Annotated in this window: 55 protein-coding genes and 2 pseudogenes; 29 read left to right on the forward strand and 28 right to left on the reverse strand. The window is 63.9% G+C overall.

All coding sequences use genetic code 11. The features are described from left to right. Positions 1 to 37: 37 nt before the first annotated feature. The 3 genes from UW3_RS0121450 to UW3_RS0121460 form a co-directional block, all read right to left on the reverse strand. Positions 38 to 2,488 (reverse strand): TonB-dependent siderophore receptor, encoded by a 2,451-nt coding sequence (locus tag UW3_RS0121450; protein ID WP_010225515.1) that lies wholly within the window; start codon positions 2,486 to 2,488, stop codon positions 38 to 40. 86 nt (positions 2,489 to 2,574) lie between these two features. Continuing rightward, positions 2,575 to 3,558 (reverse strand): FecR domain-containing protein, encoded by a 984-nt coding sequence (locus UW3_RS0121455; RefSeq protein WP_010225517.1) that lies wholly within the window; start codon positions 3,556 to 3,558, stop codon positions 2,575 to 2,577. Continuing rightward, a complete protein-coding gene (locus UW3_RS0121460; RefSeq protein WP_010225519.1) occupies positions 3,555 to 4,061 on the reverse strand; it encodes a sigma-70 family RNA polymerase sigma factor in 507 nt (168 codons plus the stop codon). The genes UW3_RS0121455 and UW3_RS0121460 overlap by 4 nt, the downstream gene beginning before the upstream one ends. 161 nt (positions 4,062 to 4,222) lie before the next feature. Here UW3_RS0121460 and UW3_RS0121465 point away from each other — a divergent pair, with 161 nt between their 5' ends. After that, a complete protein-coding gene (locus tag UW3_RS0121465) occupies positions 4,223 to 4,639 on the forward strand; it encodes a hypothetical protein (protein WP_010225520.1) in 417 nt (138 codons plus the stop codon). 5 nt (positions 4,640 to 4,644) lie between these two features. On the opposite strand, the gene UW3_RS0121470 is transcribed toward UW3_RS0121465, so the two are convergent. Next, positions 4,645 to 5,292 (reverse strand): NAD(P)H-dependent oxidoreductase, encoded by a 648-nt coding sequence (locus UW3_RS0121470; RefSeq protein ID WP_010225523.1) that lies wholly within the window; start codon positions 5,290 to 5,292, stop codon positions 4,645 to 4,647. 89 nt (positions 5,293 to 5,381) lie between these two features. Here UW3_RS0121470 and UW3_RS0121475 point away from each other — a divergent pair, with 89 nt between their 5' ends. Further along, positions 5,382 to 5,972 (forward strand): TetR/AcrR family transcriptional regulator, encoded by a 591-nt coding sequence (locus UW3_RS0121475; RefSeq protein WP_010225524.1) that lies wholly within the window; start codon positions 5,382 to 5,384, stop codon positions 5,970 to 5,972. 97 nt (positions 5,973 to 6,069) lie between these two features. Further along, positions 6,070 to 6,765, forward strand: coding sequence for a DUF1963 domain-containing protein (locus UW3_RS0121480; protein WP_010225526.1), 696 nt, complete (start codon positions 6,070 to 6,072; stop codon positions 6,763 to 6,765). 1 nt (position 6,766) lies between these two features. On the opposite strand, the gene UW3_RS0121485 is transcribed toward UW3_RS0121480, so the two are convergent. Further along, positions 6,767 to 7,381 carry a cell wall hydrolase gene (locus UW3_RS0121485; protein ID WP_010225528.1) on the reverse strand — a complete coding sequence of 205 codons (615 nt, stop codon included), beginning with the start codon at positions 7,379 to 7,381 and terminating at the stop codon, positions 6,767 to 6,769. Between the two features lie 209 nt (positions 7,382 to 7,590). On the opposite strand from UW3_RS0121485, the gene UW3_RS0121490 reads away from it, so the two are divergent. Next, positions 7,591 to 8,442: a CAP domain-containing protein gene (locus UW3_RS0121490; RefSeq protein WP_010225530.1), complete on the forward strand. Its 852-nt coding sequence runs from the start codon at positions 7,591 to 7,593 to the stop codon at positions 8,440 to 8,442. A 6-nt stretch (positions 8,443 to 8,448) separates the two neighbouring features. Here UW3_RS0121490 and UW3_RS0121495 read toward each other — a convergent pair whose 3' ends face one another. After that, positions 8,449 to 9,891: a SulP family inorganic anion transporter gene (locus UW3_RS0121495; protein ID WP_010225531.1), complete on the reverse strand. Its 1,443-nt coding sequence runs from the start codon at positions 9,889 to 9,891 to the stop codon at positions 8,449 to 8,451. 210 nt (positions 9,892 to 10,101) lie between these two features. Between UW3_RS0121495 and UW3_RS0121500 the strand changes: the two genes are divergently transcribed. Further along, complete coding sequence (locus UW3_RS0121500; protein ID WP_010225532.1) at positions 10,102 to 10,446, forward strand: SH3 domain-containing protein; 345 nt, start codon at positions 10,102 to 10,104, stop codon at positions 10,444 to 10,446. Between the two features lie 116 nt (positions 10,447 to 10,562). On the opposite strand, the gene argC is transcribed toward UW3_RS0121500, so the two are convergent. After that, a complete protein-coding gene (gene argC, locus UW3_RS0121505) occupies positions 10,563 to 11,495 on the reverse strand; it encodes an N-acetyl-gamma-glutamyl-phosphate reductase (RefSeq protein WP_010225533.1) in 933 nt (310 codons plus the stop codon). A 111-nt stretch (positions 11,496 to 11,606) separates the two neighbouring features. On the opposite strand from argC, the gene UW3_RS0121510 reads away from it, so the two are divergent. Then, positions 11,607 to 12,497, forward strand: coding sequence for a LysR family transcriptional regulator (locus UW3_RS0121510; protein ID WP_010225534.1), 891 nt, complete (start codon positions 11,607 to 11,609; stop codon positions 12,495 to 12,497). On the opposite strand, the gene UW3_RS0121515 is transcribed toward UW3_RS0121510, so the two are convergent. The 3 genes from UW3_RS0121515 to UW3_RS0121525 form a co-directional block, all read right to left on the reverse strand. After that, entirely contained in the window at positions 12,494 to 13,216 is a 723-nt protein-coding gene (locus UW3_RS0121515) for a GNAT family N-acetyltransferase (protein WP_010225535.1), read from the reverse strand. The genes UW3_RS0121510 and UW3_RS0121515 overlap by 4 nt on opposite strands. A gap of 111 nt (positions 13,217 to 13,327) precedes the next feature. After that, complete coding sequence (locus UW3_RS0121520) at positions 13,328 to 13,534, reverse strand: tautomerase family protein (protein ID WP_010225536.1); 207 nt, start codon at positions 13,532 to 13,534, stop codon at positions 13,328 to 13,330. Between the two features lie 20 nt (positions 13,535 to 13,554). Further along, positions 13,555 to 14,295 carry an SDR family NAD(P)-dependent oxidoreductase gene (locus tag UW3_RS0121525; RefSeq protein WP_010225537.1) on the reverse strand — a complete coding sequence of 247 codons (741 nt, stop codon included), beginning with the start codon at positions 14,293 to 14,295 and terminating at the stop codon, positions 13,555 to 13,557. Positions 14,296 to 14,421: 126 nt separating this feature from the next. On the opposite strand from UW3_RS0121525, the gene UW3_RS0121530 reads away from it, so the two are divergent. After that, positions 14,422 to 15,333: a LysR family transcriptional regulator gene (locus tag UW3_RS0121530; RefSeq protein ID WP_010225539.1), complete on the forward strand. Its 912-nt coding sequence runs from the start codon at positions 14,422 to 14,424 to the stop codon at positions 15,331 to 15,333. 4 nt (positions 15,334 to 15,337) lie between these two features. Here the strand turns inward: UW3_RS0121530 and UW3_RS0121535 are convergent, their stop codons facing one another. Beyond that, positions 15,338 to 15,520: a DUF1289 domain-containing protein gene (locus UW3_RS0121535; RefSeq protein ID WP_010225542.1), complete on the reverse strand. Its 183-nt coding sequence runs from the start codon at positions 15,518 to 15,520 to the stop codon at positions 15,338 to 15,340. A 3-nt stretch (positions 15,521 to 15,523) separates the two neighbouring features. After that, on the reverse strand, positions 15,524 to 15,835 hold the full coding sequence (locus UW3_RS27470) for a hypothetical protein (protein ID WP_050990031.1): 312 nt from the start codon (positions 15,833 to 15,835) through the stop codon (positions 15,524 to 15,526). Between the two features lie 105 nt (positions 15,836 to 15,940). On the opposite strand from UW3_RS27470, the pseudogene UW3_RS28795 reads away from it, so the two are divergent. Continuing rightward, positions 15,941 to 16,024 (forward strand): annotated as a pseudogene (locus UW3_RS28795) (CocE/NonD family hydrolase); the annotation flags it as partial. Positions 16,025 to 16,224: 200 nt separating this feature from the next. On the opposite strand, the gene UW3_RS0121545 reads toward UW3_RS28795, so the two are convergent. Then, the gene (locus UW3_RS0121545; protein WP_010225545.1) at positions 16,225 to 16,560 is read right to left on the reverse strand and encodes a hypothetical protein; all 336 of its coding nucleotides are present in this window, start codon (positions 16,558 to 16,560) and stop codon (positions 16,225 to 16,227) included. A gap of 151 nt (positions 16,561 to 16,711) precedes the next feature. Here UW3_RS0121545 and UW3_RS0121550 point away from each other — a divergent pair, with 151 nt between their 5' ends. Next, positions 16,712 to 17,467, forward strand: coding sequence for an SDR family oxidoreductase (locus UW3_RS0121550; RefSeq protein ID WP_010225548.1), 756 nt, complete (start codon positions 16,712 to 16,714; stop codon positions 17,465 to 17,467). A 38-nt stretch (positions 17,468 to 17,505) separates the two neighbouring features. Here the strand turns inward: UW3_RS0121550 and UW3_RS0121555 are convergent, their stop codons facing one another. Then, positions 17,506 to 18,771: a DUF1835 domain-containing protein gene (locus UW3_RS0121555; RefSeq protein WP_010225550.1), complete on the reverse strand. Its 1,266-nt coding sequence runs from the start codon at positions 18,769 to 18,771 to the stop codon at positions 17,506 to 17,508. Positions 18,772 to 19,124: 353 nt separating this feature from the next. Between UW3_RS0121555 and UW3_RS0121560 the strand changes: the two genes are divergently transcribed. The 7 genes from UW3_RS0121560 to UW3_RS0121590 all read left to right on the forward strand — a co-directional run bounded on the left by UW3_RS0121560 (position 19,125) and on the right by UW3_RS0121590 (position 26,398). After that, on the forward strand, positions 19,125 to 19,844 hold the full coding sequence (locus UW3_RS0121560; protein WP_010225552.1) for a GntR family transcriptional regulator: 720 nt from the start codon (positions 19,125 to 19,127) through the stop codon (positions 19,842 to 19,844). Further along, positions 19,841 to 20,629 (forward strand): SDR family oxidoreductase, encoded by a 789-nt coding sequence (locus tag UW3_RS0121565; RefSeq protein ID WP_010225554.1) that lies wholly within the window; start codon positions 19,841 to 19,843, stop codon positions 20,627 to 20,629. Before UW3_RS0121560 ends, UW3_RS0121565 begins: the two co-directional genes overlap by 4 nt. Positions 20,630 to 20,688: 59 nt before the next feature. Further along, positions 20,689 to 21,621, forward strand: a complete 933-nt coding sequence (gene kce, locus UW3_RS0121570) for a 3,5-dioxohexanoate:acetyl-CoA acetone transferase (RefSeq protein WP_010225556.1) — start codon at positions 20,689 to 20,691, stop codon at positions 21,619 to 21,621. A 71-nt stretch (positions 21,622 to 21,692) separates the two neighbouring features. Continuing rightward, positions 21,693 to 23,039, forward strand: coding sequence for an MFS transporter (locus UW3_RS0121575; RefSeq protein WP_010225558.1), 1,347 nt, complete (start codon positions 21,693 to 21,695; stop codon positions 23,037 to 23,039). Between the two features lie 386 nt (positions 23,040 to 23,425). After that, on the forward strand, positions 23,426 to 24,295 hold the full coding sequence (locus UW3_RS0121580) for an RNA ligase family protein (RefSeq protein WP_010225561.1): 870 nt from the start codon (positions 23,426 to 23,428) through the stop codon (positions 24,293 to 24,295). A 2-nt stretch (positions 24,296 to 24,297) separates the two neighbouring features. Further along, positions 24,298 to 25,434, forward strand: a complete 1,137-nt coding sequence (locus UW3_RS0121585) for an AAA family ATPase (RefSeq protein ID WP_010225563.1) — start codon at positions 24,298 to 24,300, stop codon at positions 25,432 to 25,434. A gap of 88 nt (positions 25,435 to 25,522) precedes the next feature. Then, entirely contained in the window at positions 25,523 to 26,398 is an 876-nt protein-coding gene (locus UW3_RS0121590; RefSeq protein WP_010225566.1) for a hypothetical protein, read from the forward strand. Between the two features lie 19 nt (positions 26,399 to 26,417). On the opposite strand, the gene UW3_RS0121595 is transcribed toward UW3_RS0121590, so the two are convergent. Further along, positions 26,418 to 26,750 (reverse strand): YegP family protein, encoded by a 333-nt coding sequence (locus UW3_RS0121595; RefSeq protein WP_010225568.1) that lies wholly within the window; start codon positions 26,748 to 26,750, stop codon positions 26,418 to 26,420. Positions 26,751 to 26,894: 144 nt separating this feature from the next. Between UW3_RS0121595 and UW3_RS0121600 the strand changes: the two genes are divergently transcribed. Together UW3_RS0121600 and gstA are read left to right on the forward strand one after the other, a co-directional pair. Continuing rightward, positions 26,895 to 27,806 (forward strand): LysR family transcriptional regulator, encoded by a 912-nt coding sequence (locus UW3_RS0121600; protein ID WP_036996102.1) that lies wholly within the window; start codon positions 26,895 to 26,897, stop codon positions 27,804 to 27,806. Positions 27,807 to 27,903: 97 nt separating this feature from the next. Further along, the gene (gene gstA / locus UW3_RS0121605; protein WP_010225572.1) at positions 27,904 to 28,515 is read left to right on the forward strand and encodes a glutathione transferase GstA; all 612 of its coding nucleotides are present in this window, start codon (positions 27,904 to 27,906) and stop codon (positions 28,513 to 28,515) included. A gap of 4 nt (positions 28,516 to 28,519) precedes the next feature. On the opposite strand, the gene UW3_RS0121610 is transcribed toward gstA, so the two are convergent. Continuing rightward, entirely contained in the window at positions 28,520 to 28,960 is a 441-nt protein-coding gene (locus tag UW3_RS0121610; protein ID WP_081492842.1) for a lysozyme inhibitor LprI family protein, read from the reverse strand. Then, the gene (locus UW3_RS0121615; protein ID WP_010225575.1) at positions 28,942 to 29,367 is read right to left on the reverse strand and encodes a GFA family protein; all 426 of its coding nucleotides are present in this window, start codon (positions 29,365 to 29,367) and stop codon (positions 28,942 to 28,944) included. Before UW3_RS0121615 ends, UW3_RS0121610 begins: the two co-directional genes overlap by 19 nt. A gap of 57 nt (positions 29,368 to 29,424) precedes the next feature. Between UW3_RS0121615 and UW3_RS0121620 the strand changes: the two genes are divergently transcribed. Further along, complete coding sequence (locus UW3_RS0121620; protein WP_010225577.1) at positions 29,425 to 29,895, forward strand: NUDIX hydrolase; 471 nt, start codon at positions 29,425 to 29,427, stop codon at positions 29,893 to 29,895. Here the strand turns inward: UW3_RS0121620 and UW3_RS0121625 are convergent. Continuing rightward, a complete protein-coding gene (locus UW3_RS0121625) occupies positions 29,870 to 30,199 on the reverse strand; it encodes a hypothetical protein (protein ID WP_010225579.1) in 330 nt (109 codons plus the stop codon). The two genes, UW3_RS0121620 and UW3_RS0121625, sit on opposite strands and share 26 nt — an antisense overlap. Positions 30,200 to 30,289: 90 nt before the next feature. Continuing rightward, positions 30,290 to 30,721, reverse strand: a complete 432-nt coding sequence (locus UW3_RS0121630; protein ID WP_010225580.1) for an SUKH-3 domain-containing protein — start codon at positions 30,719 to 30,721, stop codon at positions 30,290 to 30,292. A gap of 267 nt (positions 30,722 to 30,988) precedes the next feature. Here UW3_RS0121630 and UW3_RS0121635 point away from each other — a divergent pair, with 267 nt between their 5' ends. The 3 genes from UW3_RS0121635 to gabP all read left to right on the forward strand — a co-directional run bounded on the left by UW3_RS0121635 (position 30,989) and on the right by gabP (position 33,560). After that, positions 30,989 to 31,402, forward strand: coding sequence for a RidA family protein (locus UW3_RS0121635; protein WP_010225581.1), 414 nt, complete (start codon positions 30,989 to 30,991; stop codon positions 31,400 to 31,402). Positions 31,403 to 31,522: 120 nt separating this feature from the next. Beyond that, complete coding sequence (locus tag UW3_RS0121640) at positions 31,523 to 32,026, forward strand: GNAT family N-acetyltransferase (protein WP_010225582.1); 504 nt, start codon at positions 31,523 to 31,525, stop codon at positions 32,024 to 32,026. A 133-nt stretch (positions 32,027 to 32,159) separates the two neighbouring features. Next, positions 32,160 to 33,560 (forward strand): GABA permease, encoded by a 1,401-nt coding sequence (gene gabP / locus UW3_RS0121645; RefSeq protein WP_010225583.1) that lies wholly within the window; start codon positions 32,160 to 32,162, stop codon positions 33,558 to 33,560. 5 nt (positions 33,561 to 33,565) lie between these two features. Here gabP and UW3_RS0121650 read toward each other — a convergent pair whose 3' ends face one another. Then, positions 33,566 to 34,207, reverse strand: coding sequence for a hypothetical protein (locus UW3_RS0121650; protein ID WP_036996108.1), 642 nt, complete (start codon positions 34,205 to 34,207; stop codon positions 33,566 to 33,568). A 204-nt stretch (positions 34,208 to 34,411) separates the two neighbouring features. On the opposite strand from UW3_RS0121650, the gene katG reads away from it, so the two are divergent. After that, on the forward strand, positions 34,412 to 36,682 hold the full coding sequence (gene katG, locus UW3_RS0121655) for a catalase/peroxidase HPI (RefSeq protein WP_010225585.1): 2,271 nt from the start codon (positions 34,412 to 34,414) through the stop codon (positions 36,680 to 36,682). A 131-nt stretch (positions 36,683 to 36,813) separates the two neighbouring features. Here katG and UW3_RS0121660 read toward each other — a convergent pair whose 3' ends face one another. The 4 genes from UW3_RS0121660 to UW3_RS0121675 form a co-directional block, all read right to left on the reverse strand. Next, on the reverse strand, positions 36,814 to 37,368 hold the full coding sequence (locus tag UW3_RS0121660) for a UPF0149 family protein (protein ID WP_010225586.1): 555 nt from the start codon (positions 37,366 to 37,368) through the stop codon (positions 36,814 to 36,816). An 84-nt stretch (positions 37,369 to 37,452) separates the two neighbouring features. Then, on the reverse strand, positions 37,453 to 38,655 hold the full coding sequence (locus UW3_RS0121665; RefSeq protein ID WP_010225587.1) for an NAD(P)/FAD-dependent oxidoreductase: 1,203 nt from the start codon (positions 38,653 to 38,655) through the stop codon (positions 37,453 to 37,455). A 126-nt stretch (positions 38,656 to 38,781) separates the two neighbouring features. Next, the gene (locus tag UW3_RS0121670; RefSeq protein ID WP_010225588.1) at positions 38,782 to 39,774 is read right to left on the reverse strand and encodes a GlxA family transcriptional regulator; all 993 of its coding nucleotides are present in this window, start codon (positions 39,772 to 39,774) and stop codon (positions 38,782 to 38,784) included. A 114-nt stretch (positions 39,775 to 39,888) separates the two neighbouring features. Then, complete coding sequence (locus UW3_RS0121675; protein WP_010225590.1) at positions 39,889 to 41,118, reverse strand: DUF1444 domain-containing protein; 1,230 nt, start codon at positions 41,116 to 41,118, stop codon at positions 39,889 to 39,891. A 336-nt stretch (positions 41,119 to 41,454) separates the two neighbouring features. Here UW3_RS0121675 and UW3_RS0121680 point away from each other — a divergent pair, with 336 nt between their 5' ends. From UW3_RS0121680 to UW3_RS0121690, 3 genes are all read left to right on the forward strand, one after another. Beyond that, positions 41,455 to 43,167 (forward strand): amidase, encoded by a 1,713-nt coding sequence (locus UW3_RS0121680; RefSeq protein WP_010225592.1) that lies wholly within the window; start codon positions 41,455 to 41,457, stop codon positions 43,165 to 43,167. A gap of 52 nt (positions 43,168 to 43,219) precedes the next feature. Beyond that, entirely contained in the window at positions 43,220 to 43,600 is a 381-nt protein-coding gene (locus tag UW3_RS0121685; RefSeq protein ID WP_010225593.1) for a RidA family protein, read from the forward strand. Between the two features lie 237 nt (positions 43,601 to 43,837). Continuing rightward, entirely contained in the window at positions 43,838 to 45,835 is a 1,998-nt protein-coding gene (locus tag UW3_RS0121690; protein WP_010225595.1) for a peptidase U32 family protein, read from the forward strand. 45 nt (positions 45,836 to 45,880) lie between these two features. Here the strand turns inward: UW3_RS0121690 and UW3_RS0121695 are convergent, their stop codons facing one another. Further along, the gene (locus UW3_RS0121695) at positions 45,881 to 46,186 is read right to left on the reverse strand and encodes a chorismate mutase (RefSeq protein WP_010225597.1); all 306 of its coding nucleotides are present in this window, start codon (positions 46,184 to 46,186) and stop codon (positions 45,881 to 45,883) included. A gap of 107 nt (positions 46,187 to 46,293) precedes the next feature. Here UW3_RS0121695 and UW3_RS0121700 point away from each other — a divergent pair, with 107 nt between their 5' ends. Then, positions 46,294 to 46,923 (forward strand): DUF3885 domain-containing protein, encoded by a 630-nt coding sequence (locus UW3_RS0121700; RefSeq protein WP_010225599.1) that lies wholly within the window; start codon positions 46,294 to 46,296, stop codon positions 46,921 to 46,923. A gap of 1 nt (position 46,924) precedes the next feature. Here UW3_RS0121700 and UW3_RS0121705 read toward each other — a convergent pair whose 3' ends face one another. Beyond that, positions 46,925 to 48,082 (reverse strand): hypothetical protein, encoded by a 1,158-nt coding sequence (locus tag UW3_RS0121705; protein WP_010225601.1) that lies wholly within the window; start codon positions 48,080 to 48,082, stop codon positions 46,925 to 46,927. Between the two features lie 66 nt (positions 48,083 to 48,148). After that, positions 48,149 to 49,180, reverse strand: coding sequence for a DUF1176 domain-containing protein (locus UW3_RS0121710; RefSeq protein ID WP_081492843.1), 1,032 nt, complete (start codon positions 49,178 to 49,180; stop codon positions 48,149 to 48,151). 141 nt (positions 49,181 to 49,321) lie between these two features. Between UW3_RS0121710 and UW3_RS29020 the strand changes: the two genes are divergently transcribed. Beyond that, positions 49,322 to 49,495: a hypothetical protein gene (locus UW3_RS29020; protein WP_162835463.1), complete on the forward strand. Its 174-nt coding sequence runs from the start codon at positions 49,322 to 49,324 to the stop codon at positions 49,493 to 49,495. Positions 49,496 to 49,610: 115 nt separating this feature from the next. On the opposite strand, the gene UW3_RS0121720 is transcribed toward UW3_RS29020, so the two are convergent. Beyond that, complete coding sequence (locus UW3_RS0121720; RefSeq protein WP_010225604.1) at positions 49,611 to 49,829, reverse strand: hypothetical protein; 219 nt, start codon at positions 49,827 to 49,829, stop codon at positions 49,611 to 49,613. Positions 49,830 to 50,134: 305 nt separating this feature from the next. Here UW3_RS0121720 and UW3_RS29115 point away from each other — a divergent pair. Then, a pseudogene (locus UW3_RS29115) lies at positions 50,135 to 50,369 on the forward strand (HlyD family secretion protein); the annotation flags it as partial.

Genomic DNA, 50,369 nt, shown 5'->3' on the forward strand with positions numbered 1-50,369 from the left:
GAGCTGGCTTGCCAGCGATGAGGCCGGCACTAGCAACCTAGAACTGCGGCGTGTACTTCACGGTAAAGGTGAAGTTGCGTGGGTCACCAAAGTTGTTGTTGCCGTTGAGCTGGTTGTAGGCAGCGATGTAGTAGTGCTTGTCGAACAGGTTGTTGGCATTGAGCGCCAGGCCCACTTCCGGGGTCAGCTGGTACGCCAGGCGCGCGTTCCACACGGCGTAGCCGGGTACGTCGTAGGTATGCTCGTAACCCAGGGTATGGGACTGCGCGGTGAAGCCCAGGCCGGTGCTGACCTTGCTCCAGTCACCCGGCAGTTGGTAGTTACCCCACATGCGCAGCATGTGCTTGGGCGTCCAGGTGCTGAACACCTTGCCCTTGTTGTCCGGGTCTTCGAGGAAGGTCGTGGTGTTGTAGGTGTAGCCGGCGAACAGCTGCAGGCCGCTGAGCACTTCGCCGCTGACTTCGGCTTCGATACCCTGGCTGCGTACCTTGCCGGCGGCGGTGGAGCAGTACCAGTCATCGCAGGCAAAGCCTGAGGCCTTGTCGGTGATCGCGCGGTTTTCCTGGTCGTAGCGGAACACCGCCAGGGAGGTATTGACGCGGCCATCGAGCAGTTCGCCCTTGATGCCCATTTCGTAGTTGCTGCCAATGATCGGCTTGAGCGCCGCGCCGCCGACGGCGCGTTCGGTCTGCGGCACGAAGACGTCGGCGTAACTGGCGTACAGCGACCATTCATGGCTCAGGTCGTAGATGATGCCGACGTACGGGGTAACTTCGCCGCTTTCGGTCATGGTGCTGGTCGGGCTGGCCGAAGGGGCGCGGGTGATGGCGGCATACGTGGTGGAGTCATAGCGGTAGTCGAACCAGCTGACCCGCGAACCCAGCACCAGGGTCAACGGCTCGGCCAGCTTGACCCGCCAGACGCCGTACAGGCCTTTCTGGCGCACGTCATAGCCACTGCTGAAACCACGGCCGTTGGGCTTGGCGAGCAAGCTGTCGTAGCTGATGTCCGGGCGGTGATGGTCGATAGCGAAGATGTTGTCAGTGCTGTCGTTGAAGGTGCGCGCGAACAGGTCATCGGTGGTCAGCTTCGAGTAGTTGCCACCCAGGGTGATTTCCTGCTCGAGGTTGAAGGCGTTGAATTTGCCCTCCACGTACATGTCGGCACCGATCTTGGTAGAGTCGAAATCGGTTACCCAGTCGGCATAGCTGACACCGCTGCCATCGAAGTTGATGGCATCGTCAACGGTCTGTACCCGCTGGTGGGTCGACTTGTTGGTTTCACTCATGCGAATCGCACCAACGTGGAACTTCCAGTCGTCGTTGAAGCGGTGCTCAAGGTCGGCGTACAGGGTGGTGACGTCGATTTCCGAATGGTTCCAGCGCGAGCCGGTAAAGGTCGAACGCGGCACATCCAGGCCGCTGCCGTCGGCATAGCGCGGCAACCCGCGCAGCATCGGCCGCGACTCGGCGTTGGACTGGCTGACCGCGAAGCCCAGGGTGGTGGCCTCGTTCAGGTCGAAGTCCAGCGCGCCGTACAGCGAATGGGTCTTGCTCCATTCGTAGTCGACGAACGAATCGCTCTGGTCCTCGTCCGCCACAAAGCGGCCGCGCACGGTGCCGGCGTCGTTCAGCGGGCCACCGGCGTCCAGTTGCAGGCCGTAATGATCCCAGCTGCCGGCCTTGCCGGTGACGGTCACGGTGGGGGTGTTCTGGCCGCGCTTGCGCACCAGGTTGACGGTGCCGCCCGGGCTGCCGGTGCCTTGCAACAGGCCCGAGGCACCGCGCAGCACTTCCATGCGGTCGAAGAAGATCAGGTCCTGGGTCGCCCAGTTGCCCAGCGAGTAGGTGTTGCGCGGGATCGCCACGCCGTCGTACTGCCAGTCGTCGATCTGAAAGCCGCGCGATGAAATGATCAGGCCCGGGCCTACGCCTTGCAAGCCGACCAGGCCGGTGGTCTGGTTGACCGCGTCCTTGAGGTCGACAATGTTCTGATCGTCCATCTGCTGGCGGGTCATCACCGTGACCGACTGGGGGATTTCCTTGAGCGTATGGCTGCCCTTGCCAATGGTGGTCGCCCGCGCCGCATAGGAGCCCGTGCCCTCGGTAGTGGCCGCATCGACACCGCCGCCGATGCCGCTGATGCTGGTGGCGCCCAGCTCCAGGGCGTTGCCGGTGTCGATGCTCGGCAGCACGCTGAAGTTGCCCTGTTCGGTGACCAGCAACTGCAGGCCGCTGCCGGCCAGGGCTTTTTGCATGGCCTGCACGGCGCTCATCCTGCCGACGATTGCCGGTGCCTGCTTGCCCTGGACCAACGCCGGATCGAGGGAAACGATACGGCCGCTCTGGCTGGCGATGGCATTGAGGGTGCTGGCCAGTGAGGTGGCGGGCAGGTTGAAGCTCAGGGCCTGTTCCTGGGCCTGGGCGGTGCTGGCCAGCGTAGCCAGGGCCACGGCGACAGGAAGGGCGTGGGACCAAGGGTTGAGCACGGAATTCTCCTGATTATGTTGGCGTGTCAGGAGATAGGTGTGATGAGAAATGAAAACCGGACACAAATACGAGTGATTTTCATAAATTATTCTTGACGCTGATTCTTGGCCCGAATCAGCGTCAGCCAGGGGCTGTATTGATCGACCTTGACCGGCAGGGTTTCGGCCAGTGCGGCGAAGGCCCGCTGCGGTTCGTCCAACGGGAATACACCTTGCACGCGCAGCCCGCGAACCTCGGGTTCGACCCGGACAAACCCTCGGTAGTAGGGGCGTAGCGCCTCGACCACGGAGGCGAGGGAATCATCCAGCACATTCAGGCGCCCGCTGAGCCAGTCGGCACGCTGGCGCTCGCCATTGCCCAGGGCCTCGATGCGTTCGCCGCGCAGCAACGCGGCCTGGCCTTCCTGCACCTCCAGCTCGCTGCCGTTGAACAGCCGCGCCCGTACCGAATGCTCAAGCACTACCAGGCGCGTGGCCTCGGCCTCCTGGCTGACCAGAAAGCGCGTGCCGAGGGCGCGCATTTCACCTTGGGCGCTACGCACCCGCAACGGCCGCTGCGGGTCGGCGGCGACCTGGATGATCAGTTCGCCACGGCGCAGGATAACCAGCCGTTGACGGGCATCGAACTGCAGGTCGGCAGCGCTGCCGGCATTCAGGCTGAGCCGGCTGCCGTCGGCCAGGGTGAAGTCCCGGCGCTCGCCCCTGGCTGTGCGCAAATCGGCCAGCAGCGCTTCGCCCATCTCACTGCGCGCACCCAGCCACAGGCCACCGCCGAGCACGCCGATACCGACGAAGGCACGCAGCAGTTCGCGCCGAGAGCCATTGGCTTGCAGCAACAGCTGGCGAGCCTCACCGGCCTGGCCGGGGGCGCGGCGCTCGAAGTTGCGCACGGTCTGGCAGGCACCGCCAAGGCGCTCTTGCAAGTGTGCCCAGGCCTGGGCGTGAGCCGGGTCGCTGCCCAGCCACTGGCTGAAGTCGCTGTGCAACTGGGCGTCGGTGTTGCCCGAACTCAAGCGCACCATCCAGTCGATGGCGGCTTCTGCGCTTGGGTCGAGGCGGCGCGGGTTCATGGCGCCAGCTCACTGAGGTAGCACTGGCTCAGGGCTTGCTTCATGTAGCGGCTGACGGTGCGCTCGGAGAGGTCGAGCTTGCGCGCGATATCGACGTAGCTCATGCCATCGAGCTGGCTGTAGAGGAAGGTGGCCTTGACGATCATCGGCAGGCCGTCGAGCACCCGGTCGATGCTCACCAGTGCCTCGATCAGCAGCAGTTGCTCCTCGGGGGAGGGCGCCAGCGGCTCGGGCAGGGCCGACAAACGTTCCAGGTAGGCCAGCTCCAGCTGGCGACGGCGATGGCGGTCGAAAATCAACCGGCGGGCGATGGTCGACAGGTAGGCGCGCGGCTGCTGGATACTCGCAGGGTCGACCTGGGCCGCGAGCATCTGGCAGAAGGTCTCGGCGGCGGTGTCTTCGGCATCGGCGCGGTTGCGCAGGCGCTTGTGGATATGCTGCAGGAGCCAACGGTGGTGGTCGCTGAAAAAAAAGCCCAGCTTGCGGGTGGAGGAGGTTGGCACCGGTTGGCGTTTCCGAAGGTGTTAGTGTGAATCGTTCTCAATATTACCTGTGCAGTAAGGCAAGGTGCAATCACCTGCAGGGGCGCCGCTTTACAATTTACCTACAGACTGTCCGTGGGGGCAGTTATAGGGTGGCGCCCAGACGAAGCAAGGGAAAGAGAATGGACCTGTCACTCGCGGGCCAGCAGTTCAGTCTGCTGGAACACTTCAAGGACGATACGCGGCTGCGCGCCAGCTTCAACGCCTTGACCCACCAGACGTTCGAGTTCGATTTCGAGCAGTGGTACCAGGATGGCTATTGGGGCGAGGGCTACCAGCCCTGTGCATTGGCCCATGATGGGCGCATCGTTATGACGCTCTATGACGTATTCGCCAGGCAAGCGCTCGACCTGCAGACGCTGATTGCACAGCTCTGCACGCCCCAGACCACGCGGGTGGTGCTGGGGTTTGCGCCGCTGGATGTCAGCGGCTTCGAGGCGCAGCCGCTGGAGTCCGATGACAGCCTGTTCGTGCTGGGCCAGGCCGGCCGGTTCATCGAGGATGCCAGGCTGATGTTTGCGTTGCTGTCACATGCCTGAGCCGCTCAGCTCACCAGCGGCATCAATGGATCGCTTGGTCTCGAGCAGGCCGCCGCTTCAGGGGGCTCGGGCACTTCGGCGAACAAGGTGCGGCCGCGCTCGAACATGCTTTGAAGGTGGGCGCCGGGGTCTGCGCTTTCCGAGTCCAGCAGCAAGGTCGAGCTCAGCACCCGGGCGCCGCAGTAATCGAAGATGCCGTGATCGATCTGGGTCTTCATGGCCTGCTCATAGCCATGCCTGGCATAGGTTGCGGCATCGGCGCCGCCGACGCCGACCAGGTGCACATTGAGGTGCCACAGCCTTTTCACCAGGGGGGCCTGGGGGCTGAAGTCGAAGGCCCAGCCATTGACGAAGACCCGATCGATCCAGCCCTTGAGCAGCGCCGGCATCGACCACCAGTACACCGGATAGATCAGCACCAGGGCATCGCTGCGGTCGATGCGCGCCTGCTCGGCGAGCACATCGGCGGGCGCTGTTGCGCGATGGTGGACCGCGTGGTCGGCAGGGCCGAACAGCGGGTTGAAGCCTTCGCCGTACAGGTCGACGACTTCGGCGCGATCGCCGTTGTGCGCCAGGCCTTCAGCGAACGTGGCCGCCAGGCTGTGGGTCAGCGAGCGCGGATCATGATGAGCGACAACCACAAGTGCGTGCATGGCAAGGACTCCTGCGAATTGCGGGGAAGGGGCATAACTTGTATGCTGGGTATAAGTTACCTTTGGTAAGTTACTTTTGGTAGGTAAGCATGTCAAGCGATCCGCAACCGCGTCGGCGCCTGTCCCGGGAAGACCGTCAGCAGCAGCTCCTGGACGTGGCCTGGCACCTGATCCGTGAGGAGGGTACCGAAGCCCTGACCCTGGGGCGCCTGGCTGAGTTGGCCGGGGTTACCAAACCGGTGGTCTATGACCATTTTGGTACCCGTTCGGGGCTGCTTGCGGCGCTGTATCAGTCCTTTGATGTGCGCCAGACGGCGGTGATGGATGCCGCCCTGGCCGCCAGTGAGCCGACGCTTGAAAGTACCGCTGCGGTGATTGCCAGCTCCTACGTCGACTGCGTCTTGACCCAGGGCCGGGAGATTCCCGGGGTGATCGCCGCGCTGGCCAGCTCGCCGGAGCTTGAGCAGCTCAAGCGCGAGTACGAGGCGGTGTTCATGGGCAAATGCCGGGCGCTGCTGGAGCCGTTCAGTGGCCGTGGCGAGATTGGCGTCGCGGGATTGCGGGCGATGATCGGCGCGGCCGAGGCGTTGTCTCATTCTGCGGCGAACGGTGAGATTACGGCGGAGCAGGCGCAGCAGGAGTTGTTCGAGACCATCAAGGCGATGGTTGTGCGCAGTTAAATTGCATCGCGGGGCAAGCGCCGCTCCCACAGGCTGCAGAGCACACCTGTAGGAGCGGGCTTGCCCCGCGATAGGGCCTGTCAAATAGATGAGTAATATGGACATTCAAGCAATCAAACAACGCCTGGCCAAACCCGCCACGCGCTTTTTCGCCGGTGGTTTTCGCCCCAGTAACAGCGATGAAGAAAGCTGGCTCGGCCGGGTATTCTTCTACCGCCCGGATGAGGGCGTACCGACCAACGCCGACGGCGAGCCGCTGTTGCCCGTGGCCCAGTTCCACCTGCCGAGCCTGCCGTTCAGCAGCCCGGCGCTCAAGGGCATCCGCACCCTCACCCTGTTCGTCGGCTATCCCTTCCCGGATCAGTTCGAAGCCATGGGCAACAATTGGTTGATCCGGGAATACCGCGCTGACGATGAGCTGGTGCGCAAGGACCTGCCGGTCGCCAATTCCTTCCTCAAGGCCTTCCCCTTGCGGGCTGAAAAACTCGACGAGGACTATCCGCTGTGGGATGGCGCGGGCGTGCCGGACGACCTGGTCGAGGAAATCCTCAAGTTGGAACGGGCAGGGGACATCGAGAGCTACTACGAAGTGACCACGCACGCCTACGAGCACAAGATCGGCGGCTATCCGTCGTTCTGCCAATCGGGCGTCGACCCTGGCGAAGGTTTCGAGTTCGTCTTCCAGATTTCATCCGATGCCAAGATCAACCTCAACGTGGTCGACAGCGGTAGCCTGATGTTCTGGAAGCATCGCGACAGCGGCGAGTGGGCGCTCTATTACGACTTCTATTGAGCTAGTGTGACTTGCCCTTACGCGGCTTGTAGAACAGAAACTCACGGGTCTCGGCCGTTCGGGCATAGCTTTTCGACCAGTCCGGCCGCACGTGCCGGTCGTGGAAGTACAGGGCGCCGCCGGTGCGATCAGGCAATTGCCTGTTCAGGGCCTTGCGGGCGATCTCCTTGGCCAGGGTGTAGCGCACCTCTTCCTGGACATCGTCCGAGCGGCCATCGCACCACCAGGAAAACTGGCAGGCGCCTTGCTCCGAGCCTTGCTTGACCACACCACAGACCGAATCGGGAAAGCCCGCGTGGCCGACCCGGTTCATCACCACATTGGCCACCGCTTCCATATCCTCGGCTTTACCGCCCTTGGATTCCCAGTAGATGCTGCGCGCAAGGCAGGTGATGGCGTCATCCAGCGCTGCTGCACCGGCCGGGTCGACGGCCTGGACTTCGGTCCTGGTGATGGCTTGGGACCTGGGCGCGGGTGGCGCATCGGGGTTGCTGGCGGCTTTTTGCTCCAGCACCTGGGCTTTTTCTTCGGCCTCCCGGGCCTGGTTTTGCGCAGCGGCACTATCCGCCAGGAGCAGGGCGAGAGCAAGGCAAGTGATGAGAATGGCAAGGCGCATGGTCAGCCCCTTTCACTGCTAACCCGTCGAATTGAATGCCGGCCTGTAGCTATCGCCAGCGGCGCCCTGCAGTTGAGCGCCCTCTATTGAATCGACAACACGGCCGACCAATCATTCCAACCGACCACCAGCAGGTTTTGCTGCCCAGGCACTGCCCGCTGACGGACAAATCGCGCATCATGGGCACAGTCCGTTCAAGGGAGATTTACATGCGCGTCATCTCATCCGTTGTGCACCTGGCGGCTGTGTCGCTGGGGCTGGCGTTTACCGTGACGGCCCAGGCCAGTGACGAGTCGCAGCTGGTCGAGTCGATCAACGCCTACCGCAGCCAGGCCCAGCGCTGCGCCGGCCAGGCTTCGATGGAATTGCCGCCGCTGGCCAGCGATCCGCGCCTGGTGTTGCCGGCCAACAGCATGGGCGACCTGCGCGCGGTCCTGGCGCAAAAGAGCTACCCGATGGTCAACGTCCAGGCCATCAGCCTGTCTGGGCCGCGGGATGCGCAGTCGGCCATGAAGGCGGTGCAGGAGAGTTTCTGCCAGGTAGTGCTCGACCCGCAATTCGTCGATGTCGGGGTCAGCCGCGAGGGCCGCGATTGGCGCATCGTCCTGGCGCGGCCGTTGCTGGCCGGGCGTCTGGGCGACTGGCAGGCCGAAGGGCAGAAGGTCCTGGAGATGATCAACAGCGCACGCGGCCAGGCGCGCCAGTGCGGCGGCCAGCCATTCAACGCCACCACGCCGTTGGCCTGGAACGCCACCCTGGCCGGCGCTGCCGAGAGCCACACGCGGGGAATGGCCAACAACAATGTCTTTGACCACAAGGACCGCGACGGCCGTACCCCGGGCGATCGTGCCGAGCTTGCCGGGTATGCCGGCCAGCAGGTCGGCGAGAACATCGCCGCCGGGCAAGACACCCCGCGCAAGGTGGTCGATGGCTGGCTGGCCAGCCCCGGCCACTGCGCCAACCTGATGAACCCGCTGTTCAGCGAGCTGGGCGCGGCCTACGCGGTCGACCCCAAAAGCGATGCCGGGATCTACTGGACGGCGATGTTCGGCGCGCCGTAAGGCGCCTTAGTGCTCAAGCCCGGCACGCTTGAGCAGCTGCTTGCAGCGCTCGGACAGGTGCACCACGCGCAGGTGCTTGCCGTTGTTGCTGTAGCGCTCGCGCAGGGTCTTGAGCGCGGCAATCGCCGAGTAGTCAACGACGTTCAGGTGGCGGCAGTCGAGGGTCACCTGGGCCGGGTCATTGGCCGGGTCGAACTGGTTGAGGAACGGCGTGGTCGAAGCGAAGAACAGCGTGCCATGGACCTTGTAGAGCTTGCTGCCGTCGCTTTCGTCATGGCTGTCGGCATACAGTTCGCGGGCCTGTTGCCAGGCAAAATTGAGCGCAGCGATGACGATGCCGCACAGCACTGCCGCAGCAAGGTCGGTGAACACCGTCACCAGGGTCACGGCGATGATCGCCAGGACATCGTTGACCGGCACCTTGTGCAGCACCCGCAATGACGCCCACGAGAAGGTCTGCTGGGCGACCACGAACATCACTCCCACCAGCGCCGCCAGCGGAATACGCTCGATCAGCGGCGACAGAAACAGCACGAACATCAGGATCATCACCCCGGCGACCACGCCCGACAGCCGCCCGCGGCCGCCGGAGCTCAAGTTGATCGCGGTCTGGCCGATCATCGCGCAACCGCCCATGCCGCCGAACAGCCCGGAGGTCATGTTGGCTACGCCCAGCGCTACGCACTCACGGTTGGGGTGGCCGCGGGTTTCGCTGATCTCGTCGGTGAGGTTGAGGGTCAGCAGGGTTTCCAGCAGGCCGACCAGGGCCATGAGCAGCGCGTAGGGGGCGATGACCTGCAGGGTCTCGAGGTTCCACGGCACCTGCGGCCAGTTCAAGGCCGGCAGGCCCCCGGCGATGTGCGCCAGGTCGCCGAGGGTGCGGGTCGGCAGGTCGAGCAGGTAGACCCCGACGCCCATGCCAAGGATCGCGATCAACGCCGGCGGCACGCTGCGGGTCAGGCGTGGCAACAGGTAGACGATGGCCATGGTCAGTGCCACCAGCCCCAGCATCAGGTACAGCGGCGCACCGCTGAGCCAGGCGCCATCGGCCTTGAAGTGCTCAAGCTGGGCCAGGGCAATGATGATCGCCAGGCCGTTGACGAAGCCGAGCATCACCGAATACGGCACCATGCGCACCAGCTTGCCCAGGCGCAGCAGGCCGAAGGCGATCATGATCAGCCCGCCGAGCAGCACGGTGGCCAGCAAGTATTGCACGCCGTGGGTGACCACCAGGGCGACGATAACCACGGCCATGGAGCCGGCCGCGCCGGAAATCATCCCTGGGCGGCCACCGAGCAGGGCGGTCAGGGTGCAGATAATGAAGGCGCCATACAGGCCCATCAACGGGTTGAGGTGGGCCACCAGGGCGAAGGCGATGCACTCGGGCACCAGGGCGAAGGCTGTGGTGAGTCCTGCCAGGACATCGGTGCGTAGCGGGGTTGTTCTCATGACCTACCTGAAGAGCGGCCCGGCAGCGGGGTGCCGTCGGGAAAAAAGCGAGGGATGCTACGTAATTTCCCGATCGCAAGCCAGCGCCCTGGCCGATATCCTGCAGCTTGCACACATGACAATATTCTTCCCTGCTGAGCGATCCGCATAAGAGGCAGGCCGCTGAGGATGGCGGCAGTGCCGGCGATTTTCAAATGGAGGTGAAACCCAGTGAAGTTCCGGGTGATCGAAGCGCACCGAAGTGAATACCCCGAGCCCATTACCTTTGCCAAGGGGGCGCCACTGAGCATCGGCGAGCGCTATGACGGTGAGGAGGGGTGGGACAATTGGTACTGGTGCAGCACCGCCGGGCAATCGGCTGGCTGGGTGCCGGGGCAGGTGATTGAGCGGCTTGGCGATGATCAGGGCATTGCCTTGGAAGACTACTGCGCCCGGGAGCTGGAGGTGCAGGCCGGTGATTGCCTGGTGGGTGGCCGGCAGTTGAACGGGTGGGTATGGTGTAGCAAGGGGCGCGCGTCGGGGTGGGTGCCGTTGCAAGTGTTGCAGGTGATATGAGGGGCCGCTTCGCGCCCCATCGCCAGCAAGACCGGCTCCCACAGTGGACCTGCATGCACAATCCCTGTGGGAGCTGGCTTGCCGGCGATGGGCTGCGCAGCAGCCCCGATGCACACTCAGCCCATCGCCGCCAGCATCAGCTCCAGGTTCTGCACCGCCGCGCCCGAAGCGCCTTTGCCGAGGTTGTCGAACACCGCCGTCAGCAGCACCTGGCCATGCTGCTCATTGGCAAACACGGCCAGGCGCAGGTCGTTGCTGTCGTTGACCGCTTGCGGGTCCAGTTGCACCGCCGACGCACCTAGCTGCAGCGGCGCCACCTGCACATACCGGGCACCGTGGTACTGTTCAGCCAGGCACGCCTGCACATGCGCGGCAGTCACGCCCGCCGGCAGCAGCCGGGTCTGCAGGGCAATGGTCAGCACAATGCCCTGACGGTAGCTGCCATAGCTGGGTACGAACACCGGCCGTTGCGACAACCCGGCATGCTGCGCAATCTCCGGCACATGCTTGTGATCCAGGTGCAAGCCATACACCCGCACACCCTGGGCCGCCTGCGCATCCGGCCCTTCATGCTGCTCGACCGCCGCACGGCCACCACCGGAGTAACCCGACACCGCGTTCACGGTCAGCGGATAGTCCGCCGGCACCAGCCCTGCGCTGACCAACGGCCGCAACAAGGCGATGGCGCCAGTGGGGTAGCAACCGGGGTTGCTGACCCGCTTGGCCCGGGCGATGCGCTCGGCCTGTTGTTCATCCAGCTCCGGCAAACCATAGACCCAACCCGCGCTGGTGCGGTGCGCGGAGCTGGCGTCGATCACGCGCACGTGCGGGTTGACGATGGCCGCCACGGCTTCACGGGCGGCATCGTCCGGCAGGCAGAGGATCGCCACGTCGGCGCTGTTGATCGCTTCGGCGCGCCGCTGCGGGTTCTTGCGCTCGGCCGCCGGCAGGGTCAGCAGGCGCAGGTCGTTGCGGCCGTTCAGGCGAGCGTGGATTTGCAGGCCGGTGGTGCCTTGGTCGCCGTCGATAAAGACTAGGGGCTGGTGCATGGATGCTCTCGTGCAAAGGCTACAAATGAGCGGCCATCTTCACCTGCGGCTGGACGAAAGAAAATTTGAATATCATGATGCTCAGCTTCACTTTTTCTGAATGCCAAGCCCATGCGTGAAATCAGCCTCGACCGGCTGCGTACCCTGGTGGTGATCGCCGACCTTGGCTCCTTCGCCCAGGCGGCGCGGGCGCTCAACTTGGCGCCGCCCACGGTCAGCCTGCACATTGCCGACCTCGAGGCGCGCATCGGCGCGCCGTTGCTGTCGCGCAAACGCGGGCAGGTCCGCCCCACGGCCATCGGTGAAACCCTGCTCGAACGCGCCCGGCGCCTGCTGGCCGATGCCGAACAGGCGCTGGATGATGTCCAGCGTCAGGTCCAGGGCCTGGCCGGGCGGGTGCGCCTGGGCGCCTCGACCGGCGCCATCGCCCATTTGCTGCCGCAGGCACTGGACCTCCTCGGCGTGCAGCACCCGGGCATCGACGTCCAGGTACAGGTGCTGACTTCCAGCGAATCGCTGGCCCGCCTGCAGGACGGCAGCCTCGACATCGGCCTGGTGGCACTGCCGCAAGCGGCGATCAAGGGCCTGGCGATACGCCCGTGGCGGCGCGACCCGATCATGGCCTTCGTCCCCGCAAGCTGGTCGCCGCCGGCGCGCATCAGCCCGGCCTGGCTGGCCAGCCGCGCCTTGATCCTCAACGACAGCACTACCCAACTGTCGCGGGTCACCAACGACTGGTTCGCCAGCGCCGGCCTGCAACCGCAAGCGCGCATCCAGCTCAACTACAACGATGCGGTGAAAAGCCTGGTAGCGGCGGGTTACGGCGCGACCTTGCTGCCCCATGAGTCGGCAGCGCCGGAACCGGACGGGCGAATCAGCATGCGCCCGCTGCGCCCGGGTCTGTGGCGGCACCTGGGCATCGCCTGCCGCCAGGGCGAGGTGGAGCAGGGCACCCAGTACGTGCTGCAGGTGCTGATGAGCCAGGTGGCGAAGGCCGGCTAGACCAGCCGCAGCCCGCGACCACCGTCCAGCCATGGCCCTTCACCCAGGCGCTCGAGGGCCAGGGCCCGCGCCTTGCGGCTGAGCTGGTCGAGGTGGCGGTCGCGCTGTTTCTCGGCATCGACCATGGCCCGCTTGCCGTGTTGCTTGAGCAGGTAGCTGTGAATCTGCTGCACTTCCAGGGTGCGGTAGATCGGTGCGATGTCCAGCACCGCCGCCATGCCGGCGCTGGCCTGGGCGCGGGTGTTCATCAACACCTGCGGGCCACGTGCGCCAATCACCTGAAAGCCCAGGGCCTCGAAGACCGGCACCTTGCTTGCCACGCAGCCAAGCTCGGCATGCGGGTAGCGTGCGGTCATCTGCGCCAGCATGGCGCGGGCGATGCCCTGGTGCCGGTGGCTGGCCTGCACGGCAAGGTAGGCGACCGAGCACGCCAGGGGATCATCCGTGAGTGGCAGGTACAACAGGAAGCCCACCACCTGCTCGGGATCGTCGAGGTCCATGGCCACGATCAGCTCGACCGGAATGCCACGCGAGCCGTCCATGGCCTCCAGGTACAGATGCACTTCGAAACCGATGCCGTATTGGTACAGGCTGTACAGCGGGTTGCTCGGTGGCAGGGCGACGCTGCTGATGTCGGTCAGGTAGTCGACCACCATCTGCAGGATCTGGCTTTTGATCGGCTCCGCGGGCGGGGCGACGAAGTGGTGGAGGACGGGCATCGGTAGGGGGGACTCCAGGCAGAAACGGCAATGGCGCGATTCTACCGTGCGGGCCAGCCATCCGTCCCTTCGCCGTGCGATTGGGGGGTAGCTGGCTGGCCGGCGATGGGGTTAGCCTTTTTCTCGCTTGCGCAGCGTCGTCACCGTCTCGCCTCCCACGCCCCAGTTATCGGTATTGACTTCCTCGATCACCACGAAGGTCGACGCCGGTGGTTTGTTCAACACCCGCTCGAGCATCTCGGTGGTCTGTTCGATCAACTGCTGCTTCTGCTCGCGGGTGACGCCTTCATCGGTCACGCGAATATGGACATACGGCATGCTTGTTTCCTCTGTGTGATTTACCAGGTACCCGTCGCCGAACCACCGTCCACGGCAATCACCGTGCCGGTGACAAAAGTCGAGTCCGTCAGGTAGAGCACTGCGTCGACCACATCCTCTGGCGAGCCGACCTGCCCGGTGGGCGCCAGGGCTTTGAGGGCCTCGCGGGTCTGCGGGTCATCGCCATGCAGTGGGGTATCGATGATCCCCGGGGCCACGGCATTGACCTGCACCTGCGACGGCGCCAGTTCCAGGGCCAGAGCACGCACCGCCTGGTTGATGCCGCCCTTGATCAGCACCGGCAGCAGCGCCGGCACCTTGATGTTCGGCTGCAGGGCGATGGAGGCGGTGATGTTGACGATATGCCCGGCGCCGTTGTTGGCCATGTGCCGGGCTGCGGCCTGGGCCGGGTAGAAGAAACCCTTGAGGTTGGTGTCGACGATGGCTTCAACCTCGGCTTCGGTGTAGTCGGCGACCGGTTTGGCAATGAAGATCCCGGCGTTGTTGACCAGGATATCGACCTTGCCGAAGGCTTCGATGGCTTGCTCGAACAGCTTGCGCGCCGTTTGCGGCAGGGCAATATCACCTTCGACCAGCAACAGGTTGGCCGGGTTGCCGAGCTTGGCGGTAGCCTCTTGCAGGCGGGCGAGGGTGCGGGCGTTGCCGACCACATTGTCGCCGCGCTCAAGGTAAGCCTTGGCGATGGCAAAACCCAGGCCGCTCGAGGCGCCGGTTACGATGACAGTCTTGGCGGTGTGCATGGTCAGTCTCCAGTGGGCCAGGCAGGGTTGCCGGGCAGGTGAGGCAGACTTTAATTTGCAAGCAGGTATTGAAAAATGGTGTGCATGGAATTTGAATTGATACTCCATGTAATCAATTGAGCCGTCATGACCCGCCATTTCGACGACCTTCAACTGGGCAGTATCGAGCTGTTCTGCCTGGCTGCCGAAACCAGCAGCTTTACCGGCGCGGCGACCCTGGCCGGGGTGACGCCGGCGGCGGTCAGCCGTTCGGTGGCGCGCCTGGAAGAACGCCTCGGCGTGCGCCTGTTCGTGCGCACCACCCGGCAGATGCGCCTGACCGACGGCGGGCGCCGCTACTACGAGCAGTGCCGCCAGGCCCTGAGCCAGCTGGTGGATGCCGAGCGTGCGCTCAGCGGTGGCCAGGCCGTGCCGTCCGGGCTGCTGCGCATCAGCGTGCCGACGCCCTATGCCCACTTTCGCTTGCTGCCCAGGCTGGCCGGGTTCCGCCAGTTGTATCCGCAGGTGCAGATCGACATTCACGTCAGCAACCGCAACATCGACTTTGCCGATGAAGGCTACGACCTGGCCATTCGCGGCCGCGAGCCGGCCGACTCGCGTCTGATCGCCCGGCGCCTGGAAGACGCCGAGCTGGTGATCGTGGCGACGCCGCAGTACCTGCGTGAAGCGGGCACGCCGCAGACGCCGCATGACCTGGCCACTCACCAGTGCATTCAGTTCGAACTGCCCAGCAGTGGGCGCAAGGTGCCCTGGTCGTTCATGGTCGACGGCAAGCGCGTGGAGCTGGAGGTGGCCGGTGGCATCACCTGCCTGGAAGACTTTCTCGCCACCGCCACTCTGGTCAAAAGCGGCGCGGGGTTGATGCAGGCGTATCGCTTTACTGTGCAGCAGGAGCTCGACAGCGGCCAGCTGCTGGAAGTGCTGACGCCCTATGGCGGCACTTCACGGCCGTTCATCCTGCTGTACCCTCATGCCCGCCATGTGCCGCTACGGGTTCGGGCCTTCATCGATTTCTTGACTCAGGGTGCAGGTGCCTGAAGCGTTAGCCTTTGGCTTTTTTCAGGCTTTTCATCCGTTGGGTGGCGCGTTGCACAGCAGCCATTTTTTCCGGGCGCTTCATGCGCTTCCATTTGCGGATGTCGTCCTTGCTGCGGCCGCAACTCAGGCACAGGTCGCCGCTTAGTTGGCACACGGCGATGCAGGGGTTCTCGATGTCCTTGGCCATGTGTCAGCCTCGTTTTTCGACGTCGAACTGCACGTGGGGTGCAAGCGGGCGCAATTCGACGTCGGCGTCCTGCAACGCTAAAGCAGTCAGCTCGATCATCCGCTCACCTTGCCCGCTGGCCAGGGCGTGGTCTTTGGCGGCCCGGCTTTCGAATACCCAGATCACCTGCAAACTGGAAGGGAAGCGGGTGTAGTCGACCAGGTGAGTGAGCCAGGCAAAACCGACCATTTCGGCCTTGGCGGTCTCGCAGGCATTGGTCAGGGTAGCGACCAGACGGCGGTCAAGCTGCGCCTGTTCGCGTTTGCTCATTGGCATGGGATGAGGAGCCTCGTGGAAGGGCGGGCAGATCATACGCTATTTGCCCACGCCTACTATGCTTGTGGGCCATCGCCCTCAGCCAGTGAGCACCGCCTTGGCCCTTTCGCCGTGATCGAATGGCTGATGAAGCATCCGGCAACCACCGGCAAGGTTGGCATCACCGGCTTTTGCTATGGTGATGGTCTGATCGCGGGTCCAGCACCAACCCTGTGGGAGCGGGCTTGCCCGCGATCGAGCGCGAAGCGCTCGTAATTCAGGCAAACCTGGTGTGCTGGCTGTACCGGCCTCATCGCTGGCAAGCCAGCTCCCACAGGGGTGGTGTGTACAGTTCCATTGTGGGAGCGGGCTTGCCCGCGATCGAGCGCGAAGCGCTCGCAGTTCGGGCGTTACTGAACGTTGTTCAGCTTGACCACATCACCCGATACCTTGGTGGTGTAACCGGTCAGAACCCAGGCCCAGAACCAGTTTTCCTGGACCTGGGTGTTGATCATCGCATCGCCGCCCTTGGCCTTGATCGCGGCATTTTGCGCACGGACAAAGCGGCTGTTCTGGCGCACCGGGATGATGCCCAACACCAGCAAGCCGGTGGCGCTCGCTTCGCTGTGGCCGATCACGGTGTACTGGTCGGCGTTGTACTGCTGGGTTTTCATCGGGGTGCCGGTGCAACCTGCCAGGGCCAGGACGAACAGGCCGCAGGCGACAACTTTGCTCAGGTTTTTCACTGCATAACTCCATGACAATTGGCCCGGGATCCATCTCTCGAGCGGCGCGTACTGTACCGGATCAGCCAGGATGACGCTCGTCTGCTGACGCGCGGGCCAGCGCTGCGCGGCGTAAAATAACGGGTTGCGACACTCCTCGGGAGAAGCAGCCATGAAAATCGTCGTGATCGGTGGTACCGGCCTGATCGGCACCCAGTTGTGCAACAACCTGCGCGCCAACGGCCACAAGGTGCTCGCCGCCTCGCCCCGGACCGGCGTCGACACCCTCACCGGCGAAGGCCTGGAACAGGCGCTGCAGGGCACCGACGTGGTGGTCGATGTCGCCAATTCACCGTCTTTCGAAGACGCCGCCGTGCTGGCATTTTTCCAGACCTCGGGGCGCAACCTGCTGGCCGCGGAACAGAAGGCCGCGGTTGGTCACCACATCGCCCTGTCGGTGGTCGGCACCGAACGCATGCAGGACAGCGGTTACTTTCGCGCCAAGCTGGCCCAGGAGCAACTGATCAAGGCCTCGAACAGGCCCTACACCATCCTGCGTGCCACGCAGTTTTTCGAGTTCATGGGCGCCATTGCCTATTCCGGCGCCGAAGGCAACTGCGTGCGCCTGGCCAACGCCACCTTGCAGCCGGTGGCCTCATCGGACGTGGCCCTGACCCTGGCCAACCTCGTCGAGCAAGCGCCGGCCAACCGCACCCTGGAAGTCGCCGGCCCCGATCGCCTGCCGCTGGCCGATTTCGTGCGCAGCTACCTGCAGCACAATCAAGATGCCCGGGAAGTCATTACCGACCCTGCGGCCACCTATTTTGGCGCACCGATCAATGACTGTTCGTTGACCCCGGATGCCGGTGCCATCGTTGGCTCGCTGCACTTTCAGACCTGGCTGAAAACCACCGCCGTGCAACGCTGAGCCAGGCGCTGTATCGACCTGCCTCTATGGGCACGGCGCTACCTCTGCCCGACAAAATCCGTCTTTGCGCGCCACACCGGCCACAGGTCGCGGCCCAGCGCCCAGTGACCTTGCCCGGCCAGCACGCGCACACCACCGACCCAGCGTTCGGAGGCCTGCTGGTCAAGCCAGTAGGCCTGGCCCGCCAGCACCTGCTCGCCCAAAGGGGTGAGGCTCAAAGGCCGACGCGGCCATTCCAGCTCAGCCTGGGCTTCGTTGAGCAGCGGCGTGGGCGAATCGATCAGCGGGCGCAGCAAGGCGTGGAACATCATGTCGCCCAGATAGGGCAGCGGCTCGCGCTTGCCCATCAATTCGGCAAACACCCGGCCGAACGGCACCTGGCCGAATTCGCTGATGATCTGCAGCGCCAGGCGTTCGCTGAGCGACAAGCCATCGTCCACCCCGGGCAGCTCCTGCAGCTGGCGCAACAGCGCAGGGGCGAGCAAGGGCAGGGCCAGGTCGTGCCGATGGGCCAACTGTGCCCAGGCCTGCGGCGACGGTGCGCAATACGCGGCCCAGGCCTCGCGCGCCAGTTGCAGCATTGGCGCGTCCACTGCCCGGCGCTGCGGCCACAACCAGGCCAGCACGTCCGGGGCCAATTGGCCGATGCCGATAAAGCGTTCGACCCCGGGCATGCGGTCGATCTCGATCAGCTCCAGGCGCTGCGGCGGGTTGTGCAGCCCGGCCAGCACGCGGATCAAAAACAACTGGTCATAGGCATCCGCCTCGCACCAGAGCACCGCGCCAGGGCAGCCGTCGAGCCGGGCCAGGGCCGCGTATTCATCCTCCATCTTGCGCTGCACCTGCACCTGCTCCAGGCCATAGGCCTGGCTGATGTAGTCGCAGCGCAGGGTGCGGTACGGCGCTGTCGGCAAATCACGCACCGGGCCCATGACCAGAGGGTCGCTGAGCATGTGGAAGGCGCCGGTGAACCCGGCCAGGCGCAAGCTGTGGCTGATGTCGTTGCCGCAGCGCCAATGCTGGGTAGCGGCTTCGTCATCGGCAGCGAATTGCCGGTGGCGGGCGGCAAAATCGATGGCGTCGATATGCGCCTTGAGCGTGGGCCAACTGGCAAAGCCCAGGTCGCGGGCGATCAGCCACTGGGCATCGGCCAGGCGGGGTGAGGCCGGAGCAGGGCTGAGCAGTGCCAGCTGTGCGGGTGCGGCACCCGAGCGTAGGCGCTGGAGCAGCTCTTTGGCGCGTTTGCGTTGTTGTTCGAGGTTGATGCGCCCGTCATGGGACGGCGACGACAGTCGAGCGGACATACGAACTCCTTGTGCGAGCCTTGTCCGCTGTCAGGCCGGGAGTCGTAGACAAGAATGTGGGGTGTACAACCTGGGCGCAGCCCTTTCCGCGGACGGGTGGCGTGGATGACGCCGGCTGCGACTATAGGCCCGTTACAAGGCAAAAGGCAACGTGAGCCGGGCCCCGGGTGCTGGCGGCGATTCGCTGCACAATGACCAACCCCTGCCGCCGCACGGAACGAACCGATTACCCTGCACATTGCCTTGTCCGTAACCAGGCAGAGGCGCTTCGTCGTGCGCATCGAATATTATTTGACATATTTGATTTGTGATCACATATTCGGATCACAAGAACGACAACACAGGCTTTTCCCATGACCGATCGTCCCGTCCTGTTGCCGGCCCTGCGTCAGGTGTCCCGCGATACCCTGCAAGACCAGGTCTACCGGCAAATCCGCGAAGCGCTGATGAGCGGGCGCTTTCAGCCCGGGCAGAAACTGACCATCCGTGGCCTGGCCGAAGCGCTGGGTTCCAGCCCCATGCCGGTACGCGAAGCCCTGCAGCGCCTGAGCGCCGAAAACGCTTTTGAAGTCACCGAAACCTCGCGCTTGCGGGTGCGGGTGATGACCACCGAACGCCTGCGCGAAATCCGCGACGCCCGGGTCGCCCTCGAAGGTTTGTTGGCCGAGAAGGCCGTGGCCCATCTCACGGATGCTGATCTGGCCGAAATCACCGAGCTGTGCAGGCAGATGCAGGCCGCCGCCGACAAGGTCGATGTGCCGGCTTACCTGTGGGGCAACTTCGCCTTTCACCGGCGCATCTATGCCGTGGCCCAGGCCGAGCTGACCGTCGCCGCAGTGGAGAATTTCTGGCTGCACATGGGCCCCTGCTTTGCCCTGGTCGCCCCGGACAAAGCCCATCTGCAACGCTCGATGCAAGCCCACGACCGCATTGTCGCCGCCCTGGCCGGCCGCGATGCGGCGGCTGCGCGGGCAGCGGTGACCGACGACATCATGCAGGCCGCCGATTCCCTGGCGCGTTTGCTGCTAAACAACGACCGTGCGCGGTCTGTTTCAGGAGTGAAAAAAGCATGAGCGTTCTCAAGCGTCTGCTGCCGTATCCGGGCCTGCGCGTGTTGATCTCCGGCGGTGCTGCCGGTATCGGTGAAGTGCTGGCGGCGGCCTATCTCGAAGCTGGCGCCCGGGTGCATGTCTGCGATGTCAGCGAAGCGGCCCTGGCGGCGTTTCGTGATCGCTACCCGGGCAGCGTCGCCACCCGCGCCGATGTCGGCGATGCGGCGCAGGTTGCGGCGGTGTTCAAGGTCCAGCGCGAGCAGTTCGGCGGACTCGATGTGCTGGTCAACAACGCCGGCATTGCCGGGCCCACCGCCGGTATCGACGCCATCAGCGACGACGATTGGCAGCGCACCCTCGACATCAACCTCACCGGGCAATACCGCTTTGCCCACCACGCGGTGCCACTGCTCAAGGACTCGCCCAACGCCCACCTGCTGCACATCGCCTCGGTGGCCGGGCGCCTCGGCTACGCCTGGCGCACGCCTTACGCGGCGAGCAAATGGGCCATCGTCGGCCTGATGAAGTCCCTGGCTGCGGAGCTGGGCGAGAGCGATATCCGCGTCAACGCCTTGCTGCCCGGCATCGTCGAAGGCCCGCGCATGGACGGGGTGATTCGTGATCGTGCCGCGCAAGTGGGCGTGCCCGAAGCGGTGATGCGCAAGGAGTACCTGAACAAGATTTCCCTCAAGCGCATGGTCAGCGCGCAAGACGTCGCCGCCATGGCCTTGTTTCTCTGTTCACCGGCCGCCCGCAACATCACCGGGCAAGCCATCAGCGTCGATGGCAACGTCGAATACCTCTGAGCAACACCCGCGCTTTTACCGCACTGCTTTCTCACCAAGAATAAAAACGGAGAATACGCATGTCCAAGAAACGCCCGGTCGTCATCACCTGCGCCGTCACCGGTGCTATCCACACGCCGTCGATGTCGCCACACCTGCCGGTCACCCCGCAGGAAATCGCCGACGCGGCCATTGGCGCCGCCGAGGCAGGCGCCTCGATCGTCCACCTGCACGCCCGTGACCCGTTCGACGGCAAACCCAGTCAGGATGTCGAGCTGTTTCGCCAGTTCCTGCCGCAGATCAAGGCGCAAAGCGATGTGGTGATCAACATCACCACCGGCGGTGCGCCGACCATGGGCGTTGAAGAGCGCCTGCAACCGGTGGCCCAGCTCAAGCCGGAGCTGGCTTCGCTGAACATGGGCTCGATGAACTTCGGCCTGTACGAAATGCTCGAACGCTTCACCGAGTTCAAGCACGACTGGGAGCGGCCGTACCTGGAAGAGAGCGACGACCGCATCTTCCGCAACACCTTTCGCGACATCACCTACATCCTCAATGCCTGCGCCGAGAACCGCACGCGCTTCGAGATCGAGTGCTACGACATCGGCCACCTCTACACCGCCGCGCATTTCCTCCAGCGCGGCTTGCTCAAGGCGCCGCTGTTCATCCAGTCGGTATTCGGCTTGCGTGGCGGCATCGGCGGCCACCCCGAGGACCTGGCGCACATGCGTCGTACCGCTGACCGCCTGTTTGGCGACAACTACGAGTGGTCGGTCCTCGGCGCCGGGCGCAACCAGATCCCGCTGGGCACCATGGGCCTGGCGATGGGCAGCAACGTGCGCGTGGGCCTTGAGGACTCGCTGTGGGATGGCCCGGGCAAACTGGCGGCGTCCAACGCCGACCAGGTCAAGCGCATCCGCACAGTGATCGAAGCGCTCGGCGGGCGGGTCGCCAGCCCCGACGAGGCGCGGGAAATGCTCAACCTCAAGGGCCGCTACGCAGTCGACTTCTAGCTTGCCTGCCTGCCCCGGCCGGCGTTGGCCGGGGCCTTCCCACCGCTGCCGTCACACTAGAGATTGGTGCCATGACCATTACCCGATCGCCCGAAGAACTGACTGTGCCCCGTGATCCTGCAACCCTCAACCGGTTGCTGTTCGTCAAACTCATGCCACTGCTGATTGCCGCCTACGTGCTGAGCTTTCTCGACCGCACCAACATCGCCCTGGCCAAGCATCAACTGGATGTCGACCTGGGGATTTCCGCGGCTGCCTACGGGTTGGGCGCCGGGTTGTTTTTCCTCACCTATGCGCTGTCGGAGGTGCCCAGCAACCTGATCATGCACAAGGTCGGCGCGCGCTTCTGGATTGCCCGGATCATGGTGACCTGGGGCCTGATCTCCGCAGCCATGGCCTTCGTCCAGGGCGAGACCTCGTTCTACGTGCTGCGCCTGTTGCTGGGTATCGCCGAGGCCGGCCTGTTCCCCGGGGTGATGCTCTACCTGACCTACTGGTTCGGCCGCGAGCAACGCGCCCGCGCCACCGGTTACTTCCTGCTCGGCGTGTGTTTTGCCAACATCATCGGCGGGCCGCTGGGCGCCGCGCTGATGCAGTTGGACGGCCTGATGGGCTGGCACGGCTGGCAGTGGATGTTCATGCTCGAAGGCCTGCCGGCGGTGTTCTTCGCCTACGTGGTATGGAAGAAACTGCCCGACCGACCGAGCAAGGCTCCATGGCTGAGCCCGGCAGAAGCCGAGCAGATCGAGCGCCAGTTGGCCAGCGAGGCCGAGGAGGGCGCGGGCCACAGTGGGCATTCATTCAAGCAATGCCTGACGCCGCAGGTCCTGTTGGCGATCTTTGTCTACTTCTGCCACCAGATCACCATCTACACGGTGATCTTTTTCCTGCCGGGCATCATCGGCAAGTACGGTGACCTGAGCGTGGTGCAGATCGGCTTTCTCACCTCCTTGCCCTGGCTTGCGGCGGCGGCAGGGGCGATCGTCTTGCCGCGTTTTGCCAGCAGCGCGCAGCGGGCGCGGCGGATTCTGGTCAGCGGTTTGCTGACCATGGCCCTGGGCCTGGCCATCGCCTCCCAGGCGGGGCCGGTGATCAGCCTGCTGGGCTTTTGCCTCTCGGCAGTGATGTTCTTTGTCGTGCAGTCGATCATCTTCCTGTACCCGGCCTCGCGCCTGAAAGGCGCGGCGCTGGCGGGCGGCTTGGGGTTCGTCAACTCCTGCGGGCTGCTGGGCGGGTTCTTCGGGCCGTCGCTGATGGGCATGATCGAGCAGAGCACCGGCAATGCCGTGAACGGCCTGAAGTTCATCGCCGTGGTGCTGGTGGTGGCGGCGTTGGCGGCGCTGCGTTTGCGCCAGGGGCATGAGCGTAAAAGCGCGAAGGGGGGAGCGCTCAACGACGCGCAGCGCCAATCTGCCTGAGGTTTTCACAGATACATTTGTGGGAGCTGGCTTGCCAGCGATGAGGCCAGTGCAGTCAGCACATGAAGTGTTGACTGGATTACGACCGCTGCGCGCTCGATCGCGGGCAAGACCCGCTCCCACAGGATGGGCGCAGTACCTGTAGGCGCGGGCTTGACCCGCGATGAGGCCATCCCAGACAACACACCGCTTGACAGCCAACCCCCATCTCGTTTCCAATCCTCACCCTCAGATCCACCACCCCTCATTATTTAGGTGAAGCCAGTGCCCCACGCCAACCAACACGCCTGATGCCGACGACGGACGTTTAAGCCTGTTGGTGCCTGCCTGCGCACGCACTTTCACCTGCCCGCTGTCGTCGGTTTTCCCCCTTTTGGAGAAGACCCATGACACTCGATATCCGCGAGCTCGCGCAGCTCGACCTGTATAAATACCCGCGCACTCCGCACCTGCAAAGTTCTCGCCTGCAAGCCGGCGATAGCGATCATGACCAGTTGTCCTATAGCCGCTTGAACGGCCAGTACGTGGTGGTCGAGGAAAAACTCGACGGCGCCAATGCCGCGATCAGTTTTTCCGCCGCCGGCGAGCTGCTGTTGCAGTCCCGTGGCCATTACCTGGCTGGCGGCAGCCGCGAGCGCCAGTTCAGCCAGTTCAAGCAATGGGCGGCCTGTCATGAAGATTGGCTGCTCGAGCACCTGGAAGACCGCTACGTGCTGTTTGGCGAGGTGATGAGCAAGCGCCACAGCGTGTTCTACGACCAGTTGCCGCACCTGTTCTTCGAGTTCGATATCTGGGACCGCGAGGAGCAGGTGTTCCTCTCCACGGCGCGGCGCCAGCAGTTGCTCGCGGGCGGCCCGGTGCTGTCGGTGCCGGTGCTGTTCGAAGGCATTGCGCCGCCACGGCTGAAAGACTTGCTCGCCCTGGTCGGTCATTCCCAAGCCAAGTCGCGGCGCTGGAAGGACGCCTTCGCCGAGGTCATCGCCCGCCAGCAACTGGACTTTGCCAAGGCCTGGAACCAGGGCGACCGCTCTGACCTGATGGAAGGCCTGTACCTGAAAATCGAGACCGCCGAACACACCACCGGGCGGATCAAATGGGTGCGCCACGACTTCGTCCAGGCCATCCTCGAAGCCGATGAACACCACCTGCGCCAGCCGTACATCCCCAATCTGCTGGCAGCCGGTGTCGACCTGTATGCGCCCGAGCCCCAGGTCACCTGGGCCAGCCTTGCGGCGGCCGCACAAGGAGTTGAATGATTATGGACATGAACACATTGCAAGGGCTGATGCCCGGCCCCGGCCGCGCGGTCGACTACTTGGCGCTGCTGGAGGCGATCCCGTCTCTGCGCGCCTTGGCGGCAACCCCCCAGGACCCGGTCTACCACCAGGAGGGCGACGTCTGGACCCACACCATGATGGTGGTCGATGCCTTGCTCGCCGACCCTGCGTACCAACGCGCCAGCCCGGACCAGCAGTTCGTGCTGTTCTACGCCGCGTTGCTGCATGACATCGCCAAGCCGTCGTGCACGGTGATCGATGAAATCACCGGCAAGATCGGCCAGCCCGGGCACTCACGCCGGGGCGCGGTGGATGCGCGAATCCTGCTGTGGCAGGCCGGCGTGCCGTTTGAGCTGCGTGAAACCATCTGCCGGATCATCAGCGTGCACCAGTTGCCGTTCTTTGCCCTGGCAGGGGACAAAAGCGGGCGTTCGGCCGAGCAGATCCTCCATCGCCTGTCGTGGGAGTTGCCGCTGTGGATGCTCTGCGCAGTGGCCAGCGCCGACATGCAGGGCCGCGGCTTTGCCGGCAAGCAGGGGGTGCTCGACGATATCGAGGTGTTCCGCCTGCTGGCCGAAGACGAAGGCTGCCTGCACCAGCCCAAGGCCTTTGCCGATGCCTACACCCGGCGCAGCTATTTTCGCGGTGCCTCGGTGCTGCCGCAGTACAGCCTGTACCGTGAGGTGCAGGGCTCGCAGGTGATCATGCTGGCGGGGCTGCCGGCCAGCGGCAAGGACACCTGGGTCAGCCAGCATGCGGCGGACCTGGCCGTGGTGTCGTTCGACGATGCCCGCCAGGAACTGGGCCTGAGCCACGGCGACAAGGGGCCGGTGGCGCAGTACGCCATCGACAAGGCCAAGACCTTGCTGCGCCGCCGCGAACCCTTCGTGTGGAACAGCACGCACCTGTCGCAGCAGATGCGCAAGAAGACGCTCGACCTGCTCTACAGCTATGACGCCGATGTGCAACTGGTGTACCTGGAGCAGAGCGAGCGCGAGCTGATGCGCCGCAACGCCCGCCGTGATACCACACTGCGCAACAAGGACATCGAGCGCATGTACTTTCGCTGGGAAGTGCCGACCCCGGTGGAGGCGGACCGGGTTGAGTATCGGCTCTGACTAACGCTGGAGACCAAGCGGCGGATCGCAGCAGGCTACAGCTTTAGAAATTGAATCTTCACAATACAACTCAAAGGGACTTGGATAGATGTGGAAGCAGTTGTTGTCGCAATCTCGGCAGTCGCAGCTCAAGCCAGGGCTGATCATGGCCGGCAAGGTAGCGTTAACCTTGGCCTCGCTGGGTACCGCCCATTACATGGGCTTTATCATGGCAGTGCCTTTTGAAGTGCTGTCGATAATCTCCATCACGTTTCTGGTTGGCTTTGTCGGGGTTTTCACCTTCTACGTGACGCTGTGTTATCTGGTGGCGAAGGTTTTTTCTTTCGCCATTTCGCAATTCTACTATTCGTTCATCGCGCCGTTTGCAGCCTGTGTGTACGCCGCCGGGCGCATCAAGCCAGGGCGGTTGCGCAAGGCAGCCGTGCGCTTGCACAAGGAAACGCCGCTGGCGGAAAAAATTGCCTATGGCCTTGTCATGGTCATCGCTTTCCCGCTGCTGCTGAACTTTTCCTATTTGAAATTCGACTTCAGTGATGCCGGGGGCATGGTTATCAGCCTGACGTTAGGGATCATCGCGGCGGCGATACTCAAGTCGGGCATTCTCATTCGCGGCAAGGCGCAGATCGCTCGAATTCGTGACAAGCGCCGGGTGGCGTTGCGGCGGCGGTTGTTGAAGGAGTACCTGTACCTGGTTGTCGGGATGCTTCTGTGCCTATCCTTCTACGCTGGCATGGTCAGGTTCCAAAAAGTACTGGGTGAAGACCAGATTCACCTGTCGGGGCACGGTTATACCGGCGATGTGCATGTGATTTTCAATTCTGCAGGTGCTTACTTGGCTATCGAAGATAGCGGTCGAGAGCGAGTATTCATCTATGTCGATGGCGACGTGTCAATGCGCGTCAAGGGGCAGCTCAGGGGCTCGTCCGAGGGGCAAGCCGCAGCCCCCGCGAGTGCAGACGAGTAGCACTTGCGGGGGCATCGGCTCAGGTATTGTCCTTGATGGTCTTGCTGCTGCCGTTGCTCTTCACCGAGGCGATGCCGGCATCGCGCGACTGCGTTGATGCATACATCTGGCTGGTGCCGATGACCTGGTGATTGGCGGCCTTGAGGTTGAAGTGGAACTTGCCGTTGCTGGCCTCCTTCTTCTCGTAGCGATCGTCCACGCCACTGTTGGCCTGGACCGAGGCAATGCCGCTTTCAGCAGAGCCCTTGGCCTTGTACAACTCGCTGGTAAGAATAATTTCGCCATTACCCGCCTTGAGAACAAAGCGGTACTGACCGTCACTGCTGGTGTTCAACTCGAACCAACCTGGCATGGGAACTCCTTGTTTCGCAGATAAGTCTGGTTAGACTGCGGGCGTACGTGCTCGCAGTGACGACTTAGTATGGTGGGCTTTGTGCGCTTGTCCAACGGCGCTAAGATCGGCGGCAGCGTGTTGGCTGCCAGGAAGACCACGATCATGATGAACCTGATGCACTGGAAGCTGCTGGTGGCCGTGGCCGATGCCGGCAATGTCTCCCGTGCCGCCGAGGCCTTCGGCATTACCCAGTCCGGCGCCAGCCAGGCGATCAGCCAGATGGAACAGGCACTGGGGGTGAAGGTGTTCGTGCGCGAGCGCAAGCACACCAGCGTTACCGCGCTGGGCGAGCAGGTGCTGGTCCGCGCGCGGCGGATGATTGCCGAGCTTGAGTCGATCCAGAACCTGGTCGATGCCAGCCGTGGTTGCCACCTGGGGCGCATCCGCCTGGCGACGTTCCCGTCCGTGTTCGCCTCGGTGCTGCCGCCGCTGTTGCAGGCTTTCAAGCGCCTGCACCCGGGCATCGAGGTGATCTGCCTGGAGGGCACCGACGAGGAGGTCGAAAGCTGGCTGGCTTCGGGTGATATCGACCTGGGCGTGGTGATGAACCCGCAGGCAGAACGTTCGCCGGTGATGCTCGGGCATGATCGCTGGGTGGCCACCATTCCCCTTGGCCACCCCTTGGCCCGGCGCGGGAGCCTGAGCCCGCTCGGGCTTGCCGAGCTGGTCGATGAGCCGTTCATTGTCGCCACGGGCGGCTGTCACTTGCATGGCCGGAGCCTGGTGCAACAGGCGGGGCTGAACCTGAGCAATGTGCGCCTGACGGTGCGCGACTGGAACACGGCGTTGGCGCTGGTGGGCGAGGGCCTGGGCGTGTCGATCATGCCGGCCTCGACGCTGCCCGAGGCTCCGCGCTGGCTACGGGTGTATGACCTGGATCCGCCAATCTACCGACGTTTCGGGCTGCTCGGTTCGTCAGCACAGGCGCTATCGCCTGCCGCCCAGGCGCTGCTCAAGCATGTGCACAAGGCCATGCTTGGCGTTGAAGTTCCGGTAGGGGAACGGGTCACCTGACATAAGCGCTGCTAATGATCAGTTTGTAAAACCCTAAGTTTACCTTGGGCATGCGCCGGCTGATCCTGTGTCGCTCGACACTGTCAGGAGACGCCCGATGAAACTCTACTTCGCCCCCAATGCCTGCTCGCTGGCGCCGCATATCATCCTGCGCGAACTCGGCCTGCCGTTCGAGCTGGTGCGGGTCAACAACCAGAGCAAACGCAGCGCCGACGGCCGCGACTTTCGTACCATCAACCCCAAGGGTTACGTGGCCGCGCTGGTGCTGGGCAATGGCGAGGTATTGACCGAGGGCCCGGCCATTCTCCAGTACCTGGCCGACCTCAAGCCCGAGACCAGGTTGGCGCCGGCCAATGGCAGCTGGGAACGCTCGCGGCTGCAGGAACTGCTCAACTTCATCAGTTCGGAAATCCATGCCGGCAGCGCGCCGTTGTTCAACGCCGAGCTGCCGGAGGCGGCCAAGGCGATCTTTCACGACAAGCTGTTCAAGCGCCTGGACTACTTGAGCGAGGTGCTGGGCTGCAATGACTACCTGCGGGGCGACTTCAGCATCGCCGACGCCTACCTGTTCACCGTGCTGGGCTGGTTGCCGGTGTTCGCTATCGATATCGCGCAATGGCCAGCGCTGGCTGGCTATGTCGAGCGTGTAGCGGCCAGGCCGGCGGTGCAGGCAGCCCTGCAAAGCGAGGCTGCCAGCGTGCCGGTCTGAACCTTCAGGGCATGCCGGTAACCCGCTTCAGGTACTGGACTCTGGCTTGCGTCTGCTTCAGCAGGCAATGGGTATGGATTGTAGCGAAGCCACTGCCGCCAACGGATTCGTACGTTTCGAACTCACAACTGGCATCACGAAAGGCAATCCAGGCGCGCTGGGCTTTTTTCAGCGCCAGGTCCTGGGTGGGTTGTCCGGGCGCCGAACCCTGCGCCTTGAAGCGTGCGACCAAGGCCTGGTAGAGCTCATTCAATTGCCGATCGGATTTTTTCAACGACTGCTGCATGCATTCAAGCATCTGCGCTTCGGTGTTGGCGCCAGGGCACAGGCTGCTTGCCTGAGCCGTGCTAGTCAGCGCCATGAATGCGCCGATGCAGGGGTAGATCAAACGATACATGGGGCGTCCTTGCTTTGATGTTTTAAGGGTCACTGGTGTTGCGGCCATGAATCGCCAATCACCAGCCAGCAGGCCTTGGACTGCACATGCACATGTTTTTGTCGGGCAGGTTCGAAAGGTGTGTCCAGGGTGCCCAGCGCAACGCTGATCCAGTCTGGATAATCGCCACTGGCATTGGCCCAGAACAAACTCGCGCCGCAGGCTGAGCAAAAGCTGCGGCTGACCATTGGCGATGACTTGAACACCCGCAATAGACTTTGCGGATCGCTGCAGCTCAAGGCCGAAGCAGGCACGCTGCCATAGGTGGCAAAGGCTGCGCCATGGGCCTTGCGGCACTGGCTGCAATGGCAATGGGTGACGGCCTTGATCTGGGTGTCGATGTGATAGCTGACGGCGCCGCACAGGCAGCTGCCGTGATAATCAATGGTCGTCAGCGCAGATTTGTCGTTGTTCATCCTTGGGGCCCGGTAGAATCTCGCCCGCGATCATAAACCAAGGACAGGAACACCACGATGCGTGAGCGAAAATCAGCCCGGCTTTTGGTCATCAGCCCCTCCCGAAGCGTATTGCTGTTTCGCTTCGTCCATCGCAACGGCGCGCTGGCCGGCGACGATTACTGGGCAACACCGGGGGGCGGCGTGGAGGAGGGGGAAACTTTCGAGCAAGCTGCGATTCGTGAGCTACGCGAAGAAACCGGCATCCAGGTCGACGCCGTGGGCGCACCCTTGAACGAGCGTCGTTTCGCCATGCAGTTGCCCAGCGGCGAGTGGGTTACCTCGGTCGAGCAGTATTACCTGATTCAGGCGCAGAACCAGCAGCTGTGCCGCCAGGGATGGACGCCTTCGGAAGTCGAAGTGATGGCCGACCATCGTTGGTGGTCGGCCGAGGAACTGCGGCAAACCACCGACACGGTGTGGCCGGAGCGGCTGATTGAAACGCTCGAATCAGCCGGCGTGTTCAGCGCCGCGCCAGCGCATGGCTGACGCATTGCTCATAGTAGGTCTGCTTGATGGCCGCAGGCTTGAGGCGTGACTGGCTGTTGTAGGTCTGTTCGGTGATGCCCATGGCGGTCATGCGCATCCACGGCTTGGTGAATTTGCGCACCTGCAGGCGCTTGCGCGCAGCGTACAGGGTCACCCCGGACAGCTTCGATTGCTGGGCACCGGCGGCGATGTCCGAGCCCCAACTGCACATGTAGCGGTCATTGTTGCCCAGGGTTTTGGCCTGGGCGCCGAGCGGGAGTGCGACCAGAAAAAACGCTGCCAGGGTCAATCCATAAGCCCGCATAGCACCTACCTAACTTGCTGAAAAGAAAGCGAGTTTGCCTACGAAGCGGGTAGCAGGGGGCCAGCAATTTGCCTTATTTGCGCCTGAATTTCACAGCAGTTGTGTTTGTGACTTGCGGCCCAGCAACAGGCCTTCTGCGGCAACGGCGAAGGTGTTTCCCTGTAGCCAGAAGGCGTCGTGCACCTGGCTCATGAGGTAGCAGGCGCCCCGGCTGTCGACAAACAGCGCGCCATGGCCGTGGTGCACATCGCCGATGCACACCAGGGTTGTGTTCAGCTTGCGTTGCATCGCCACGATGACTTTTTCGTCGTGCAGGCCGGGCTTGGCCCTGAACTCGATGTCGCCGGCGGCGCATTCTTCACCGGCGCCGCAGTGGCCGACGCACAGGCCATTGAACGCCCTGAGCAAGTCGTTGGCGGGGTGGCCGTTGGGCCCGATGTCCGCCTCTGGGGCAGTCACTTGGGCAGGCCAGCCGGCAGCCACGAACAGCGGGCGGATGGTTTCAGGTAGGTCTATGGGCATGTCTGCTCTCTGGTCGAATCCGTGCGAGAGGCTACATTAACACGGCAGACATCATTGATCCTTGAGGAGGGCGAGCCATGAGCAATGAGACTTTACCCGCTGCAGCCCTCATCGCTGGCAAGCCAGCTCCCACAATGAACCTGTGTACATCGACCCTGTGGGAGCTGGCTTGCCAGCGATCCAGCGCGCAGCGCTGGCAACATCAGGCTTGACCTCTACTTAGGTCGAGGTTTGATACTCGCCGCTCCAACCACTCGGAGCAGCACCATGACCGCAGCTTTCCACCTGTCCAACCCCGAAGGCCTCTACGACCCCTCTAGCAATGCCTACTCCCATGTGGCTGAAGTCGCCGCCAATGCCCGGTTGCTGTACATCGCCGGGCAGGGCGGGGAAGACCTCGAGGGCCGGCTGTCCAGCGATTTTGCCGAGCAGGCACGCCAGGCCCTGGCCAACCTGCAGATCGCCCTGCAATCCAAAGGCGCGACCCTGGCCGATGTGTTCAAACTGACCCTGCTGATCGTCGATCACGACGAAACCCGCTTGCGCCTGTGGGGCGCCGAAGCCCAGCGCGCCTGGGGCGCCAACATGACCCCGACCTGCACGCTGATCCCGGTGCCGCGCCTGGCCCTGGACGGCATGCAGATCGAAATCGACGCGGTCGCCGCGCTGCCCGGCAGGTAAGACGTTTTAGCGATGGCATTGGCCCCGGCTTTTGTAAACAATAGCGCCCGCAATACGCGCTGTTCGTTCAATTATCGAGATACCAATGCCGTCGATTCTTCCGCTGTATGAGGTCCAGTCATGAGCGACCTCACTGTCGAACTGTTGCAAACCGGCCCCGAGCAGGCCGAGCTGATCCGCAACCTTTACCAGTTCTACGCCTACGAGTCTTCGGACTGGGAGCAGGAAGACGTCGAGGTCGACGGCCGTTTCTATGTCCACGACGAACACTTGCAACGCTACTGGCAAGAGCCGCAGTGGAGCGCCAACCTGATCCTGGTCGACGGCTACATCGCAGGCTTTTTGCTGATCGAACGCAGCGAGCTGCCCGGCCTCGATGCCCTGGAACTGGCCGACCTGTTCATCCTCAAGCGCTATCGGCGCAAAGGCATCGCCAGCGCCCTGGCCAGCCAGGTGCTGGCGAGCGGGCAGAACCAGTGGCTGGTGCGTTACTACGACCAGGACGAAACCGCCCACGCCTTCTGGCGCACAGTGCTCGACAACCTGCCGCGCCCGGTACGTTCGATCGAACTGGACGACGAGCCGGAGTTGGTTAACTTCCTGGTGACGCGGGCGTTGCACTGAGCTGGCACGAACGTTTCATGGCGAGATCAGACACAGCGAACGGCGCGTTCAGGCAAATCCGCCGTCAAGCAGCACAGGTAAGGTGACGCCAGCAGTCAATGCCATGCGTTCCGATCACAAGAGAATAAATATAATGATCAGCCTGGGCTCCAAGGATTCGAGCGGTCAGTTGGCGCAGGGTTTCAAGCCGCGCCATGTCACCATGCTTTCCATCGCCGGCATCATCGGCGCCGGCTTGTTCGTCGGCTCCGGGCATGCGATTGCCGCCGCCGGGCCCGCGGCAATCCTGGCCTATGTGCTGTCCGGCCTGCTGGTGATCCTGGTGATGCGCATGCTCGGCGAGATGGCCGTGGCCAACCCCGATACCGGCTCGTTCTCGACCTATGCCGACCAGGCCATCGGGCCCTGGGCAGGCTTTACCATCGGCTGGATGTACTGGTGGTTCTGGGTGCTGGTGATCCCCATCGAGGCCCTGGCCGCCGGGCATGTGCTGAACAACTGGCTGCCCATGGTCGATACCTGGCTGTTTGCCCTGTTGTCGATCATCGTCCTGGCCGCGACCAACCTGTTCAGCGTGGCCAAGTACGGTGAGTTCGAGTTCTGGTTCGCGCTGTTCAAGGTCGTGGCGATCATCGCCTTCATCTCCCTCGGCGCAGCCGTGCTGATGGGCTGGGTGCCGGAGCGCGAGGTCAGCGGCCTGGGCCGTTTGCTTGAAACCCAGGGCGGGTTTGCGCCCAACGGCGTGTCGGCGGTGGTCGGTGCGTTCATCACGGTGATGTTCAGCTTTATCGGCACGGAGGCGGTGACCATTGCCGCCGCCGAATCCCAGAGCCCGGCGAGGAACATCGCCAAGGCCACCCGCTCGGTGATCTGGCGCATCGGTGTGTTCTATCTGCTGTCGATTGCCGTGATCATTTCCATCGTGCCCTGGAACGACCCGCAACTGGCGTCGGTGGGCTCTTACCAGCGCGCCCTGGAACTGATGAACATCCCCCACGCCAAGCTGATGATGGATGTGGTGGTGCTGGTGGCAGTGGCCAGTTGCATGAACTCCTCGATCTACATTGCCTCGCGCATGCTGTTCTCCCTGGGCAAGCGCGGTGAAGCGCCCCGGCAGGTCAAGCTGACCTCGGCCGTTGGCGTACCACGCGCTGCGGTCATCGCCAGCACCGTGCTGGGTGCAGTGATCACCGTGGTCAGTCATTTTGCCCCGGCCGGCTTGTTCCAGTTCCTGCTGGCCAGCTCCGGTGCCATTGCCTTGCTGGTGTACCTGGTGATTGCCGTGTCGCAGTTGCGCATGCGCCGGATGCTACTCAAGCAGAAGGTCGAGCTGACGTTTCGCATGTGGCTGTTCCCCTGGCTCACCTACCTGGTCATCGTGTTCATCAGCGCAGCGCTCGGGGTCATGCTGGTGACCCCTGAGCACCGTGCCGAGGTGACCACCACCATCGGCCTTGCGCTGGTGATTTCCTTCATCGGCATTATCACCACCCGTCAGCATGGCCAGCCGGTAAAGGTGCCGTCGGTGGGCTGAAGCGCTTATTGCCGGGCAAGTCGAGGCGTCGCGCCGCTGTTCCTACCGCTGCGTGATGGCTGATCCAGGGGTGTCAGCGGATTGCTGAGCCGTTGTGGCGTCTCGCCGGTCAACTGGCAAAGCAGCGCGATCAGCGTGTCGCCATCCAGCGCTCCGCGCTCGCGCAGCTGCTCGGCCAGCGCGCGCAATGCCGGCCAGTAACGTCGCACCAGGCAGTGACAACGCACCAGCGCCACCGGCTCGGCATCCAGCAACTTGCGCGCGGGCAGCAGGGCGATCAGTTCATTGGCCCGGCGCAGGTCGCCGGCACCGCTGGTGGTGAGGAAACGATCAACGGCGCAATGCCGATAGACCGCTTCGGCCACCGGCCCGGCAAAGCAGTTGAGCAGATCGCGTTCGATCAGCTCGATCATCGATGGCAGATACTCGGCGATCCCTGGGGGCTCGAAGGCAGGCAATGGCACCAGGTAGTCGGCCTCGACCAGGCCCTTGACCGCTTGCAGGTTGCCACGCAAATCAACCATCGGTCCGATCAGCGCTTCGGCGCGGGTGCGCACTGTCACCCGCTTGATCGCCAGGCCGTTCCACCAGAAGGCCAGGGCATGGCCTGCTTCGTGGAAGGCGGTGCGACGCGCACGGCTGTTCATGATCATGACCTCAGGGGGAGGCGGCTACACCTACGATCTGCTCCGTCCCTGGGGTTGGTATAAGAGATTATGGCTATCGACGGGTAACACTGCGTCTATTTGCTGACTACCGGGGGCGGGACTAGCCTTGAAGATGTGCTGGCATGTGCCGGCCGGACCTGATGTGGAGATAACTAAAACGCTGGATACAAAGGTAGCTCACCCATGTCTACTGAATCGAAATGCCCGTTCAGTCAAGCCGCTGGCGGTGGTCCGACGAACCGTGACTGGTGGCCGAACCAACTGAACCTGAAGATCCTCCACCAGCACTCGCCGCAGTCCGATCCCCAAGGCGATGCCTTCAACTATGCCGAAGCCTTCAAAAGCCTGGACTTTCAAGCCCTCAAACAAGACCTGCATGCGCTGATGACCGATTCCCAGGACTGGTGGCCAGCGGATTTTGGCCATTACGGGCCGCTGTTCATCCGCATGGCCTGGCACAGCGCCGGTACCTACCGCACCGGTGACGGCCGTGGCGGCGCGGGCTCCGGCCAGCAACGCTTCGCCCCGCTCAACAGCTGGCCTGACAACGTCAGCCTGGACAAGGCCCGGCGGCTGCTGTGGCCGATCAAGCAGAAATATGGGCGGAGCATCTCCTGGGCCGACCTGATCGTACTTACCGGCAATGTGGCGCTGGAGTCCATGGGCTTCAAAACCTTCGGTTTTTCCGGTGGCCGCCCGGATGTCTGGGAGCCGGATGAAGACGTCTACTGGGGCTCGGAAAACAAGTGGCTGGGCGGCGATACCCGCTACGGCAAGGGCCCGCAGCCAATGCAGGAGCCCGGCGAAGGCACCCTGGTAGCCGAGCCCGAGCAGCACGGCAACGAAGAAAGCCGCACCGACCAGGGCCGCAATCTGGAAAACCCGCTGGCCGCGGTGCAGATGGGCCTGATCTATGTCAACCCGGAAGGTCCGGAAGGCAACCCCGACCCGGTCGCCGCCGCCAAGGACATCCGCGAAACCTTCGCGCGCATGGCCATGAACGATGAAGAAACCGTGGCCCTGATTGCCGGCGGCCATGCCTTCGGCAAAACCCACGGCGCCGGCCCTGCCGATAACGTCGGCCCGGAACCGGAAGCCGCCGGCCTTGAAGAGCAGGGCCTGGGCTGGCGCAACAGCTTTGGCTCCGGCAAGGGCGCCGACACCATCACCAGCGGCCTGGAAGTGACCTGGACCACCACGCCAACGCGCTGGAGCAACAACTACCTGGAGAACCTCTTCGGCTTCGAATGGGAACTGACCAAGAGCCCGGCCGGGGCCAACCAGTGGACGCCCAAGAACGGCGCGGGGGCCGGGATCATTCCCGATGCCCATGACCCGTCCAAGCGGCGCAACCCGACCATGCTGACCACCGACCTGTCGCTGCGCTTCGACCCGATCTACGAGAAAATCGCCCGGCGCTTCCTGGCAAACCCCGAGCAGTTGAGCGATGCCTTCGCCCGTGCCTGGTACAAGTTGATCCACCGCGACATGGGCCCACTGTCGCGTTACCTGGGCCCGGAAATGCCTAACGAGGAGCTGCTGTGGCAAGACCCGATCCCCGAGGTCGACCATGCCCTGGTCGATGACAGCGATGTCAGCGCACTGAAGGCCAAGCTGCTGGCCTCGGGGCTTTCGGTGGCCGAGTTGGTGTCCACGGCCTGGGCGGCAGCGTCGACCTTCCGTGGCTCCGACAAGCGTGGTGGTGCCAAGGGCGGGCCCCTGCGCCTGGCGCCGCAGAAGTTCTGGCAGGCCAACCAGCCCGAGCAACTGGCCAAGGTACTGAGCACCCTGGAAGCCATCCAGAGCGACTTCAACAGTGCCCAGGGCGGCGGCAAGAAAGTCTCCCTGGCCGACCTGATCGTGCTGGCGGGCAGTGCGGCGGTCGAGCAGGCGGCGAAAAACGCCGGGGTCAACATCAGCGTGCCGTTTACCCCGGGACGCATGGACGCCTCGCAGGAGCAGACCGACGTCGAATCGTTCGGCTTTCTTGAGCCCAATGCCGATGGTTTTCGCAACTACCTGAAGAACAGCTACCGGGTACCGGCCGAGGCCTTGCTGATCGACAAGGCGCAACTGCTGACCCTGAGCGCGCCGGAAATGACTGTGCTGGTGGGCGGCCTGCGGGTGTTGGGGGTCAACGATGGGCAGAGCAAACACGGCGTCTTCACCCAGCAGCCGGGCACGCTGAGCAATGACTTCTTCGTCAACCTGCTGGACATGGGCGTGGAATGGAAGCCGGTGTCGGCGGCCAACGACGCGTTCGAAGGGCGCGATCGCAAGACCGGCGCGTTGAAGTGGACCGGCACCCGGGTTGACCTGGTGTTTGGTTCCAACTCGCAACTGCGGGCGCTGTCGGAGTTCTATGCCAGTGCCGACGCCAAGGAGCAGTTCGTCACGGATTTCGTTGCTGCGTGGACGAAAGTGATGAACCTGGATCGGTTTGACCTCAAGTGAGTTGAGGCGGGGGGCACCGCTCCCACAGGTATAGCGCCAAACCTGTAGGAGCGGGACTTGCCCGCCGGCCTCATCGCCGGCAAGCCAGCTCCCACAGAGGTCGCAATCCAGGCGACACAGGCACAAGCGTTCTAGCGCTGCGCCAACCAGTAGTCATGCAACGCCCGCGCCGCCGGGGCAATCGCCACTACCCGCTGACGGTGCAAGGTCACGTCCAGATCCGCCGGCAGCTCGAATTCATCCTGCTCGGCCCATCCGGTAATCACCTGCAACGCCTGCGCTTGTGGCGCCGGTAGCGCAGGCCAGTTGGCGATGGCCATGCCGCGCAGGTAACCAAAGCACCATTCCTCCGCCAGCGGCAGTGGCTGGCCCAGGTGTTCAGTCTGCTCCAGACGAGGCGCAAACGCCTGTGGCGCCTCAACCAGCTGGGTCGCCAGGCTGTTCAAATGACGGGCACACAGCTCGACAAAGCGCTGGCACTCCTGCGCGCTTTGCCATTCCGGGTTCTGCCCACCCCAGATGGCCGGGAACCACTCGCTGATGTCCACCTGCACCGGGCTCGAAACCAGCGCGGTGAAATAACCGTCGAGCTCCGAGGCGTTGAGCACCGAATGGTCATCGCCGTACCTCTGCAAGGTGGCTTCGAGGAACTCGAAATCGGCGGCAGCGAGTGGCTGGTCGTGCATGGGTAACTCCTTGGCCGGTCAGGCGCGCGGGCAAAAGGCGGGGAGGATGGCGCTTTGTGCCGTTTTTATCCAGCCCCCCGCACGTCAGGCCACCGGAATCAGCGGGTCGGCGGCGGCCAGGGCGGCGCTGCGATCCGCAGCCGGTGGGTAGATCCACACGGTGTTGATCTGGGCCTTGAGAGCCTTGGCTTCTGCCTTCAGCAACTTTAGCTGACGGTCCCAACCCTCGGTGAACACCGCGCCCCAGGCCCCGAGGTCCAGGCAAGTCACGTACTTGGGCTGGCGGTAGGCCAGCGGTGCGACCCCGAGCAGGTCGGCGGCGACATTGTTGCCGGCGTGGCGGCCGAGGGCGATGGCGTGCTGGCAGGACATCAGCGAGTAGTTGCCCAGCTCATCGGTGGCGGCGTAGGCGACATCGCCTGCGGCATAGATATGCTCCTGGCCGATGACCTTGAGGTTGGCATCGACCTGCAGGCGCCCCTGGCCGTTACGCTCGCCGGGCACCTGTTCGGTCAGCGGGTTGGCGCGAAAACCGACGGTCCAGATCACCGTGCTGGCGTCGATCCGCCGGCCATCGGCGAGGGTCACGCCCTGGGCGTCGACCGACTCCACCGTAGCACCGAGCAGCCACTCGACGCCCAGCTGCTCGCTGGCCTCGACAATCGCCGGGGCGATGGCCTCGCCCATGGCTGCGGCCACCTTGCTGGCGCGGTCGACAATGATCACCCGCACCTCGCTGTCGTCACCCAGGGCTGCACGCAAGCGTGCGGGTATTTCAGTGGCGGTTTCGATGCCGGTAAAGCCGCCGCCGGCGACCACCACGGTATTGCGCGCAAGGCTCGAGGGCCGGGACTTGAGGCTATTGAGGTGCTGCTCAAGGCGCACTGCCGATTCGAGTTCATCGACATCGAAGGCGTACTGATGCATGCCGGCCAGGTTCGGGCGCATCAGTTGGCTGCCCGCCGCCAGGACCAGGCGGTCGTAGCGCAGTTGCTGCAAGGTGCCGGTTTCGTTGCGGTAGCCGACGGTTTTCGCCTGGGCATCGATAGCCATTGCCGAGCCTTTGACAAAGCGCACGCCCACCGCCTCGAACAACGCGCCCAAGGGGGCAAACAGCGTATGCGCGTCGGCCTCGTAGAAGCGAGGACGCATGCGCAACTCGGCCTGCGGGGCGAGTACCGAGATGGTGACGTCCTGACGGTCATGCAGGTCCAACTGCCGCGCCGCGCTCAAGGCGCTCCAGACGCCGGCAAAACCTGCGCCGATAACCAGAATGTGCTGTTGCATGGGAGAGCTCCTGACGACGAATGACCACGGGGCATCAACCGCTACGGCTGACTGCCGATGGTGCAATCGTAAGGGCAGGGCGGCGGCGGCCCCAGGCCAAATACCCCTGAGTTTCGGCCAGGCGGGTCAGGCGGTGCCGCTGAAGCGGCTGCGGTAGTCGCGCGGCGAGATCGACAGGTGGCGCTGGAAGGTGCTGCGCATCCGCTCCTCGTCGGCAAAACCACACTGGCGGGCGACCTGCTCGATGTTGCCGGTCGAGCTTTCCAGCAGCCGCCGGGCAGCTTCCAGGCGGAACAATTCGATGGCCTTGGACGGCGTACGGCCGGTCTTGAGCTTGTACATGCGGGTGAAGTTACGCGGGCTCATGCACGCCTGTTGGGCCAGGCGCTCGACGTTCAGGCGCGGGTCGCCGAGGTTTTCGCTCAGCCACAGGTGCAGGTGCTCAAACGCTGCGGCGTCCCGGCTTTGTGACTGCAGCAGAGTGCTGTACTGGGCCTGGCCGCCCGGGCGCTTGAGGTACACCACCAGTTCGCGGGCTACGGCCATGCTGACCTCGCGACCGCAGTCGGCCTCTACCAGGGCCAGGGCCAGGTCGATGCCGGCACTGACCCCGGCCGACGTCCATACCGTACCCTGCTGGATGAAGATCGCATCGGCATCCACCTCGATGGCCGGGAATGCCTGCTTGAGGGTGTCGCACATGGCCCAGTGGGTGGCGGCGCGGCGTCCGTCGAGCAGGCCGGCCTTGGCCAGCAGAAAGGCCCCGCTGCACACCGAGGCGATACGCCGGCCCCGCGCGGCATTGGCGTGCAGCCAGTCGGTGAGGGTGCTGTAGTCGTCCAGGGTCTGGCAGATTGCCGGGGCGCCGGGGACGATAAAGGTGTCGATGGCCACGGCGGCCAGTTGCTCCAGGCGCGAGGTATCCACGGCCAGGCCCTCGGCACTGGGTACCAGGCCGCCTTCCAGGCTTGCGGTATGCAGTTGGTAACCGGGCAGACCGCGCGCCTGCATGACCCTGGACGCCGCCCAGAACACCGTTTGCGCACCGGTCAGGTCGAGCAGGCCCATCTGTGGGTAGGCGACGAACGCAATGTGGCGGGGCGGGTTCAGGGGCTTCATCGCTGTGGTTCTTGGTGGTGGATAGCGGTTGGCAAATTTTACCAGAACGCCGGGCGGCGCACGTCTGCCTGAGCGGCTGATGTGCAGCGTCAAGGGCGCGAGCAGGCCGCGGGGTCAGTCCATGGGCGTCAACTGGCTCAACTGCTCGGCGCTGGGAAAGCCGAGGGTGCGAAAGCGTGGCGGGTAGAGCTCGCCGTCTTTGCTCAGCAGCTCGCCCAGCAGCGACTCGACCTCGTGCCAGGCAACCATCCGGGTCTGTGCCGAACCATCGGCCTGAGGCTGGACCAGGATCACCCGGTCGGTTTTCGGCAGTGAAGTGAACACGCCCTCGGTCCAGGCCGCTATCGAGAAGCTGCTGCCGGGGTTGTCGGCATCGCTGTAGAGCCTGTGGGTGGCGACGAAGATGTCCTCGGGGTGGGCTTCGTGGATCTTGTCGAGAAACTCTTTTTGCGTGCTATAGAGGCCGTGGTGCAACAAGCGCTGCAGGTCGCCCAGGCGCGCTTGCAGGTGCCCGTCCTGCACCTGGAAGGGAACGATCCGGCGGTCCTGGTAGGTGTAGATCCGGCTGGACTGCGCGCGGCCGTTTTCCAGGGCATGGAAGCTCAGCTCGACCATCTGCCGCAGGCCTTCGGCGTCCTTGTCACCGGTGACCATCAGCACATCGCGGCTGGGCATCATGAACACTGGCTGCCCCAATACCGGCACGCGCTGCAGCACGTCGGGCAGCAGCACCCGGCTGGTGTCGTAGCCGTCCTGCCAGGCGCCCTGGTACAACCCCGGGAGGATCTGTTCGAAGGCATCGGGGCTGGCGTCGCGCAGGTTGTCGAGGGCGATTGCCAGTGCCTGCTCAAGGGTGATGCCCCAGTCCTGTTGCGGGCCCATGGTCTGGGTCGAGGTGGTGTCGGGGTAGTCCACCGCCAGCAAGGTGACGCAATCCTCCGAGAACGGCTGCCAGGCCAGCGGGCAGGGCGAGTCCCAGCCCTCGCTGCGCACATGGTGCAGGCGGATCTCTTCGAGCATCGCCAAGTTGCGGATCACCGGCCTCAGTAGCGGGCGCACCTGCGCCAGCGGTTGTGGCGCTGTGCTGTTGCGGGTGTCGATCAAGGCGCGCAGGTAACTGGCGAGCACATCGGCTTTGCGCGACTTGTCGGCGTTCAGGTAGTCGCGGTAGGCGTTGTGCAGGTTGAAATAGCCGCTGTCGCCGTAGCGCAGGCGAAATTCGTCGGCCAGGTAGTCCAGGGGCTCGGCATAGCCGCCGGCACGGGCGGCCTTGATGAAGGTCCGGGCAAACCCTTCCTCTGTAGGTGTGCGTCTGAACAGCGTGTCGAAAAGTGCCCTGAACATGTGCGAAGTCCTCCGTGAACGCGAACTGCGCATGATGCTCGTGGCGTCGGGAAGGGTAAAGCTGAATCGAGGCTGGCGCCGGAGCTGGGGCTCCGCCCGATTTTGCAACCCCGCACGCGGCTGAATGCACCGCTGCCCGCTGGCCACCCGTTCCTCTGTGGGCATTTTTGGTGCTAAATAGGCCGCTCAGGTAATTCGTCCAGACCCTGCAGCGTCATGCCGTGCAATGAGAACAGCTATGAGAACCCATCTTGAAACCCGTGAAGTCCCTGTGTTCCAGACCCCTTGTGATGGAAGCCTTCACCCAGTCAGCCATCAACAGCCGGCGGTAGCAGCATGATCGAAGTCACAGAGGTTTCCATTGCCCAGCTGCGCGCTGCGCTCGAGTCCGGCCAGACCACCGCGGTTGAACTGGTTAAAGCCTACCAGGCGCGCATCGACGCGTACGACGGCCCGAACACTGCCACCAAGCTCAACGCCGTGGTGGTGCGTAACCCCGAAGCCTTGAGCGAAGCGCAGGCTTCCGATGCGCGCCGCGCCAAGGGCCAGGCCCTCGGCCCGCTCGACGGCATCCCTTACACCGCCAAGGACAGCTACCTGGTCAAGGGCCTGACCGCCGCCTCCGGCAGCCCGGCCTTCGCTGACCTGGTGGCCTATCGCGACGCCTTCACCATTGAACGCCTGCGCGCTGCCGGCGCCATCTGCCTGGGCAAGACCAACATGCCGCCGATGGCTAACGGCGGCATGCAGCGCGGGGTCTACGGCCGCGCCGAAAGCCCGTACAGCGCCGACTACCTGACGGCACCCTTTGCCTCGGGCTCATCCAACGGTGCCGGTACCGCCACCGCCGCAAGCTTCGCGGCTTTCGGCCTGGCGGAAGAAACCTGGTCGAGCGGCCGCGGCCCGGCCTCGAACAACGGCCTGTGTGCCTACACGCCGTCGCGCGGGGTGATCTCGGTGCGCGGCAACTGGCCGCTGACGCCGACCATGGACGTGGTGGTGCCCTTTGCCCGGACCATGGCCGACCTGCTGGAAGTGCTCGACATCGTCGTCGCCGAGGACCCGGACAAACGCGGCGACCTGTGGCGCCTGCAGCCTTGGGTACCGATCCCGAGCGTCGACTCGGTGCGCCCGGCGTCCTACCACGAGCTTGCGGCCGATGCCAGCGCGCTCAAGGGCAAGCGTTTCGGCGTGCCGCGTATGTACATCAACGCCGACCCTGAAGCCGGCACCAGCGAAGCCCCCGGCATCGGTGGCCCGACCGGGCAGCGGATCAACACCCGGCCGTCGGTGATCGCCCTGTGGGAGCAGGCGCGCAAGGCGCTGGAAGCGGCCGGTGCCGAAGTGATCGAAGTCGACTTCCCGCTGGTGTCCAACTGCGAGGGCGACCGCCCGGGCGCGCCGACCGTGTTCAACCGCGGTCTGGTGTCCAAGGAGTTCCTCCACCATGAACTATGGGACCTGACCGCCTGGGCCTTCGATGATTTCCTCCAGGCCAACGGCGACCCCAAACTCAACCGCCTGGTCGACGTCGACGGGCCGAAGATTTTCCCGCATGATCCGGGCACGCTGCCCAACCGCGAAGGCGACCTGGCGGCCGGCATGGACGAATATGTGCGCATGGCCGAGCGCGGCATCACCCCGTGGGACCAGATCAGCACCGTGCCGGATGGCTTGCGCGGCCTGGAACAGACCCGGCGCATTGACCTTGAAGACTGGATGGATGCACTCAAGCTCGACGTGGTGATCTTCCCGACCGTCGCCGACGTTGGCCCGGCCAACGCCGATGTCGACCCGGCGTCCGCCGACATTGCCTGGAGCAACGGCGTGTGGGTGGCCAACGGCAACCTGGCGATCCGTCACCTGGGCGTGCCGACGGTGACCGTGCCGATGGGTGTGATGGCCGATATCGGCATGCCGGTGGGCTTGACCTTTGCCGGCCGCGCCTACGACGATTCGTCGTTGCTGCGCCTGGCGGCGGCGTTTGAGTCGACCGGGTCCAAGCGCCTGGTGCCTCCGCGCACGCCAGCGCTGGCCAGCGGCAAGTAAGCAAAAGGGGCGGGTGACCGCCCTTTTTTAGTTCCCCAGACACGAGATATCCATGGCTAACCAAGACATCAGTTTCATCCCCGATCCGGACGCCGAGTCGATCTCTTCCGACGTTGCCGGTTTCGCTGGCATCCTGGTCTCGACCCAGATCCCCACCCGTGCCGACGGCAGCCTGGAACTGGGCGATATCACTGCCCAGAGCGAGTGCACCCTGCAAGCGCTCAAGGTCGCCCTGGAGCGTGCCGGCAGCTCCATGGACCGGGTCCTGCACCTGACTATCTACCTTACCGACATGGCCGAGCGTGCTGCTTTCAACGAGGTGTACCAGCGCTTCTTCGCCAAGCCCTGGCCGGTACGCGCCGCCGTCGGCGTGGCCTCGCTGGCAGTGGAAGGCATGCGTGTGGAAGTAACGGCGATGGCGGCCAAGGCCTGAGACCGTTTGTGTGGAGGCAATCTGTCTGTGGGAGCGGGCTTGACCCGCGATGAGGCGCGAAGCGGCTGTAATTCAGCCAACACCAGGTGTGTTGGCTGCAGGGGCCTCATCGCGGGTCAAGCCCGCTCCCACAGGTTCAGCGCCAGCTTCTGCAGCCACCGGGCAGGCTACGGGTGCCGATCGGGCGTTTCGCCGCTACAATGCGCGCCTCGACCGTGACAGCCTGACTAAAAAAACATGTCCCTGCCCAAGCATCACCTGGAATTGCTCAGCCCCGCCCGCGATGTCGCCATCGCCCGCGAGGCCATTTTGCATGGCGCCGACGCCGTGTACCTCGGCGGCCCGAGCTTCGGCGCTCGCCACAACGCCTGCAACGACGTCAGCGATATCGCCCAGTTGGTGGAGTTCGCCCATCGCTACCACGCCCGGGTGTTCACCACCATCAACACCATCCTCCACGACAACGAGCTGGAGCCGGCGCGCAAGCTGATCCACGAACTGTACGATGCCGGCGTCGACGCGCTGATCGTCCAGGACCTGGGGGTGATGGAACTGGACATCCCGCCGATCGAGCTGCACGCCAGCACCCAGACCGACATCCGCACCCTGGCCCGGGCCAAGTTCCTCGACCAGGCCGGCTTTTCCCAGCTGGTGTTGGCCCGTGAGCTGAACCTGCAGGAAATCCGTGCCATCGCCGACGAAACCGACGCGGCGATCGAGTTCTTCATTCACGGCGCGTTGTGCGTGGCCTTCTCCGGCCAGTGCAACATCTCCCACGCCCAGACCGGCCGCAGTGCCAACCGTGGCGACTGCTCCCAGGCCTGCCGCCTGCCGTACACCCTTAAAGACGAGAAGGGCGGGGTGATCGCCTACGAGAAGCACCTGCTGTCGATGAAGGACAACAACCAGAGCGCCAACATCCGTGCCCTGGTCGAGGCCGGTGTGCGCTCGTTCAAGATCGAAGGGCGCTACAAGGACATGGGCTATGTGAAGAACATCACCGCCTACTACCGCCAGCGTCTGGACGCCGTGCTCGAAGACCGCCCGGACCTCGCCCGCGCCTCCAGCGGGCGTACCGCGCACTTCTTCCTGCCCGACCCGGACAAGACCTTCCACCGCGGCAGCACCGATTACTTTGTCAGCGAGCGCAAGATCGACATCGGCGCCTTCGACTCGCCGACCTTCACCGGCCTGCCGGTGGGCGTGGTTGAAAAAGTCGGCAAGCGTGACCTGCAGGTGGTCACCCATGAGCCACTGTCCAACGGCGACGGCCTCAATGTGCTGGTCAAGCGCGAAGTGGTGGGTTTTCGCGCCAACATCGCCGAGCCCAAGGGCGAGTTCGATGAAGAAGGCGAGAAGCGCTACCGCTACCGTGTCGAGCCCAACGAGATGCCCAAGGGCCTGCACCAGTTGCGGCCGAATCACCCGCTGAGCCGCAACCTCGACCACAACTGGCAGCAGGCCCTGCAGAAGACCTCGGCCGAGCGCCGTATCGGCCTGGCCTGGGTTGCGCAGTTGAGCGAGCAGCGCCTGGCGCTGACCGCCACCAGCGAGGAGGGCATCAGCGCCAGCGTCGCCCTGGACGGTCCGTTTGGTTTGGCCAACAAGCCGGAGCAGGCGCTGGAGCAACTGCGCGACCTGCTCGGCCAGCTGGGCACCACCGAGTACCATGCCACCGACGTTCAGCTTGATGCGCCGCAGGCGTATTTCATCCCCAACTCGCAGCTCAAGGCGCTGCGCCGCGAGGTCATCGAAGCGCTGACCGCCGCGCGCATCCAGGCGCACCCGCGCGGTGGCCGCAAGGCCGAGACCAGCCCGCCGCCGGTGTACCCGGAGTCGCACCTGTCGTTTCTGGCCAATGTCTACAACCAGAAGGCCCGCGACTTCTATCACCGTCACGGGGTCAAGCTGATCGACGCCGCCTACGAGGCCCACGAAGAGCCAGGCGAAGTGCCGGTGATGATCACCAAGCACTGCCTGCGCTTCTCCTTCAACCTGTGCCCCAAGCAGGCCAAGGGCGTTACCGGCGTGCGCACCAAGGTCGCGCCGATGCAGTTGATTCACGGCGATGAAGTGCTGACCCTGAAGTTCGACTGCAAACCGTGCGAAATGCACGTGATCGGCAAGATGAAAGGCCACATCCTCGGCCTGCCGCAACCGGGTAGCGTGCAGCAGGTGGTGGGCCACATCAGCCCTGAAGACCTGCTCAAGACCATCCCCCGCGCACCGCACTGAGTGAGGCATCGCGGGGCAAGTCGAAGCGCCGCCCCGCGATCGTAACTAAGGTGCAGGCTGCACTGACAGCGCCGCATGCGCCTTGAGCTCTGCATCGATGAAGGCTGCGATCATTGCCCGGTAAACCCGCTCGACCACCTCTTCAGAGGCGCCGGACTCCACGGCCAGGGCGCGCACTTTGGCGATTACCTGCTCGACCCGTGCCGGGGCGCGGACATCGTCGTGGGTTTTCTTGAACGCCGCCGCCTGGTTGACCAGGTTGCCGCGCCGGGCGAGCAGGGCGACCAGTTCGCGGTCGATGCCGTCGATGTGGTGGCGAACTTCTTCGATCGAGGTGCAGTGTACGTCCATGTGAACTCCTTTCAGTAGACAGCGTGGCGGTAGCCAGTTGATTTCCAGTAGTATGCCTGAACGGACTCTGGCCCCTGAAGTGTGGGGCCGACAGCCAGGAAGGTAATGTGACTCTACAACTGCAAATCCAACAGATCTTCAGCGGCCTGGCCTTTGCCAGGCCGTTGTTCTATAGCTACCCGCAAGGCCTACGCTTCGAGCTGGCCGAAGGCGCCGGGACCCTCGAGCGCTTTCTGCTGGCGGTCAGCAAGGCAACCACGGTGTGCCGCGACCTGTTTGCCGGCGAGCAATCGATGGTGGTGTGCCTGCGCGTGCACTCCAACGGTAACGGTTTTGCCCATCGCGACGTGTTGCGCGATCTGCGTGCCGCCGGTATTCGCATCCCCGCCCAGCGCTCGCTGTGGAGCCAGCGGCTGGACCCGGACGACTGGTTCGAAGAGCATCAGCCCGAGTACTGGCTGCACCTCGCCTTCGAGGCGCCACTGTCGCTGCTGCAACCGGTGCTCTGGTGCGCATTGGCCGATAACCCGGGGACCATTCGCCCGAACCCTTGCTGCGCTGTCTACCTGTTCAACCTCAACCAGCGGTTGATGGCCTTGCCCTATGACGATCGGGGCATGGATGTGGTGGGCCCCAACCATGACGTGCTCTCGCTGCTGTACCGTCAGCATCAGCCGTGGCTGCTGGACTACGACCGCGAGCGCATGGACGCGACTTTCGCCACCGTCCTGCATTGACTCACTGCAGCGACTCGATTTTCCAGCGCCAGGTGCCCAGCGGGTTGTCTTCTCGGGTACGGACGAACACGCCATAGTCGCTCAGGTAGCTGTAGCCTTCGACCCAACGGTTGCCGCGTGGGCTCTGCCAGGTGCAGGTCAACGGCTTGGCGCTGCCCTGAAGGGCCGAGTGCAAGGTGCTGGCCGGTCGCGCCTTGCCGACCTGGCAGTGGGTGGTGCGGGTAATGCTCGCGGTTTGCCCGGCATAGCTGATGGTGTAGCTCAGTTGCGCATGGGCGGGCAGGGTTTGCCAGGCGCCGGTGAATGACAGCGCGGTCAAGCTGTCGCTGGCGTCCTGTTCCTGCCCGGTCATGATGTCGATACCGCGTGCGGCCAGATCGAACAGGCCGCGAAAACTCAGTTGCAGCTGTTGCGCTATCGTCGGGTCCACGGCCTGTAGTAACAGCTGGCCGGAGCGGCTGTCGTTGCTGAGGAACACCTGACGCGGCCTGTCGACGGTAGCGTTCCCGTCGGTCAGCTTCGCCTCGTAGCGATAGTCCAGCCTGTGCAGGGTCAGGCGTGGCGTCGGCAGCTCCAGGGCGGCGATGGCCGCAAGCACTTCAGGCCTGGCCCTGGGCGGCAGGAACGGCGGCGGCAACGGCGTACGGGTTTTGAGCGGCGCAAGCTTGGCAAGCTCGGCCGGCGGTTGGCAGGCGGCGTTGAACAACTGCTGATAGTACAGCGGGGCCTGCCGGTAGAACGCGCTGAAGGGCTGCGACTTGAGTCGGGTGCTGTCTACGCGGTTGTCGTTGTCGAGGAAGAACTGGCTTTGCCGGCTGATGAGCTGGCGCTCGCAATAAAACGCCAGGTGCTCGCGGCTGTGCAGGGCCATCACCGCGTGGCCGTATTGCATTGGATAGCGGTGGCGCTGGATGCCGGTCCAGGCGTAGGTAATGCCACCCTCATGCTGCAGGCTGTTTAGGTCGATCAGCAGCCAGTCCTGATCCGCGTCCAGGTTCAGGGCTCGCCAGTCGGGGGCCTGACGCTGGTGCATGGGCAGGTGGCCGTCGCCTGGCGGGTCGGTCTCGCCACCTGCTGGGATGAGGCTGCAGGCGGCCAGGGTGAACACACCGAGACCCGCAGCAAGCGGCTTGAGGGCGAAGCGGGTGAGGGCATCCATGCGCATGAGCTCTAGGGTCAAAGCGCGGAGTGTACCGAATGCCTGCGCCAAGCTGTATGCCTGGCGCTATCCCTTGGTACGCCAGATCTGCGGCCAATGGGCGGTATCCACACTGTCGCACCAGCTCATCCGGCTAAATGACTTGAGCTGCATCACGGCTCCGTCATAGCGCCAGGTTGCATTCGCGCCGCAGTAGCGCCCTCCCGGCTGCAACTGGGTCAGCTCGCCGCGGGCCGGGTCGAACTTGAAAAAGCCATACATCTCGCCGCCCAGCACATCATGCTTGGGAACCGAGATGTGCAGCGAGGTGGGTTGATAGGGCGCGGTTCGCAAGGCGCGGTAATAGCTGTACATGCAGCCCTGGGCCGCACAGCCGTAGCGCAGGCCTACCAGCACATGGGTCGCGTCCAGGGCCGAGACCTCGGCTTCGGCTTGCCAGTTGTCATACTCAGGTTCACTCCATTCATGCCGGGTGATGGCAATGACTGCGTCGGCGATGGCCTTCTGCTCACCATCGCTCACCCCTGGCGCCGGTGTGAAGGGGGCGAGGGTGGGTGTCGGCGGTGCTGGCGGCAACTGGCTGTCGGGTCGCGTGCCGGGGTTTACGAAAGCGCTGGGGTGACCGATGCGTCCCTGCACTGAGTCGATAAACAGCAAGGAGGCACTCAGGCCCTGCAGCGATACCGGGTGCTGGCCGTTGGTAGTGTCCAATGACAGGGTCTGGCCGTTGCGCAGTTGGCGCAGCAACCTCACGGCGACGTCACCTTTTGCGTGATAACGCATCTGCCCCTGCGAGCCTGGCCGAAATCCCGCTGGCGCCGGGCCGCCGTCGATCAGCAGCCTGGCGCCCAGGTCGACACTGGCGTCGGTGAACAGGGTCAAGGCGGTGGCACCTTCGGCCCCGGCTTCGCGCACAAGCTCAAGGCCCACGCCCTGGTCGACGCTACGGGACACGGCGGTACAGCGCCGGGTGTTGTCGCAGCCCACAACCCATTCCTTGAACTGCTTGAGCACCGGCTCCTGTTCCGGTTCCGGCGCGGCCAGGGCCAGGGCCGGCAGGAGCATCAAGGGCAGCCAGTTCCATCTTGCGTCAACCATTGTGGTTCAATCCTGCGGGGTAAGCGAACGTGCGTTTTGGCCGGGCATCATCGCAGAAGCCAGGCCAACTTCAAGCCGTTGCCGATGAGAACTCCGAGGCTGCTGTGCTATCCAACGGGTATGACACGGGAGGTAACTGCAATGAACAGCAATGACCGCGACAAGCCCGCCAACGAGACGGACAAGCCTGCTGAAGACAACGACCCTGCCAACCGGCCGATCACCCCGACCACCCATCGTACCCAGGCAGACGCCGCCGAAGAGCTCAGCCGCAAGATCGCTGAAATCGAGCGCAAGGTGGCGGACGGTAATTGAGGTTGTGGCAGGTTTAAAAGATCGCGGGGCAAGCCTGCTCCCACGGTTGAGTTTTATATTAAGTAAAGGGCCGCAATGGCCCTTTACTTACAACCAACTCATCTAAGTGCCGCGTTTATTTGCACAGGGTATAGCTGCCCTGGTGCGCACCGCCCCTGTACAAGTCAAAGCGGTAACCGGCGCCAGCGCCGAAGTTGTAGGAACCACCGGTCAGTGTCCAGGAGCCTGCGCTGACGGAAAATCCGCCGCTTACCTGGTCTACTTCCTGATCGTCCAGCACCCGCAGGGCGGCTGGCGTGGCGGTGGTCATGTCGATGTTTTGTGCATGGGTCATGAGATAGTTACCTCGTTGATACAGTGGGTTCGTCCTAGGTTGATCCCCCCAGGAGAGGGCCTGGGCGCAGCGTATTACTCATTTTAAAAATGAGAGACCGATCACAGTTTTAATTACAGTTGTTCGCTGTTTCGATCCCCGGCCAAGTTAGTAATGCCACGGGCTCACGTGCAATAGTACAAGTGTGCTAGTGCCTGCGGATTAACCCGCCGTTATGCTGCTACGGACTCAGGTGAACAGTCTGTTCAGTGTGATTAACGTTATCCGCCGGGTCATGGATTGGCATGTTATTCAGGAGCGAAGCCGTGCACGCACGGCGTGACAAGGAGTTGGGCAGTGTGTTGCTGGTGGCGCCCGTGCCCCTGCGCTGGGCGGCACTTGCTGCGCTGCTGTTCAGCGTGCTGTTGATCGTGTTTCTGACCTGCGCCAGCTACACCCGCCGCGCCACCGTGACCGGTGTGCTGGTACCCCAGGGGGGCCTGATCAAGGTGTTTGCGCCGCAGGCGGGGGGGGTGCAAGGCCTGGCCGCAGTCGAGGGGC

The organism is Pseudomonas donghuensis (assembly GCF_000259195.1).
Taxonomy (GTDB): domain Bacteria; phylum Pseudomonadota; class Gammaproteobacteria; order Pseudomonadales; family Pseudomonadaceae; genus Aquipseudomonas; species Aquipseudomonas donghuensis.

What these genes read in the sequence shown, in the direction of transcription:
- UW3_RS0121710 (WP_081492843.1), bottom strand. Translation starts at nt 49,180, where the DNA reads ATGGTTGACGCAAGATGGAACTGGCTGCCCTTGATGCTCCTGCCGGCC.
- UW3_RS0121670 (WP_010225588.1), bottom strand. Translation starts at nt 39,774, where the DNA reads ATGAAGCCCCTGAACCCGCCCCGCCACATTGCGTTCGTCGCCTACCCA.
- UW3_RS0121705 (WP_010225601.1), bottom strand. Translation starts at nt 48,082, where the DNA reads ATGGATGCCCTCACCCGCTTCGCCCTCAAGCCGCTTGCTGCGGGTCTC.
- UW3_RS0121720 (WP_010225604.1), bottom strand. Translation starts at nt 49,829, where the DNA reads ATGACCCATGCACAAAACATCGACATGACCACCGCCACGCCAGCCGCC.
- UW3_RS0121650 (WP_036996108.1), bottom strand. Translation starts at nt 34,207, where the DNA reads ATGAACAGCCGTGCGCGTCGCACCGCCTTCCACGAAGCAGGCCATGCC.
- UW3_RS0121465 (WP_010225520.1), top strand. Translation starts at nt 4,223, where the DNA reads ATGGACCTGTCACTCGCGGGCCAGCAGTTCAGTCTGCTGGAACACTTC.
- UW3_RS0121470 (WP_010225523.1), bottom strand. Translation starts at nt 5,292, where the DNA reads ATGCACGCACTTGTGGTTGTCGCTCATCATGATCCGCGCTCGCTGACC.
- UW3_RS0121530 (WP_010225539.1), top strand. Translation starts at nt 14,422, where the DNA reads ATGACCCGCCATTTCGACGACCTTCAACTGGGCAGTATCGAGCTGTTC.
- UW3_RS0121690 (WP_010225595.1), top strand. Translation starts at nt 43,838, where the DNA reads ATGTCCCTGCCCAAGCATCACCTGGAATTGCTCAGCCCCGCCCGCGAT.
- gabP (WP_010225583.1), top strand. Translation starts at nt 32,160, where the DNA reads ATGATCAGCCTGGGCTCCAAGGATTCGAGCGGTCAGTTGGCGCAGGGT.
- UW3_RS0121620 (WP_010225577.1), top strand. Translation starts at nt 29,425, where the DNA reads ATGCGTGAGCGAAAATCAGCCCGGCTTTTGGTCATCAGCCCCTCCCGA.
- UW3_RS0121680 (WP_010225592.1), top strand. Translation starts at nt 41,455, where the DNA reads ATGATCGAAGTCACAGAGGTTTCCATTGCCCAGCTGCGCGCTGCGCTC.
- UW3_RS0121660 (WP_010225586.1), bottom strand. Translation starts at nt 37,368, where the DNA reads ATGCACGACCAGCCACTCGCTGCCGCCGATTTCGAGTTCCTCGAAGCC.
- UW3_RS0121675 (WP_010225590.1), bottom strand. Translation starts at nt 41,118, where the DNA reads ATGTTCAGGGCACTTTTCGACACGCTGTTCAGACGCACACCTACAGAG.
- UW3_RS0121585 (WP_010225563.1), top strand. Translation starts at nt 24,298, where the DNA reads ATGGACATGAACACATTGCAAGGGCTGATGCCCGGCCCCGGCCGCGCG.
- UW3_RS0121610 (WP_081492842.1), bottom strand. Translation starts at nt 28,960, where the DNA reads ATGGCCGCAACACCAGTGACCCTTAAAACATCAAAGCAAGGACGCCCC.
- UW3_RS0121455 (WP_010225517.1), bottom strand. Translation starts at nt 3,558, where the DNA reads ATGAACCCGCGCCGCCTCGACCCAAGCGCAGAAGCCGCCATCGACTGG.
- UW3_RS0121525 (WP_010225537.1), bottom strand. Translation starts at nt 14,295, where the DNA reads ATGCACACCGCCAAGACTGTCATCGTAACCGGCGCCTCGAGCGGCCTG.
- UW3_RS0121615 (WP_010225575.1), bottom strand. Translation starts at nt 29,367, where the DNA reads ATGAACAACGACAAATCTGCGCTGACGACCATTGATTATCACGGCAGC.
- UW3_RS0121560 (WP_010225552.1), top strand. Translation starts at nt 19,125, where the DNA reads ATGACCGATCGTCCCGTCCTGTTGCCGGCCCTGCGTCAGGTGTCCCGC.
- UW3_RS0121520 (WP_010225536.1), bottom strand. Translation starts at nt 13,534, where the DNA reads ATGCCGTATGTCCATATTCGCGTGACCGATGAAGGCGTCACCCGCGAG.
- UW3_RS0121475 (WP_010225524.1), top strand. Translation starts at nt 5,382, where the DNA reads ATGTCAAGCGATCCGCAACCGCGTCGGCGCCTGTCCCGGGAAGACCGT.
- gstA (WP_010225572.1), top strand. Translation starts at nt 27,904, where the DNA reads ATGAAACTCTACTTCGCCCCCAATGCCTGCTCGCTGGCGCCGCATATC.
- UW3_RS0121590 (WP_010225566.1), top strand. Translation starts at nt 25,523, where the DNA reads ATGTGGAAGCAGTTGTTGTCGCAATCTCGGCAGTCGCAGCTCAAGCCA.
- UW3_RS0121535 (WP_010225542.1), bottom strand. Translation starts at nt 15,520, where the DNA reads ATGGCCAAGGACATCGAGAACCCCTGCATCGCCGTGTGCCAACTAAGC.
- UW3_RS0121635 (WP_010225581.1), top strand. Translation starts at nt 30,989, where the DNA reads ATGACCGCAGCTTTCCACCTGTCCAACCCCGAAGGCCTCTACGACCCC.
- katG (WP_010225585.1), top strand. Translation starts at nt 34,412, where the DNA reads ATGTCTACTGAATCGAAATGCCCGTTCAGTCAAGCCGCTGGCGGTGGT.
- UW3_RS0121495 (WP_010225531.1), bottom strand. Translation starts at nt 9,891, where the DNA reads ATGAGAACAACCCCGCTACGCACCGATGTCCTGGCAGGACTCACCACA.
- kce (WP_010225556.1), top strand. Translation starts at nt 20,689, where the DNA reads ATGTCCAAGAAACGCCCGGTCGTCATCACCTGCGCCGTCACCGGTGCT.
- UW3_RS0121490 (WP_010225530.1), top strand. Translation starts at nt 7,591, where the DNA reads ATGCGCGTCATCTCATCCGTTGTGCACCTGGCGGCTGTGTCGCTGGGG.
- argC (WP_010225533.1), bottom strand. Translation starts at nt 11,495, where the DNA reads ATGCACCAGCCCCTAGTCTTTATCGACGGCGACCAAGGCACCACCGGC.
- UW3_RS0121685 (WP_010225593.1), top strand. Translation starts at nt 43,220, where the DNA reads ATGGCTAACCAAGACATCAGTTTCATCCCCGATCCGGACGCCGAGTCG.
- UW3_RS0121580 (WP_010225561.1), top strand. Translation starts at nt 23,426, where the DNA reads ATGACACTCGATATCCGCGAGCTCGCGCAGCTCGACCTGTATAAATAC.
- UW3_RS0121625 (WP_010225579.1), bottom strand. Translation starts at nt 30,199, where the DNA reads ATGCGGGCTTATGGATTGACCCTGGCAGCGTTTTTTCTGGTCGCACTC.
- UW3_RS0121695 (WP_010225597.1), bottom strand. Translation starts at nt 46,186, where the DNA reads ATGGACGTACACTGCACCTCGATCGAAGAAGTTCGCCACCACATCGAC.
- UW3_RS0121555 (WP_010225550.1), bottom strand. Translation starts at nt 18,771, where the DNA reads ATGTCCGCTCGACTGTCGTCGCCGTCCCATGACGGGCGCATCAACCTC.
- UW3_RS0121630 (WP_010225580.1), bottom strand. Translation starts at nt 30,721, where the DNA reads ATGCCCATAGACCTACCTGAAACCATCCGCCCGCTGTTCGTGGCTGCC.
- UW3_RS0121595 (WP_010225568.1), bottom strand. Translation starts at nt 26,750, where the DNA reads ATGCCAGGTTGGTTCGAGTTGAACACCAGCAGTGACGGTCAGTACCGC.
- UW3_RS0121550 (WP_010225548.1), top strand. Translation starts at nt 16,712, where the DNA reads ATGAAAATCGTCGTGATCGGTGGTACCGGCCTGATCGGCACCCAGTTG.
- UW3_RS0121515 (WP_010225535.1), bottom strand. Translation starts at nt 13,216, where the DNA reads ATGCCCGTCCTCCACCACTTCGTCGCCCCGCCCGCGGAGCCGATCAAA.
- UW3_RS0121485 (WP_010225528.1), bottom strand. Translation starts at nt 7,381, where the DNA reads ATGCGCCTTGCCATTCTCATCACTTGCCTTGCTCTCGCCCTGCTCCTG.
- UW3_RS0121565 (WP_010225554.1), top strand. Translation starts at nt 19,841, where the DNA reads ATGAGCGTTCTCAAGCGTCTGCTGCCGTATCCGGGCCTGCGCGTGTTG.
- UW3_RS0121575 (WP_010225558.1), top strand. Translation starts at nt 21,693, where the DNA reads ATGACCATTACCCGATCGCCCGAAGAACTGACTGTGCCCCGTGATCCT.
- UW3_RS0121600 (WP_036996102.1), top strand. Translation starts at nt 26,895, where the DNA reads ATGATGAACCTGATGCACTGGAAGCTGCTGGTGGCCGTGGCCGATGCC.
- UW3_RS0121665 (WP_010225587.1), bottom strand. Translation starts at nt 38,655, where the DNA reads ATGCAACAGCACATTCTGGTTATCGGCGCAGGTTTTGCCGGCGTCTGG.
- UW3_RS0121480 (WP_010225526.1), top strand. Translation starts at nt 6,070, where the DNA reads ATGGACATTCAAGCAATCAAACAACGCCTGGCCAAACCCGCCACGCGC.
- UW3_RS0121510 (WP_010225534.1), top strand. Translation starts at nt 11,607, where the DNA reads ATGCGTGAAATCAGCCTCGACCGGCTGCGTACCCTGGTGGTGATCGCC.
- UW3_RS0121640 (WP_010225582.1), top strand. Translation starts at nt 31,523, where the DNA reads ATGAGCGACCTCACTGTCGAACTGTTGCAAACCGGCCCCGAGCAGGCC.
- UW3_RS27470 (WP_050990031.1), bottom strand. Translation starts at nt 15,835, where the DNA reads ATGCCAATGAGCAAACGCGAACAGGCGCAGCTTGACCGCCGTCTGGTC.
- UW3_RS29020 (WP_162835463.1), top strand. Translation starts at nt 49,322, where the DNA reads ATGAACAGCAATGACCGCGACAAGCCCGCCAACGAGACGGACAAGCCT.